Source organism: Sphingobium jiangsuense (genome assembly GCF_014196495.1).
Lineage (GTDB): Bacteria > Pseudomonadota > Alphaproteobacteria > Sphingomonadales > Sphingomonadaceae > Sphingobium > Sphingobium jiangsuense.
The window spans coordinates 165,464-222,890 of the sequence record NZ_JACIDT010000006.1; the positions used below are offsets into that span (position 1 = coordinate 165,464).

At 63.6% G+C, this 57,427-nt stretch carries 50 protein-coding genes, 1 tRNA gene and 1 pseudogene (1 of these 52 only partly in view); 26 read left to right on the forward strand and 26 right to left on the reverse strand.

The window, feature by feature from the left end:
• Positions 1–911, forward strand: the 3' portion of a protein-coding gene (locus tag GGR43_RS10370) for a TraB/TrbI/VirB10 family type IV secretion system protein (RefSeq protein ID WP_125726222.1). It extends 319 nt beyond the left edge of the window; 911 of the gene's 1,230 nt are visible here — the last part of the coding sequence; its start codon lies off the left edge, out of view; its stop codon occupies positions 909–911.
• The gene (locus tag GGR43_RS10375) at positions 908–1,156 is read left to right on the forward strand and encodes a DUF2274 domain-containing protein (RefSeq protein WP_125726220.1); all 249 of its coding nucleotides are present in this window, start codon (positions 908–910) and stop codon (positions 1,154–1,156) included. Before GGR43_RS10370 ends, GGR43_RS10375 begins: the two co-directional genes overlap by 4 nt.
• Here GGR43_RS10375 and GGR43_RS10380 read toward each other — a convergent pair.
• The 8 genes from GGR43_RS10380 to GGR43_RS10415 form a co-directional block, all read right to left on the reverse strand.
• The gene (locus tag GGR43_RS10380; RefSeq protein WP_125726218.1) at positions 1,129–2,040 is read right to left on the reverse strand and encodes a LysR family transcriptional regulator; all 912 of its coding nucleotides are present in this window, start codon (positions 2,038–2,040) and stop codon (positions 1,129–1,131) included. The two genes, GGR43_RS10375 and GGR43_RS10380, sit on opposite strands and share 28 nt — an antisense overlap.
• Before the next feature lie 153 nt (positions 2,041–2,193).
• The gene (kce, locus tag GGR43_RS10385; protein ID WP_188071882.1) at positions 2,194–3,120 is read right to left on the reverse strand and encodes a 3,5-dioxohexanoate:acetyl-CoA acetone transferase; all 927 of its coding nucleotides are present in this window, start codon (positions 3,118–3,120) and stop codon (positions 2,194–2,196) included.
• Positions 3,121–3,161: 41 nt separating this feature from the next.
• Positions 3,162–3,473 carry a putative quinol monooxygenase gene (locus GGR43_RS10390; protein WP_092960500.1) on the reverse strand — a complete coding sequence of 104 codons (312 nt, stop codon included), beginning with the start codon at positions 3,471–3,473 and terminating at the stop codon, positions 3,162–3,164.
• Positions 3,474–3,484: 11 nt separating this feature from the next.
• Positions 3,485–3,805, reverse strand: a complete 321-nt coding sequence (locus tag GGR43_RS10395) for a 2Fe-2S iron-sulfur cluster-binding protein (protein ID WP_032073057.1) — start codon at positions 3,803–3,805, stop codon at positions 3,485–3,487.
• A 21-nt stretch (positions 3,806–3,826) separates the two neighbouring features.
• A complete protein-coding gene (locus tag GGR43_RS10400) occupies positions 3,827–4,357 on the reverse strand; it encodes a 3-phenylpropionate/cinnamic acid dioxygenase subunit beta (RefSeq protein ID WP_032073056.1) in 531 nt (176 codons plus the stop codon).
• Positions 4,357–5,664 (reverse strand): aromatic ring-hydroxylating dioxygenase subunit alpha, encoded by a 1,308-nt coding sequence (locus GGR43_RS10405; protein ID WP_032073055.1) that lies wholly within the window; start codon positions 5,662–5,664, stop codon positions 4,357–4,359. Before GGR43_RS10405 ends, GGR43_RS10400 begins: the two co-directional genes overlap by 1 nt.
• Before the next feature lie 47 nt (positions 5,665–5,711).
• Complete coding sequence (locus tag GGR43_RS10410) at positions 5,712–6,545, reverse strand: fumarylacetoacetate hydrolase family protein (protein ID WP_092960422.1); 834 nt, start codon at positions 6,543–6,545, stop codon at positions 5,712–5,714.
• Between the two features lie 68 nt (positions 6,546–6,613).
• Positions 6,614–8,800 (reverse strand): TonB-dependent receptor, encoded by a 2,187-nt coding sequence (locus GGR43_RS10415; RefSeq protein WP_175485423.1) that lies wholly within the window; start codon positions 8,798–8,800, stop codon positions 6,614–6,616.
• Positions 8,801–9,224: 424 nt separating this feature from the next.
• On the opposite strand from GGR43_RS10415, the gene GGR43_RS10420 reads away from it, so the two are divergent.
• Both GGR43_RS10420 and GGR43_RS23945 read left to right on the forward strand, forming a co-directional pair.
• Positions 9,225–10,157 (forward strand): VOC family protein, encoded by a 933-nt coding sequence (locus GGR43_RS10420; RefSeq protein ID WP_188071883.1) that lies wholly within the window; start codon positions 9,225–9,227, stop codon positions 10,155–10,157.
• Between the two features lie 338 nt (positions 10,158–10,495).
• The gene (locus tag GGR43_RS23945; protein WP_188071884.1) at positions 10,496–10,684 is read left to right on the forward strand and encodes a GntR family transcriptional regulator; all 189 of its coding nucleotides are present in this window, start codon (positions 10,496–10,498) and stop codon (positions 10,682–10,684) included.
• 22 nt (positions 10,685–10,706) lie between these two features.
• On the opposite strand, the gene GGR43_RS10430 is transcribed toward GGR43_RS23945, so the two are convergent.
• Positions 10,707–11,528, reverse strand: coding sequence for an IS5 family transposase (locus tag GGR43_RS10430; protein WP_188071885.1), 822 nt, complete (start codon positions 11,526–11,528; stop codon positions 10,707–10,709).
• Between the two features lie 140 nt (positions 11,529–11,668).
• Between GGR43_RS10430 and GGR43_RS10435 the strand changes: the two genes are divergently transcribed.
• A complete protein-coding gene (locus tag GGR43_RS10435) occupies positions 11,669–12,166 on the forward strand; it encodes a GntR family transcriptional regulator (protein WP_188071886.1) in 498 nt (165 codons plus the stop codon).
• Between the two features lie 105 nt (positions 12,167–12,271).
• Here GGR43_RS10435 and GGR43_RS23535 read toward each other — a convergent pair.
• Positions 12,272–12,553, reverse strand: a pseudogene (locus GGR43_RS23535) (hypothetical protein); the annotation flags it as partial.
• 59 nt (positions 12,554–12,612) lie between these two features.
• Between GGR43_RS23535 and tnpA the strand changes: the two are divergent.
• The 3 genes from tnpA to tnpC all read left to right on the forward strand — a co-directional run bounded on the left by tnpA (position 12,613) and on the right by tnpC (position 15,047).
• Positions 12,613–13,011: an IS66-like element accessory protein TnpA gene (tnpA, locus tag GGR43_RS10445; protein ID WP_223177392.1), complete on the forward strand. Its 399-nt coding sequence runs from the start codon at positions 12,613–12,615 to the stop codon at positions 13,009–13,011.
• Positions 13,008–13,358 (forward strand): IS66 family insertion sequence element accessory protein TnpB, encoded by a 351-nt coding sequence (tnpB, locus tag GGR43_RS10450; protein ID WP_188071888.1) that lies wholly within the window; start codon positions 13,008–13,010, stop codon positions 13,356–13,358. Before tnpA ends, tnpB begins: the two co-directional genes overlap by 4 nt.
• 72 nt (positions 13,359–13,430) lie before the next feature.
• Positions 13,431–15,047: an IS66 family transposase gene (gene tnpC / locus GGR43_RS10455; protein ID WP_188071889.1), complete on the forward strand. Its 1,617-nt coding sequence runs from the start codon at positions 13,431–13,433 to the stop codon at positions 15,045–15,047.
• Between the two features lie 75 nt (positions 15,048–15,122).
• On the opposite strand, the gene GGR43_RS10460 is transcribed toward tnpC, so the two are convergent.
• Together GGR43_RS10460 and GGR43_RS10465 are read right to left on the reverse strand one after the other, a co-directional pair.
• Positions 15,123–16,016, reverse strand: coding sequence for a DNA-methyltransferase (locus GGR43_RS10460; RefSeq protein WP_188071890.1), 894 nt, complete (start codon positions 16,014–16,016; stop codon positions 15,123–15,125).
• A 96-nt stretch (positions 16,017–16,112) separates the two neighbouring features.
• Positions 16,113–17,237, reverse strand: a complete 1,125-nt coding sequence (locus GGR43_RS10465) for an IS5 family transposase (RefSeq protein ID WP_188071891.1) — start codon at positions 17,235–17,237, stop codon at positions 16,113–16,115.
• Positions 17,238–17,905: 668 nt separating this feature from the next.
• Between GGR43_RS10465 and GGR43_RS10470 the strand changes: the two genes are divergently transcribed.
• Positions 17,906–18,937 carry an IS110 family RNA-guided transposase gene (locus GGR43_RS10470; RefSeq protein WP_188071892.1) on the forward strand — a complete coding sequence of 344 codons (1,032 nt, stop codon included), beginning with the start codon at positions 17,906–17,908 and terminating at the stop codon, positions 18,935–18,937.
• Positions 18,938–19,333: 396 nt separating this feature from the next.
• On the opposite strand, the gene GGR43_RS10475 is transcribed toward GGR43_RS10470, so the two are convergent.
• Positions 19,334–20,680, reverse strand: a complete 1,347-nt coding sequence (locus GGR43_RS10475) for an anti-phage deoxyguanosine triphosphatase (RefSeq protein WP_343054475.1) — start codon at positions 20,678–20,680, stop codon at positions 19,334–19,336.
• A gap of 168 nt (positions 20,681–20,848) precedes the next feature.
• Here GGR43_RS10475 and GGR43_RS10480 point away from each other — a divergent pair, with 168 nt between their 5' ends.
• The gene (locus tag GGR43_RS10480; protein WP_188071970.1) at positions 20,849–23,659 is read left to right on the forward strand and encodes a bifunctional diguanylate cyclase/phosphodiesterase; all 2,811 of its coding nucleotides are present in this window, start codon (positions 20,849–20,851) and stop codon (positions 23,657–23,659) included.
• 226 nt (positions 23,660–23,885) lie between these two features.
• Positions 23,886–24,659 carry a hypothetical protein gene (locus GGR43_RS10485; RefSeq protein ID WP_246343513.1) on the forward strand — a complete coding sequence of 258 codons (774 nt, stop codon included), beginning with the start codon at positions 23,886–23,888 and terminating at the stop codon, positions 24,657–24,659.
• Here GGR43_RS10485 and GGR43_RS10490 read toward each other — a convergent pair.
• Genes GGR43_RS10490 through GGR43_RS10500 form a run of 3 tightly spaced genes read right to left on the reverse strand, consistent with a single transcriptional unit; the run spans position 24,583 to position 27,837 of the window.
• Entirely contained in the window at positions 24,583–25,353 is a 771-nt protein-coding gene (locus GGR43_RS10490; RefSeq protein ID WP_188071893.1) for an endonuclease III domain-containing protein, read from the reverse strand. The genes GGR43_RS10485 and GGR43_RS10490 overlap by 77 nt on opposite strands.
• Positions 25,354–25,399: 46 nt before the next feature.
• Positions 25,400–26,584, reverse strand: coding sequence for a CaiB/BaiF CoA transferase family protein (locus tag GGR43_RS10495; protein WP_246343599.1), 1,185 nt, complete (start codon positions 26,582–26,584; stop codon positions 25,400–25,402).
• Positions 26,585–26,634: 50 nt separating this feature from the next.
• A complete protein-coding gene (locus GGR43_RS10500) occupies positions 26,635–27,837 on the reverse strand; it encodes an aromatic ring-hydroxylating oxygenase subunit alpha (RefSeq protein ID WP_188071895.1) in 1,203 nt (400 codons plus the stop codon).
• 212 nt (positions 27,838–28,049) lie between these two features.
• Here GGR43_RS10500 and GGR43_RS10505 point away from each other — a divergent pair, with 212 nt between their 5' ends.
• Both GGR43_RS10505 and GGR43_RS10510 read left to right on the forward strand, forming a co-directional pair.
• A complete protein-coding gene (locus GGR43_RS10505; RefSeq protein WP_246343603.1) occupies positions 28,050–29,591 on the forward strand; it encodes a class I adenylate-forming enzyme family protein in 1,542 nt (513 codons plus the stop codon).
• Between the two features lie 88 nt (positions 29,592–29,679).
• Positions 29,680–30,411: a TetR/AcrR family transcriptional regulator gene (locus GGR43_RS10510; RefSeq protein WP_188071897.1), complete on the forward strand. Its 732-nt coding sequence runs from the start codon at positions 29,680–29,682 to the stop codon at positions 30,409–30,411.
• 57 nt (positions 30,412–30,468) lie between these two features.
• Here GGR43_RS10510 and GGR43_RS10515 read toward each other — a convergent pair whose 3' ends face one another.
• The gene (locus tag GGR43_RS10515; RefSeq protein WP_188071898.1) at positions 30,469–32,826 is read right to left on the reverse strand and encodes a TonB-dependent receptor; all 2,358 of its coding nucleotides are present in this window, start codon (positions 32,824–32,826) and stop codon (positions 30,469–30,471) included.
• Positions 32,827–33,147: 321 nt separating this feature from the next.
• Here GGR43_RS10515 and GGR43_RS10520 point away from each other — a divergent pair, with 321 nt between their 5' ends.
• Both GGR43_RS10520 and GGR43_RS10525 read left to right on the forward strand, forming a co-directional pair.
• Positions 33,148–34,206, forward strand: a complete 1,059-nt coding sequence (locus GGR43_RS10520; protein WP_188071899.1) for an oxidoreductase family protein — start codon at positions 33,148–33,150, stop codon at positions 34,204–34,206.
• 17 nt (positions 34,207–34,223) lie between these two features.
• Entirely contained in the window at positions 34,224–35,771 is a 1,548-nt protein-coding gene (locus GGR43_RS10525) for a class I adenylate-forming enzyme family protein (protein ID WP_223177394.1), read from the forward strand.
• Between the two features lie 11 nt (positions 35,772–35,782).
• Here GGR43_RS10525 and GGR43_RS10530 read toward each other — a convergent pair.
• Positions 35,783–35,872, reverse strand: a tRNA-Ser gene (locus GGR43_RS10530).
• A gap of 152 nt (positions 35,873–36,024) precedes the next feature.
• On the opposite strand from GGR43_RS10530, the gene GGR43_RS10535 reads away from it, so the two are divergent.
• The 9 genes from GGR43_RS10535 to GGR43_RS10575 all read left to right on the forward strand — a co-directional run bounded on the left by GGR43_RS10535 (position 36,025) and on the right by GGR43_RS10575 (position 44,884).
• A complete protein-coding gene (locus tag GGR43_RS10535) occupies positions 36,025–37,137 on the forward strand; it encodes a lytic murein transglycosylase (protein ID WP_188071901.1) in 1,113 nt (370 codons plus the stop codon).
• A complete protein-coding gene (locus tag GGR43_RS10540; RefSeq protein WP_246343515.1) occupies positions 37,127–38,062 on the forward strand; it encodes a septal ring lytic transglycosylase RlpA family protein in 936 nt (311 codons plus the stop codon). Before GGR43_RS10535 ends, GGR43_RS10540 begins: the two co-directional genes overlap by 11 nt.
• Before the next feature lie 42 nt (positions 38,063–38,104).
• Complete coding sequence (locus GGR43_RS10545) at positions 38,105–39,268, forward strand: D-alanyl-D-alanine carboxypeptidase family protein (protein ID WP_188071902.1); 1,164 nt, start codon at positions 38,105–38,107, stop codon at positions 39,266–39,268.
• The gene (gene tmk / locus GGR43_RS10550; RefSeq protein ID WP_188071903.1) at positions 39,265–39,909 is read left to right on the forward strand and encodes a dTMP kinase; all 645 of its coding nucleotides are present in this window, start codon (positions 39,265–39,267) and stop codon (positions 39,907–39,909) included. The genes GGR43_RS10545 and tmk overlap by 4 nt, the downstream gene beginning before the upstream one ends.
• Positions 39,906–40,874, forward strand: a complete 969-nt coding sequence (locus GGR43_RS10555) for an AAA family ATPase (RefSeq protein ID WP_188071904.1) — start codon at positions 39,906–39,908, stop codon at positions 40,872–40,874. The genes tmk and GGR43_RS10555 overlap by 4 nt, the downstream gene beginning before the upstream one ends.
• A gap of 194 nt (positions 40,875–41,068) precedes the next feature.
• Positions 41,069–42,655 (forward strand): methionine--tRNA ligase, encoded by a 1,587-nt coding sequence (gene metG / locus GGR43_RS10560; RefSeq protein ID WP_188071973.1) that lies wholly within the window; start codon positions 41,069–41,071, stop codon positions 42,653–42,655.
• The gene (locus GGR43_RS10565; protein ID WP_188071905.1) at positions 42,652–43,458 is read left to right on the forward strand and encodes a TatD family hydrolase; all 807 of its coding nucleotides are present in this window, start codon (positions 42,652–42,654) and stop codon (positions 43,456–43,458) included. The genes metG and GGR43_RS10565 overlap by 4 nt, the downstream gene beginning before the upstream one ends.
• 1 nt (position 43,459) lies before the next feature.
• Positions 43,460–44,251 carry an MBL fold metallo-hydrolase gene (locus GGR43_RS10570; protein ID WP_188071906.1) on the forward strand — a complete coding sequence of 264 codons (792 nt, stop codon included), beginning with the start codon at positions 43,460–43,462 and terminating at the stop codon, positions 44,249–44,251.
• Between the two features lie 57 nt (positions 44,252–44,308).
• The gene (locus GGR43_RS10575) at positions 44,309–44,884 is read left to right on the forward strand and encodes a retropepsin-like aspartic protease family protein (RefSeq protein ID WP_246343517.1); all 576 of its coding nucleotides are present in this window, start codon (positions 44,309–44,311) and stop codon (positions 44,882–44,884) included.
• A 114-nt stretch (positions 44,885–44,998) separates the two neighbouring features.
• On the opposite strand, the gene GGR43_RS10580 is transcribed toward GGR43_RS10575, so the two are convergent.
• On the reverse strand, positions 44,999–45,886 hold the full coding sequence (locus GGR43_RS10580; protein WP_223177395.1) for a quinone oxidoreductase family protein: 888 nt from the start codon (positions 45,884–45,886) through the stop codon (positions 44,999–45,001).
• Positions 45,887–46,074: 188 nt separating this feature from the next.
• Here GGR43_RS10580 and mazG point away from each other — a divergent pair, with 188 nt between their 5' ends.
• Positions 46,075–46,860, forward strand: coding sequence for a nucleoside triphosphate pyrophosphohydrolase (gene mazG / locus GGR43_RS10585; RefSeq protein ID WP_188071909.1), 786 nt, complete (start codon positions 46,075–46,077; stop codon positions 46,858–46,860).
• Here mazG and hflX read toward each other — a convergent pair.
• From hflX to dusB, 7 genes are all read right to left on the reverse strand, one after another.
• Complete coding sequence (hflX, locus tag GGR43_RS10590) at positions 46,852–48,210, reverse strand: GTPase HflX (protein WP_188071910.1); 1,359 nt, start codon at positions 48,208–48,210, stop codon at positions 46,852–46,854. The two genes, mazG and hflX, sit on opposite strands and share 9 nt — an antisense overlap.
• A gap of 27 nt (positions 48,211–48,237) precedes the next feature.
• The gene (gene hfq, locus GGR43_RS10595) at positions 48,238–48,729 is read right to left on the reverse strand and encodes an RNA chaperone Hfq (RefSeq protein WP_188071974.1); all 492 of its coding nucleotides are present in this window, start codon (positions 48,727–48,729) and stop codon (positions 48,238–48,240) included.
• A 145-nt stretch (positions 48,730–48,874) separates the two neighbouring features.
• Positions 48,875–50,245 carry a nitrogen assimilation response regulator NtrX gene (gene ntrX / locus GGR43_RS10600; RefSeq protein WP_188071911.1) on the reverse strand — a complete coding sequence of 457 codons (1,371 nt, stop codon included), beginning with the start codon at positions 50,243–50,245 and terminating at the stop codon, positions 48,875–48,877.
• On the reverse strand, positions 50,235–52,451 hold the full coding sequence (locus GGR43_RS10605) for a sensor histidine kinase (protein ID WP_246343519.1): 2,217 nt from the start codon (positions 52,449–52,451) through the stop codon (positions 50,235–50,237). The genes ntrX and GGR43_RS10605 overlap by 11 nt, the downstream gene beginning before the upstream one ends.
• A gap of 103 nt (positions 52,452–52,554) precedes the next feature.
• On the reverse strand, positions 52,555–54,042 hold the full coding sequence (gene ntrC, locus GGR43_RS10610) for a nitrogen regulation protein NR(I) (RefSeq protein ID WP_188071912.1): 1,488 nt from the start codon (positions 54,040–54,042) through the stop codon (positions 52,555–52,557).
• On the reverse strand, positions 54,039–55,094 hold the full coding sequence (locus GGR43_RS10615) for a two-component system sensor histidine kinase NtrB (protein ID WP_188071913.1): 1,056 nt from the start codon (positions 55,092–55,094) through the stop codon (positions 54,039–54,041). The genes ntrC and GGR43_RS10615 overlap by 4 nt, the downstream gene beginning before the upstream one ends.
• A gap of 44 nt (positions 55,095–55,138) precedes the next feature.
• The gene (gene dusB / locus GGR43_RS10620) at positions 55,139–56,137 is read right to left on the reverse strand and encodes a tRNA dihydrouridine synthase DusB (protein WP_188071914.1); all 999 of its coding nucleotides are present in this window, start codon (positions 56,135–56,137) and stop codon (positions 55,139–55,141) included.
• Positions 56,138–56,247: 110 nt separating this feature from the next.
• Between dusB and GGR43_RS10625 the strand changes: the two genes are divergently transcribed.
• The gene (locus tag GGR43_RS10625) at positions 56,248–57,420 is read left to right on the forward strand and encodes a bifunctional 2-C-methyl-D-erythritol 4-phosphate cytidylyltransferase/2-C-methyl-D-erythritol 2,4-cyclodiphosphate synthase (RefSeq protein WP_188071915.1); all 1,173 of its coding nucleotides are present in this window, start codon (positions 56,248–56,250) and stop codon (positions 57,418–57,420) included.
• Positions 57,421–57,427 lie beyond the last annotated feature (7 nt).

Here is a 57,427-nt window from a genome sequence, read left to right on the forward strand (position 1 = left end):
CCGGTGATCTCGGCGGCCCGATCGTCTCGGCCCGGCAGCGCGGGGAGAATGTGCCGGTCCCGCCGGTCGGCGCACAGCCTGATCTCCGCGCGCAGGCAGCGGAAGCCGCACGCCAGCGTGCCCAACAGGAGCGCGATGCAGCGCGCACCGCCAGCCTGTTCCTCGGTGGCAGCACGAGTGGTGGGACTGCCGCTCCGCCGATGATGGGCGCCGCGCCGAATTCTGCTATCCCGGCGCAGGCAGACAGCACAGCGTCGCAAGGCGACCAGACCACGAAGCGCGCCTTCATGGCGCAGGCGTCCAGCCAGCGCACAGTGAGCGCCGAGCGGCTGACCGCCCCGCCATCGCCCAACATCGTGCAGGCCGGCAGCATCATCCCGGCCGCGCTCATCACCGGCATCCGTTCCGATCTTCCTGGCCAGATCACCGCCCAGGTGACGGCCAATGTCTACGATAGCCCCACCGGGCGCATCCTGCTGATTCCGCAGGGCGCGCGGCTGATCGGCGAATATGACAGCGAGATCGCCGCCGGGCAGACACGCGTGCTGCTCGCCTGGGATCGGCTGATCTTGCCGGACGGCCGCTCGATCGTTCTCGAGCGCCAGCCCGGCACGGATGCGGCCGGGTTCGCGGGGTTACAGGACCGCGTGAACCAGCATTGGGGAAACATGCTCAAGGCCGCTGCGATCTCGACGCTGCTTGGCGTGGGAACCGAGCTGGCGGCCGATAGCGACGATGATCTCGTTCGCGCGCTGCGCCGGGGGACGCAGGACAGCATCAGCCAGACCGGCCAGCAGACCGTGCGCCGGCAGCTCAATGTGCCGCCGACGCTCACCATCCGGGCGGGGCACCCCTTGCGGGTCGTTCTGACCCGCGACCTTGTGCTTGAATCCATCGGAGCCACGCGATGACGAAACTGAAGCTGGGGCCACTGGCCGACGATCGGCCGGTCAAGCTCACCGTCGAACTGCCCGCTGCCATTCACCGCGATCTTGTCGCCTATGCCGCCGCGCTCGCGTCCGAGACCGGAGGGTCGCCAGCCGCACCCGAAAAGCTGGTCGCGCCGATGCTCGCCCGGTTCATGGCGACCGACCGGGCGTTCACCAGGGCGCAGCGCCAAGGACAGAATCACGGAATATCGAAGGCGAGCGCGTAGCGGTCGCGCACGAAGGCGAGGAAGCGCCGCAGCGTAGGATTTCCGTTACCCTTCCGCCAGTATCCCGAATAGCCGATGAGCATCGGTCCCTGTTCGCCATGAACGGGCCGATAGACTACATCGGGATAGCGCGCGCCCGTCATGCCCTCGCAGACGATGGACAGGCCGGACCCGCTGCCGAGGATGCTCAGGATCGTCTCGCGACTGGTCCGGTGCACCTTGATGTCCGGCTGGATGCCTGCGACTGACAGGCGACCCAGCAGCATGTCGCGGATTTCCGGGCCGGGATCGGCGGCCGTCAGCAGGAACCGCTCACGCCGCAGATCGGTCCAGTGAAGCAGATCGCGCTCGGCCAGAGGATGACTGGCCGGTAGCGCGACCAACACGCGCTCGCTCCAGAACGGTTCGTGTCGGAATCCGTCGTAGTCGGCAGCGCCCACCAGGATCGCGATGTCGATCTCGCCGGCATCAAGCCCGGCGAGCAGTGCGCCCCGGTCGGCTTCCACACCGTCCAGCTCGACATCGGGATGCGCGTTGCGCCAGCCCAGCATGGTCGCGCGGAGATTGCCGGCCGAGACCGAGCTGTAATGCCCGACCATGAGCCCGCCTGCGCGACCCTGGCCCGCTGCCCGCATGGTCGCCACCAGCTTGTCCGCGTTCGTCACCATCGGGCGCGCGCTGCGGATGAATTGCGTGCCCGCGATAGTCATGGAGATGCCCGCGCGGGATCGCTCGAATATTCTGACCCCGACCACACGCTCCAGTTTGAGGATGTTCCGGCTGAGCGTAGATTGCTCGACATCCAGCGCACGGGCCGCACGGTAGAAACTGCCATGGTCAGCTGCCGCGATGGCATAGCGGAGTTGACGGATATCGAACGGCACTTCAGATGCCTGGTTTCAATTGCCGAATAGTTCGGCGGGGAAGGCGTTCAAAACGCTTGCACCCAATGTGGCATTAGCTTTCAAACCTCTCGCTGCTGTCACAATGGTCTCGGTGAAAAAAATCCACCATCACCGGCTATGCAGATACTACGCCTAGAATCCGACCTGATCGCCACCTTTGAGTGCAAGATAGGTGCGTGCTTCGTCAGGTGTCGCTATCTCAAGAGAAAGTGATCGCAGGATCGACGCGATGATCTGGACTTGCTCGGCATTCGACTGGGCCAATTTCCTCGGTCCGGCATAGAGCGAATCCTCCAGCCCCACGCGGACATTACCGCCATTGATTGCCGCCATCGTGCCAAAGGCGATCTGGCTTCTGCCGCTGGCCATGACAGACCAGCGATAGTCGTCACCAAACAGCTTGTCGGCGATGCGCCGGGCATGAAGCAGATTTTCGGTGTCGATGCCTTGCCCGCCATGGATGCCAAAGATCGTCTGCACGAAAAGCGGAGGCGTCACCAGTTTCCGGTCCAGGAAATGCGCAAGCGTATAGAGATGGCTGATGTCATAGCATTCGAACTCAAAGCGCGTCCCATGACTCTTGCCGAGCCGCTCTATGATGGTTTCGATATCGCCGAACGTATTGCGGAAGATGAGATCCTTGGTCGCTTCCAAAAAGGGCTTTTCCCAGTCGTGGTTGAACCGGTCGTAGCGCGCGGCCATAGGATAAAGCCCGAAATTCATCGAACCCATGTTCAGCGAGCACAGTTCGGGCGAAGCGCGCTCCGCTCCCGCCAGCCGCTCATCCAGAGTCATGCTGGTACTCCCGCCCGTGGTGATGTTCACGATCGCCTTCGTCGACTGCTTAATACGGGGCAGGAACTGCATATACACATCGGGATCGAGTGTCGGGCGTCCGTCCTTCGGATCACGAGCGTGGAGATGCAGCACAGCCGCTCCCGCCTCTGCCGCGGCGATGGCCTGTTCGGCGATTTGGGCGGGAGTGATCGGCAGATAGGGGCTCATCGTCGGCGTATGAGCCGATCCGGTGACCGCACAGCTGATTATCACTTTATCCATATGTTCTCCCCACGCCGTTGACGTGTCTTTTCAGTATAAGTTCAAAGGATGGTGGCGGTCGCACCGGCATAATGCGTGACAGACCGGCTAAGCACCGTCATCTGGGCCACCTTTCGACCAGTCTCCCGAAATTCTTCGCTCGCCAGTCTGGCATCCAGAGCAGACTGATCCCGCCACAGTTCAACGACGTGGAAAAGGCCAGGATTCTCCAGATCGATGGAGAAACTGTAGTGGATATTCCCGTCGATCTGCCGTGCGGCGCGGGCGGTCGCCACAGCGGCCGCCTGAAAGTCAACGATGTCCTTTTCGGCAATTTCGTACCGCCCGATGACTAATATCTGATGACCCGACATTTTGATCCTCTCTAGTGTTGCGTCTCAGGGATGGTGACGCGCAGGCCATCCAGCGACTGGTCGATCTCGATCTGGCAACTGAGGCGAGTGGCTGGGGCCGGATCCTCGCAATATTCCAGCATGGTCTGTTCGTCCGCGCTGGCTGGAGAAAGGCGCCCCTGCCATTCCGGGGGAATGCCCACCCGGCACGTCGCGCAGGTGAGGCCGCCCCCGCACTCGGCCTCGATCCCCGGAACACCATGCGCTTGGGCCGCGCGCATTACCGTATCGCCGATCTCGGCATTGACCGTAAATTCACGTCCGTCCGACGTGATATATGTGATTGTAACCATCTATCTTTGGCCGTTTCTTGATCAAATGAGAGTGTTAATGCCCGAGCCAGGCAAAGCGGCGTGGTCGATGTAGATCATGCGGCGTGCGAGCATGAAGCCGTAAGGTGTCTCCGCACGACGGAGGATATCCTCCCTTCGTCCCGTGATCGGCGCATAACTCTGTTCCATGCGGGTACGGGTGAACATGAAACTGGAAATCACCAGAAATTCATCATCGATTTCCGTCTCACGCACCCTGACATTCGTGACGAATATTCGCGGCACGCTTGGCGGATTTTCTGACCAGGATTTCGGATCGGCCAGCTTTTTGACCCTGATCGACAAGGTCTGTTTATCCTCGCGAAAATGCCCGGCCCGCTCGATCGGCAGGAACCGTTTGTCGAAATCCCTTAAAGTGCGGGTTGTCCGAACTGGCATGGCATAAACGATGTCGTCGGTTGTCAGCGCAAGCCATTCGGCAAAGCGGCGTTCCTCAAGCAATCCCGTCTCTTCATAAAGAAACTGCTCGATGCTCCATTGCAGCCGCAAGGCGTCATTGGTCCGAGTGTCCATTATTTCGCCCCTCCCATCAACAGATCCTGCCAATGAGAATAGAAAGCGCGGGCTCCTTCTTCGGCGTAAACATGATTGATCTGGCCCGGAAAATCGGGATGCGGCCCACCGAAGCCCAACCCCATTTGAACATTCAGCGGGGTTTGCCTCGAAATGTGACCTTCGCTGGCTCCTCGGTGACAGAGGGCGACATTTTCGCTATCGTCCTGTTCGAAAAGTCCGGAGGCATTGAAGGAAAAACTGGTCCCCCTCACTATAGCGTCTTTGACCTCCTCCGGCATTTTCTTGTCGAGGATGATGTAATGCACCACCTCGGTCCGGTTAGGGCCTCGCGGTTGCCACACTCGCAGATATCGCGCCGCCCGATTCAGGGACAGGTTGGGGAACACGGTCATCACCAGCGAACCCATTTCGTCCGTGCGGATATCGCCTAACCGGGCTCGCATCTCTTCCCTCGCCGGCCCGCCAAGATAGGCGGGCGCCGGCGCTGGTGCGAACCGGACCAGCCCGTCGTTTCGAGCGGGAAACCAGCCCGCAGCACCGTGGCCCAGTTCGGGCATACCAAACTGATAACCGGTTTCGTCCGGCGTCTGGGTATATTCGAACGATGTCGGTGGCGCGCCGGGCGGGTTCAGCGCGGTGAGCGCGGAGTTATGCGAAATGGCGGCGTGGTAAAAATCCGTGCCGTGTTGCTCGGCCTGCCATTTCCAGTTGCATTTGACATGATGCCGATGGGGTCCGCTCAATTCGATACCGCCTTCGGCGCCATCGAGGAACGCGTCCAGATACCAGGCAACGTCACCAAGCGCAGCAGACAGGGCGGGGGCCTCCGCATCCCAGTTGCCAAAAATCAGGCCCTTGTGGATTTCAACGCGCGGAACGCGGATAGCGCCCCATTCCGCCTTGTTGAGCTTGTTGTGGTAGCCGTCCGTCTCATGGGGCATGCCGACAAGACCACCAGCGCTGTTATAGACCCAGCCATGGTAAGTGCAGCGAAACGACTTGCTATTGCCCATATCCGCGAGACACAGACGGTTGCCGCGGTGGCGGCATTGATTCAGAATGGCGGTGATCGTGCCGTCGCCCTGCCGGCTCACGATGACGGAGTCCTCCGCCATCGTAGTGACCAAGAAGTCCCCAAATTTGGGGATCTGACCCTCATGGCCCAAAAAGAGCCATGAACGGGAGAATATCCGTTCCATCTCCAGCTTATAAACATCCGGATCGGAATATATGCTGGCTTTGACTATACCGTTTTCGCGATCAAACAAATCAATGATATTCAAATCTTGCGTTCGATTTGCCATGTCCATCTCCTATACAAAAATAGCCGTACGGCAGACTTTCTATTATATTATCGACAAATCTGCCGAATTTCGCCGATGCCTTCTATTCTGCTGATGATTTCATCGCCGGGCCTGAGAAATATTTTGGGATCACGAGCACCGCCAACTCCACTGGGAGTACCAGTAAAGATAATATCGCCCGGCTGGAGCGCGCAAACATGCGAAAGCCTGTTGATCAATTCAGGCAGTGAGAAGATCAGCTTGGAAGTGCGCGAACTTTGCATGGTTTCGCCATTGAGCGTGCAACTGATGGCGAGATCGTTGGGATTAGAAAATTCATCCAGCGAAACCAGCCACGGACCAATGGGACCAAAACCGGGAAAGGATTTCCCGAAAGAAAACTGAGGCATCGCACCTTCGAGCTGGACAAGACGTTCGGAATAATCCTGCCCGACCGCAAGGCCGGCGACATGGTCCAGCCCATTTTCTATCGAGACGGCATGAGCCGGCTTCCCGATAACCGCCACAAGTTCGACCTCCCAGTCGACATTGGCCGAGGGCAGCTTCAGATAGGGTTCCGGCCCCGAGAGACAGCTGCGAAACTTGGTGAACACAGCAGGAGTTAACGGCTCTTCCTTGACGCCGGCTTCCATAGCGTGGTCGAGGTAATTAAGCCCTATGGCAAATATCTGTGTTGGCTCTGGCGAGGGGGATCGCAAATCGGCGATATCGAATGATATCGGATCGCCAGTTGCTGCTCCAGCCCATTGGCGGAATTCTTCCCACGCCAAGAATATTTTTGCAGGATCGGACGAAAAGCGGCCATTGCTGGCCTTTTCAACGTCCAATGCTCCACCATCGGTAATCAGCGCACTGCGACCGTTGACATTTGCAAAGCGCATTCAGGTTCTCCATTTTAATTACTGCTTGCCGTCGCGTGACAAACGAGAAACGCGTCGGACCATCCCGGTCAGAAATTCCGCCCGATCGTCACTCCGTAAGTCCTGGGCGCACCTGGCGTACCTGCTGGCCCCACAGGGTCCAGCATGGAGTAAGCCTCATCATATATCTCGTTGAAGAGGTTCTTCCCCCAGAGTGTGACCGACGTCTTGTCATCCAATGACGTCCACTTCAGGCTCGCGTTAGCCAGGTAGCGGTTCTTCAACTTGAATCGTTCAAATGAATCCCCATAGGTATCTCCACGATAATTAAGGGATGCCGACGCATTGAATCGGCCGATATCCGACAATATCGCGTAGTTTACGCTCGCGTTAAAACTGAAATGAGGAGCATTTGGCGTAGAGTAACCTTTGGCATCTCCCGATGACAGAATAAGCGCTCCTATAGGCGCGTAACTATACATGGGCCCGTCAGGATACGATTCATACTTTGGATCCAGATACTCGGCAGACAAGGCGATATCCAGTTTGCCCAGGAGTCGTACCTGCACTTCGGCATCTACGCCCTGAATGCGGGCGGAGGCCGCATTGACTGTGGCCAGCGCGCCGTTGCGAAAAATCTGCTGCTGAAGGTTCGCGTAATCATAACGGAAAGCAGACAAATTAAATCGCACATGCCGGTCGAACAACTCGCTCTTAAAGCCGACCTCATATGCATCGATTGTCTCCGGCTTGACTCCCGGATTGGCGGCTGCAGTAAAACCTCCAACACTTGCCGTGTTGAAATATCCGGCATTGAAGCTCCGATTATAGGACGCATAGATCATAAGATCGCGTCCGAAACGGTGATCGAGCGACGCTCGGAACGACGGCTTCCTGAAGGTTTTCGACTGTCGCCCCGTTGTTCCGGGAACTACTGATCCCGCCTCAACATAACCGTTCTGCTCGTGCTTCTCGATGGTGTAGCGTGCGCCGAGCGTGAGACGTGTATCGGGGAAAATTTCCGCCGTAGCCTGGGCATAGGCGGCATAGGCGTTGACAGTGTCGAACGCAAAAATGTCATAGGGAGAGCCTAGAGGCGCGCCGAACACGGCAGTCGCACCGACACCCCCAAAACGAAATGGTGTGAGCGTACTATCATTGTGATAGTAGAATAACCCTGCAACCCAGCTCAGTTTAGAGTCACCTTGAGACTTTGCCTGGAATTCCTGGGTTACCGCCGTAGATTCATCATGGCGTGAAAGATCGAAGAAGGGCGCCGCTGATCCATCATAGTCGACCTGTGTATACGAACGATTTTTCCGCCACGAGGTGATCGAAAGAAGATCAACTGCACCAACTTCTGATTTGACGGTTATGCTCGCGCCACCTTCTTTACTGGTATAAAGCGGCGTATAATTGGCATTGACGTCGTACGGGCTCAAACTGTATTTTGTTCCAGATACGTAGTCGAAGAGAAAACCGGTTCCACCGATAGCTTGAGCTACCGCTGACCCGGAGTTGCCCCGACTGTAGGTGTAGTCGGCCGCCAGGGTTATCGACGTCAGGTCCGACACGTCGATAACCACCTTACCGCGCACCCCTACGCTCTTGCTTTTGAAGATATCCTCGCCCGTGGCAATACTCCTGCCCCAACCGTCACTCTGGTTCTCGTAGAAGCCAGCCAGGCTTGCACGGACAGATGATGTCAGAGCCCCTGCAAGATAGGCTTTGCCTGACAGCGTATCGTAATTGCCATATCCGATTTGAAATTCTCCGGTAGGATCGGACGACGGATCCCTGGTCGCAACTTGAATGACACCACCGGTAGCATTGCGGCCGAACAAAGTGCCCTGCGGCCCCTTGGCAACTTCTATGCTCGCGATATCGCTGAACGATTGCGAACCGATGTTGAAAGGTTGATATACGCCATCTACGAACAGCAACACTGCGGGCGAGGCCGCGATGTTCGAATTCCCAACGCCGCGAAGATAGAGCGGCTGCCGAGCACCAACTGGCGTCACGGTCAAGCCTGTAACGAGACTTGAAAGGTCGGTTGTCGCCTTCGTGCCACTCGCAGCTAGCGACTCTGCGCTGAATGCCGCCACCGAGATCGGTACCGTTTGAGCTGATTCCGAGCGCCTTTGTGCCGTCACGACGATGTCCTGGAGCCCACTTTCGGACTGCGCGTTCTGCGACTCAGCCAGTGCTTCGACTGTCTGCGTATCGGCAGTTTGAGCCGCCGCCGCACCGGCGCCGAACGCCGCAACGACCAGCATGGAATCTCCGCTCGCACATGTAGTTGTTTTCGCATCTCCCCCTCCTCCTTGCCTTTCTTTTATGGCGTGGGCCAACGGCCTCGCCTCTCGACAGCAATGAGGAATAGGCAAACATATCGATGAGTCAATGTAAAAATTCATTTTATCGATGTTTTAGGTTGGCGCGATCTTTCAAGCTCCGGCGTTCCGCCGCTTAACCGATCGCGCCGCAGCTCACTCAGGGGAGTTCGGGAGGTCAGCCCATAAGCCTCAAGGCAGATTCCAGGCGCGCGTTTGAGATAGGGCTAAGGCCATGACTTGCTCGGCCGAGCAAAACTGTCTCACAGATGGGCTTGCCAAATTTGATCGACATACTAATCATGAAAGCTATTTTATCGATAAAATATGCAACACCGAGTCGGTGGCAGATGGGAGAGTGGATTCAATGGCTATTAATGTTCGGGACATTGCCTACGCCCGGTTCTCGGCGCCGGAGCTCGATGCCATGCAGGACTTTCTGACAGATTTTGGCCTCACCGTGGCAGGACGGTCACCTCAGCGGTTGTGGATGAGGGGGTGTGGAGCGGCGCCCTTCATTCATGTGACGGAACTCGGCGAACCTGCTTACAGGGGCTTTGGTTTTGAGGCCGAGGATCAGGATGGCTTGCATATCCTTGCCGAACGCGACGGCGTTCCCATTCAAACCATGACCGACGAGCCCGGTGGTGGATCGTTCGTCCGCCTACGTGACCCCGATGGCTTCGAGATCGATGTCGTCGCCAGGGCTCCAGCAGCCGATAACCCGCCTTTTCCCGCTTTGCAGGCGTGGAACACGAGCGAAAGCCTTGCGCGAGGAACAGTCGCCCGGCGAGTCGCCCCATCGCCATCCACGGTGGTCCGCCTTGGTCACATGGTACACGCCGTAGCCGATATCAACCGGACGTGGGACTGGTATGCTGAGCGGTTCCGGCTCACGATATCCGATGAGGTGGTCGCCGAAGATCAGGCACGCGTTGCCTTGTTCATTCGGCTCGACAGGGGAAATGAGCCATCCGACCATCACGCCTTGAATTTCGGCCAGTTTCCGGACGGGAGGAGCGCGTTCCACCACGCGGCTTTTGAAGTCGCCGATTTTGACGACCTGATGGTGGGCGGAGAATTTCTGGCAAGCCGAAATTATCGGCACCGCTGGGGCGTCGGGCGACATATCCTCGGCAGTCAGGTTTTCGACTACTGGAGTGATCCATGGGGTCATATCGTCGAACATTGGACTGATGGTGACAAGTTCGATGCAGCAGAGCCCACCCACAAAGCCGACATTGCAACAATGGTCGGTATTCAGTGGGGTCCAGGAGCTCCGGCAGACATGGTCGGATAGCGGAAATCTCAGGGAAAGATCGAGGATGAAGACGTGCTGGAGCTTCGAGCTAACAATGGGATCACAGTCGTAACTTTGGATTGACGCCACAACCTCAACGTAAAGAGCGGTGCGATCGCTCTGGATCATCCATTGAACGCAAACAGCATTAACTGATGGAAGCCATGATCCATGCCCTGAAGGCACGAGGAAAGCGCTTCGGTTTGCAGGCATTGCGCGGTTAGCGGGAGAAATGCCGAGACGACTACCTATCCACAGCTGATGTAAGGTTGCCACCCTTTCAAAAGTCTACACAGCAGGGTAATATCGACAAAATATCCACAAACGGGATTTCAGCGATGCCACGTCTGTCACTAGTTCCACCAACCGAAGGGCTTGGGGACGACAAGCTACCTAATTTGACCTCCTCAGTTTATCAATCCCTTCGGGCCGACTTGCTATCCGGCGTATTCCCAGCCGGGGTGCGCCTTGGAATACGCGCGTTGCAGGAGCGTTATGGCACGGGTGCGACGCCTATAAGTGCCTGATTCATAATTATTCGGCGTTATTTCATGCCCTTGCGATGCGGCGCGTGAAGAGTTGAATGGATGCGATGAAAAGCCACGCCGTTGCCGATGCGATGGTTTGCTCGAAGTCCTTGGCGAGGCGTCGGTTCCGGTTGAGCCATGCCAGCGTGCGTTCAACAACCCATCTGCGGGGCAGCACCTTGAAGCCTTTGGCGGTGTCTGACCGCTTGATGATTTCGACGGTCCATTTCCCAATTCGCCGCAGAGCCTCCCGGAGTTTGTCGCCAGCATAGCCGCCATCGGCGAAGACGTGCCGCAACCACGGAAAGCGCCGGATGATTTCGCGCAGCACCATCGGCGCACCATCGCGGTCCTGAATGTCAGCGGTGTGGATCACGGCATGCACCAGGTTTCCCTCGGTGTCGGTCAGGATATGGCGCTTGCGGCCTTTCACCTTCTTGCCAGCGTCATAGCCGCAAGGACCGCCACTTTCCGTGGTTTTGATGCTCTGGCTGTCGATCACACCCGCCGACGGCGAGGCCTCGCGGCCCGTCATCTCGCGCGAAGCCATGAGCAGCACATGGTTCATCGTCAGCCACAGGCCGTTGTCGCGCCAGAGGTAAAACCAGCGCCGCACCGTCGAGACCGGCGGAAAGCATGGGGGCAGCATCCGCCATGGCAAGCCACCACGCAGCAGGTAAAGCATCGCTTCGACAATCCGGCGCATCGGCCATTTGCGAGGCCGCCCCACATGCGAGGCGGACGGCAGCAGCGGCTCCAGCACCAACCACTCGGCATTCGTCAAATCACTTGGCAAAATCAGCCCGCGTCGCGCATGAAGCGCGCGAGTGGTATCGGTCCACATCGTTGATCCTTGGTAGTTTTTCGCAAAACCCATGAATCAATGACAGGCCGAGCCGTCAAGCTAACCTGCTGATACCACTCACCTTAATTTCGGATCAGACACTAAGAGAAGTCCTCAACCGCCTGTCGGCCGAAGGTTTTGTGCAACAGATCGATCAGAAAGGCTTTCGCGTACCAAAATTCAGCCAAAAAAAACTGAAAGATATGATTCGCTCCCGGTGTCTTTTGAATGAAATCATATTTAGAGAGGCAATTGAAAATGCTACCGATTCTACAGATGAGGCAGTAATTGTCGCGCATTTCAGGCTATCTCGCACGCCAAAGATGCTGGACGGCTCTGAATCTACTTTGAATCCAGAAATCGAGGTGGCTCATCGCCACTTTCATCAAGCGCTTATCGCAGCATGCGGATCTCGATGGTTGACGGATTTTAACGACCGGCTATTCGATCTTACGACAAGATATCGGGCATTGGTGGCACCACGACATTCAAAAATAGAGGAAGAACATCGTCAAATTATGGAGGCAGTACTCGACCGTGACGTAGAACGTGCTGTCACGTTAAGTAATGCCCACATAACAAAAATACTTGATCTGGCTCTAGAATCAGAAGATGACGAATTCAGAGTTCGCGTATAGATTCTATTTTATGTTTCTCTGAAAACTGCCCCTGCGACACATCACTAGGCGCGGCTTAATACGATTATCTTGGGCACCCCTGTGAATTGCAAGCGTTCACTCGACTCACGGCTGAAGGTCCAAATGTGATGGGTCGCGCGTCGCGTCGAGTTGCTTCTCCAGCACATCGGGGACACGGTAGCACGACAGGACTTGCGCGACGCTGGCATTGGGCTCCCGGCTCTCGCGGATCGCCGCGACGAACTCGCGGTTCTGCAATTCGATGCCGTTCATCGACACGGCGACCCTCGACACGTCGATCGCCTCTTCCTTGCCGTTCAGCAGATCGTCGGTCCACGACTGCGGCTCGCCCTTGGCGTTGATGTTCTTGCGGTGGAAGAAATAGGTCGTAAGCGCTGCACGAACCGGCCTTGGTAATGGGGCGCTGACGATGCAGCATGGGCGGCATGACATTGGAACAGTCCGGAGGCGCGGATGGCTTGGCGCGAAGTGCCCCCCGTCGCCGACGCTCGCACGCGGAGAAGCGGGCGCTGGTGGAGATGGCGATGCAGCCGGGCACGTCAGTTTCTGAAGTGGCCCAGTGCTTCGGGATCAAGTCCTCACAGATTTATGGTTGGCGCCGGCAGTTGTTGGCCGGCGAACTGAGCGAGACGGACGTGACGCCGGCGTTCGTCCGGGTCGAGGTGGCGGCGGATTCCCCGCCAGCGCCCCTACCGTCCGGTTTGGCCGATTACGCAGAGAACAGCGCCATCGTAATCGCCTTTCCGTCGGGCGTGGAGATGCGCGTCGATGGCGCCGCCGACCCGGGAACGCTGACGTTGATCCTGGAGGCGCTGAACCGATGATTACGGTGGTGCCGACCAACCGGATCTATCTGTGCTGTGGCGTCACCGACATGCGGAACGGGATCCAGGGATTATCCCGCCTCGTGCAGCAGGCGCTCTCCATGGATCCCCACACCGGCGCCGTGTTTTGCTTCAGAGGACGTAAAGGGCATGTCGTGAAGATTTTGGCTCACGACGACCAGGGGTTCGCGCTGTTCACCAAGCGCCTGGACGCGGGCCATTTCGTGTGGCCGAGCGCCAAGGAACGGGTCGCGGTAGCGCTTTCGAAGGCTGACCTCGCGCTACTTCTCGACGGCGTGGACTGGCGCGCACCGTCGCGCACGCTCAGACCGCGATTGGCTGGGTAGTTTGTGCGTGTTTTCCGTAGTTTTCCGAGGTTTTTGCTTGGGCGGCACGGGGACCTCTGATATAGATTCGAGGTGGCGAACAGGGCCCCTCTAAGCGCCGACCAAAGCGCTAAAATCGCTGCTCTCGAAGCGGCCCTGGCCCAGCGCGATGCCACCATTTTTCGCCAGGTTCAGATCATCGCCGACGCCCAGGACAAACTGCGTCAGGCCGAGGCCGAGAAGAAGATCACAGCATTGTGCATCGAGAAGCTGGAGCTGCGCGTCCACAAGCTTCTACGCAAGCGGTTCGGCACCTCGTCGGAGAAGCTCGAACAGCTTCGGCTGGGCATTGAAGACCTCGAAGCCGACCAGTCGGAGAGCGCGAAGGGCGAGCCCAAAGAGGCACCTGCCGTCCAGGCTGCCAAGCCTGCAAAACCGCGCGATCGCAGGCTTTCCGACACACTCAAGCGGCGAACCGTCGTGCGCGAACCCAAGAGCGCAAGCTGCTGCCCCGATTGCGGCAGCGGCTTGCGCCTGGTCGGCGAGGACAACGACGAGATGCTCGACCTAGTGAGCCAGGTCTGGGAGGTGCTGCAGACTATCCGGCCGAAGTACAGCTGCCGCACCTGCGACAAGATCATCCAGGCGGCCCCGCCGCCTAAGCCGATCGCCAAGGGCAAACTCACCTTCACCACGCTCGCGCACATCATCGTCGCCAAGTGGGGCTATCATCTGCCTTTCTACCGCCAGTCGGCGATGATGGCGGCCAAGGGCGTCGAGATGGACCGCTCGACCCTGGCACGCAGCGCCGGATATGCTGCCCATCTCCTCGATCCGATCTACAACCGCCTGCGCGAACTTGGTCGCAAGCGGAACATTCTGCACACCGACGACACGCGCATCCCGATGCTCGATCCCGGTACCGGCAAGACCCACAAGGCGTTTCTGTGGACCTATGTCGCCGACGATCGCAACTCCGGCTCGACCGAGCCGCCGATCGTCTGGTTCCGGTTCACGACCGGACGCGCCGGCGAGAATGTCGAACAGGAACTGGGGGATTTTCGAGGTTATCTGCAAGCAGACGGCTTTGCTGGGTACAATCGGCTCTACGGCCGCGGGATTCATGAAGTGGGATGCTTCGCGCATTGGCGGCGCAAGCTCTTCGATCTGCACGAGGCCCAGCCGACCGACACCACCACCGGGTTCCTCGCGCGCGTCCAGCAAATCTACAAGATCGAGGAGGAGATACGCTGCATGCCTGCCGCTGAACGGCTTGCGGTCCGGCGAACGCGATCCCGATCCTTGGTCAGAGGACTGGGCCGGTTCGCAAAGAAGCAACTCGCCCAGATGTCCGGGCGCAGCGACACAGCAACCGCGCTTAATTACGGTCTCAAGCGATGGCGCGCGTTCAACCGCTTCCTCTACAATGGCGAACTCGAGATCGATAACCTGATCGCTGAGCGTTCGATTCGTGGAATTACCATTGGAAGACGCAACTGGCTTTTTGCCGGTTCGGAAGAAGGCGGCAAGCGTGCTGCAAAAATACTGAGTATTATTGAGACATGCAAATCCTGTGGCGTTGAACCAGAAGCCTACATCGCCGACGTCATGGAAAAGATCGCGGATGACTGGCCAGCCTCGCGCTGGGACGAGCTGATGCCGTGGAATTGGGCGCCAAAATCTGATGACCAGGTCGCTCTCGCCGCCTGAACTCCGACGTCCAAACCCCTCAATAAACGCTCAGGACGTTGAAATCCCCATGGCGTGACGGTGCAACGCTTACGTTTAATCCTGTTCTCGAAAAGCGAAGTGAGGTGGAGTCTTCGCCACAGCCTCCTTGCCAGTGGGTTGAAGGATGGGCCGGTCGATGGGTCGATAGGGCAGTGTCTCTGTTTGAAGTTGCCTATATCGCTCCACCGCGATCTCGCAAAATTCGGTGGAAGTGTCGGCGCCCAGGAACTGCCGACCTTCAAGGCATGCGGCGATGCCGCTTGTCCCGGAGCCGTTAAATGGGTCAAATACTAACCCGCCGATCGGAGAAAGAGCTCGAACTAGGCGCTGTGCCAAGGCGATCGGAAATTGGCAAGGGTGTGCCGTTTTTTCGACGTGCTTCGCCTTAACGTTCGGAATGTCCCATACATCAGACGGGTTTTTGCCATTGGGATTGCCACTGTACTCGCCTTTTCGTGGCCCCTTATAGTGCTTCTTGCCGGGATACTTTTGGGGCACGCGTACGGCGTCCAGATCGAAATAGCTGTCGCTACCCTTGCCATACCAGAGAATCATCTCGTGCCGGCCGCTGAAACGGCGCTTTGCGTGCGTCCCGTGACCGAACTGCCAGATTATGCGATTGCGCAGATTGATGCTCTCGTCCGCTCGAAACACGTCGTGGACCGCGAAATCGAGAGGGAGAAGGTGGCTGTCGGTCACGTGGTAGCCGACCTGCCACGCCATGTTGCCGCCAGGCCGAACGATGCGAGAAGAATCGGGCGCGATCGAGCGAACGTCCTTGTAGAAGTCCTCCACGCGGTAAGACCGGTCATATGACTTCCCCATGAAATATGGGGGAGAAGTGATGAAGAGATCCACGCAGCCCGAGGCCATTTCGGCCAGCAGCGCGGCGCAGTCACCGTTAACAGGGCGCGGAAAAAGACCTCCGTCGGGCCGGTTTATCGACACGGTCGAGAGGTTCTAGCGGCAAGCACGCGGATGCATTGGCATTGGTGGCCGGTGCAGCCTGCCAAAAACCCAGCATTCGGCGGATTTCAGGCATAGCTACGCTGTCGCCAGCAACTTGGGTAACCTGACCAGATTGTAAGCCGCGGCGGTCAGCGTGAAGTTCCAGCCTACTCGGTCCTGCCCGCGATGCCGGGTCTTGCGCAGGTTTCCGCTTGTCTTGGCCCAGCCAAAGACCTCTTCGATCCTTTTCCTGATCCGCATCGAAACGGCGTAGCCGGGGTGCCGGGTGGTGCGCCCATCGATTGCGGATCGCCTGTTGGTATTGTTCTGGGCTACGTGCGGCGTAACGCCAATGTCGCGTAAGGCGCCCACGAAGCCGGCCGTATCGTAGGCCTTGTCCGCCGCCAGCGTGATGCGATGTCGCCCTTTCATGCGAGAAAGCATGGTCAGCGCGGCCTCCCGTTCGGCCGTTCCCGTGGCATGAGTGAGCGTCGCGTCGACGACCAGCCCATGCCGGTTCTCCATTAGAACATGGCCCATGTGACACAGTCTTGCGGCTTGGCCGCGTGCCTTCTTGAATAAGCGGGCATCAGGATCGGTGGTGGAGGTGTGGGTGGCGTTGGTTCGCTTCTCACCATGAAAATCGCGCTCGGTATTGCGTCCATTGGTCTTAGCTTGCTCACTTCCCCCAGCACCCGAAGCGCCGCCGTCATCACCGTTCGAAGCCTTGCCGTCCTTGGGCTTGAAGCTCTTCATGCTGGCCCAGGCTTCGATCAGGGTGCCGTCGACTGAGAAGTGGTCGTCTGACAGAAGGGCCTGGATCCGAGATTGCCCCAGGACGGCAGCTAAGAATCTGGCGGCAATATCACCGCCCAGCAGCCTCTCGCGGTTCTTGGTGAAGACCGTCACATCCCAGATCGGCGCGTCCATCGACAGACCGACGAACCAGCGGAAGAGCAGGTTATAATCCATCTGCTCCATCAGCTGGCGTTCTGAGCGGATCGTATAGAAGGCCTGCAGGAGCAGCGCACGCAGCAGCTTCTCGGGCGGGATCGACGGCCGGCCGATCCGAGAATACATCCCGTCGAAATCCGGCGACATTACCTCGAGAGCTTCGTCGACAATCGCGCGGATTGCACGAAGTGGGTGGTCTGCGGGAACCCGAGCTTCACAGCTCACGTAAGAAAACAGACCCTCGCTCCGGTGATCTCCCCCGCGCATCTAACATCCTTCCACCTGAGTAGAAGAACCTCGAATCACCTGGGCAGGCCCAAGGGAAGCTCCTTTTTCCGCAGCCTGTTAAAGACAACAAACGGCGATCCTGCGCGGACCGCATCGATCGCCGAGGCGGCCGAGTTCGTCAAGAACGGATCAGTTTTTACAGGCATCATGCTCCTTAGATCTACGAAATGGATCCGTTTTGCAAGCGCGATCATGCGCGCGGCGTCGCTGAGCGCTTTCGAATCAAGAAACGGACAGGGCCCCTGTGGCACCTGTAACGGAATGTTACTGGAGTAATGAAATGATCGCCACCGACATGACCTTAGATTGGAGGTTGGCGCGCGCCCCGCTGGATCGAACCTGCGGCCTTCGGGGAACGGTGCTCGCAGATGGCCGCGCGCAGCATTTGCAAGGTAACCACTCATCGCTGGATTTAGTAAGTTACAGGGAGACCCCTTGCGGGGTGGCGCTATGAAAGGCTGCTTTGTAAGCTAATGTTCCAAAAGCTACCCCCCGGCTATTGGCCCAAATCAAGCCAATCCGATTTCTCGATGTCGCGGTGAACGAACGACATCTGTGGACATCCGGTAATCGCGGCGCGCGATGAGTCGCTGGTAGTGTCGCGGTCCGGGCGAGCTCGCCCGGTGGTTTGACCATCGGAGGCTATCATGATTCACTACGTTGGATTGGACGTGTCGCAGAAGATGACGGCGATCTGCGCCGTCGATGCGCAGGGGCAAAGGCTTTGGCGAGACCAATGCGGCTCGACGCCAGAGCAGATTGAGGTGGCGGTGCGCCGTCGGGCCGGCACTGAAGCGCGTCTCGGCATCGAGACAGGTCCGATGACGCCGTGGCTGGTTCATGAGCTGCGCGACCGAGGCTTCGATATTGTGTGCCTCGATGCACGACATGCACGTGCTGCCCTCAAGATGCAGCTCAACAAAACGGACCAGAATGATGCCGAAGGACTGGCACAGATTATGCGCACAGGCTGGTATCGTTCGGTTCACGTGAAGTCGTTCGACACTCACCGCGCACGGGCTTTGCTCGGCGCCCGTGCCCAACTTGTCGGCATGACGACGCGGTTGTCGAACCACATTCGCGGAGTGCTGAAGACATTTGGTCTGCTGCCGGGCGCGATGCGCGGTCTGCCATTCGACCGGCGCGTTGAAGCCTTGCTTACTGATCGTTCGGATGTAGCGCCGGTCGTTCAACCCATGCTCGTCGCCTGGCGGCAGTTGCGGGAGCAGATCGCTGTCTTTGACAAAGCCGTGCGCGTATTGGTCAAGGCTAGTCCAGTCTGCAGGCTGCTGATGAGCGTGCCTGGCATCGGCGTATTGTCTGTGCTCGCCTACGTGAGCACCGTCGAGGATCCGGCCAGGTTCCGCCGATCTCGGTCTGTCGGCGCGCATTGCGGGCTTACGCCGCGGCAATATCAGTCGGGCGAGGTCGATCGCAGCGGAAGAATATCGAAGTGCGGCGACATTCTCACCCGAACGCTGCTGTATGAAGCCGCTGTCGTGATCCTGGCGCGGATCAAGCGCGCCTCCCCGCTCAAGGAGTGGGCAGAGGCGATCGCCAGACGGTCGGGCAATGGCAAGGCGCGGGTCGCTCTGGCGCGCAAGCTGTCGGTAATTCTCCACAGCATCTGGCGCTCGGGTGAAACGTTCCGCTGGCCAGAGGATCCCGCAACGGCCTGACGCAACCTGTCTCTGATTCCATCCGGGCATTTTGCCGGATGGGATGCTTGCCCAATGGGGCGAGGATGTAGGTGACTGCGCAAGAGGGCCTTGGGCCTCTTGATCCTCAAGAGAGCCCGTTGCGGACCTTGCAGCACCTCGGCTTCGTACCAGATGTTGCGGCGGCATTGCCGACCGCGGAGAGAACCGTGACCCCGGGGCGGGCAGCAATCAAGATACAGATTGACGGCGGAGGCGCGATTAGAGAACGCCCCTTTGGATGCAAGCGGTAAATCGGGGCATGGCGGCGGGGAATGGCAGGGCAATGCGGGGAAGTGCGGCCCTAGCGTAGTAGGAACGGCGACTCATATTCGTCGGTTTTATCCAGCTTGGCGCACCATAACCCAAACACCGCACCTAAAGCCTGTCGAAAACAGACCCTATCCTCGGTGCGAACAGGCGTTCGTAGGTTTTCAGCAGATAGGCGTCGGTCATGCCGGCGACATAGTCGCAGATGTCGCGCAGCGGGTTGGGGCTGCGTTCGTATCGGGCGAAAATGTCGGGCGGCAGGAAGCTCTTCGGGTCCGATTTCAGTACCTCGAACACCGAAATCACCATCATCTGCCCCTTGAATTCGAGGTGTTGGACGCTGGGGCTGAGGATGACTTCCTCGCGGATGAAGTCCTTCACCGCCTCGACGAAGCGCATCACCGGCTCCGGCAGGCGGGCGCGATAGCGCAGGCGGGGTTCCTCGAATTCCGGCGCTTCCGCGATTTCCACGCTGGGAATGATGAAATTCAGGATGCGGTTGATCTGGTGCTTGCGCTTCGAACCGTCGGCGAAAATCCGCTCTATCAGGCCCTCATAGACGTCGTTGCCATATTGGCCCGCATAGTTCGAGTTGAGATAGTCGAGCAGGCCCTCGCAGCTTTCGGGCGTCACATGCTTGCGGAAGCCCGCCTGATCCACCAGCCGCAGGGCCAGCGCGTCCTCCATGTCGTGAATGCCGAAGCTGATGTCGTCGGCAAGGTCCATGATGCTGCACGCGAAGGATTTGTGCCGCGCCCTGGCGTGCTTGCCCGGCTTGAAGTCGCACGCCTGGAAAAGCGCCCGGTCGCCATCGGAGAGCGGCTGGAGCAGCCAGGCGACGATATCCGCCTCGCTGTCCATATAGCATTTCGGCGGCTTGGACGCGTCGCGGTCGAGCAACGCGACGCCGCTTGTTCCGGTGAGCATCGCCGGGACGATTTCGGGATTTGCGGCGACGCCATAGGCTATAGGATATTTCAGCACGCCGAGCAGCGCCTCGCGGGAGAGGTCCGCGCCATGGGCATCCGAGAATTTCTCCAGCCTTGAAAGAATGCGGAGGGTCTGCCCGTTCCCTTCGAACCCGCCATGGTCGCGCATGCAATAGTTGAGCGCGACCTCGCCGCCATGGCCGAAGGGCGGATGGCCGAGGTCGTGGGTGCAGGCGATGGCCTGCATCATGCTGCGGTCGGGCACATAGCCGATCGCGTCGTGACCGGGGAAATTGTGGCGCAGCTGCGCACCGATCCCCGCCGCGATCTGGGCGACCTCCAGCGAATGGGTCAGCCTTGTGCGATAAAAGTCGCTGTCGCCCAGGTTGAGGATCTGCGTCTTGCCCTGCAACCGCCTGAACGAGGCGGAATGGATCACCCGCCCATAATCGATATCGCCGGGCGTCCGCGCGTCCTGGGATTTCTTCGTCCAGCCGGACCGCCGCTCTAGCCAGATCACCATCATGCCCCCTTATGCCGTCGCGGCCCATCATAGAGCGCCGCCCGCATATGAGAAGCGCGGGTTTGGCCCGACCGGCGGGGCGTCCGGGCGGGCCTGCCGCCAAATTACCGGAGTTTTAACCGGTTGGGGGCTAGGTGGCCGCAAAATATAACCATGGCTGAGGGAGGAAATGTGCTTCCAATCCTGTTTTGCATCCGTGACCGGCATGATCTCGTGCTGGTGATCCTCGCGGCGCTCGTCTGCATCGCGTCGGCGGGCGGCGCGGTGATGCTGTTGCGGCAGGTCCGCCGAAGCAGCGGCCGCCTGCGCCGGAAATGGCTCGCCATCGCGGGGACGGTGACCGGCTTCGGCATCTGGGCGACGCATTTCATTTCCATCCTCGGCTATGATCCGGGCCTCGTCACCGGCTATCACCCGCTGCCGACGCTGGCCTCGCTGGGCGTGGCGGTGGCGATGACCGTGCTCGGCTTCACGGTCGCCTGCGCACGCCGGGGCCGGTGGGGCGCGGTGATGGGCGCCTCCATCGTCGGCGGCGGCATCGCGGCGATGCATTATCTCGGCATGAGCGCGATCGAGATGCCCGCGCTGTTCCGGTGGGACAGCCAATATGTGCTGGCGTCGATCCTGTTCGCCATCGCCCCGCTGGTCCTCGCGCTGCCGCTCGCCATTCGCGGGCGTACCGTCTCCAGCGGCATCGTGGCGGGCGCGCTGCTCGTCCTGGCGGTGATGCTGCTGCATTTCACCGGCATGACCTCGCTCAGCCTCATACCGTCGCGGCCCGCCGCCGATCCGGGGCTCACCCTGTCGCCGGGCATCATGTCCGTCGGCATTTCGGCGGTGGCCTTCCTCACCCTCGTCCTCTCGGTCGTCGCGGCGGCCATCAGCCGCAACGCCACCCTCGCGATCCGGGCGAAGCAGCGCCAGTTCAGCATATTGGTGAAGGGCATCGCGGATTACGCCATCTGCATGCTGGGGCCGGACGGTCGGGTGACGAGCTGGAACGAAGGGGCCGCGCGCCTGTTCGGCTATGCGCCGGACGCCGCGCGGGGCCTGCCGCTCGATGCGTTCCGGGAGCTTGCCGGGGGCGAGGCGCAGAAGATGCTCTCGGCCGCGTTGCGCGAAGGCAGCTATTCCGGCGAAGGCTGGCATCTGCGTCAGGACGGCAGCCGGTTCTGGGCGCATTTTTCGATCCAGACCGTTTGCGATGACGAAGGCAGGCATATGGGTTTCGCCAAGATCACCCGCGACATGACCCGGCTGAAGGAAGATCAGGACCGGCTGGAGAAAATGCGGCTGCAACTGGATACGGCGATGGAGCATATGCATCAGGGCCTGTGCCTGTTCGATGCCTCCGGCCATCTGGTGCTGCGCAACCGCCGCTTTCTGGAGATGTGGCATCTGGCCGAAAGCGATGTCGGCCCCGGCCTGCATGTGTCGGACGTGCAGGCCATGGCGATTCGCGCGCGGACGCATGGCGGGGAAGAGGGCATGGAGCGCCAGCTCGAAACCATGCGCAGCCTGATGGACCAGGCGAGGGACACCCCGTCGGGTTCGCCGGTCGTCTACGATTTCGACGAGGATTTCATCGTCTCCATCGCCACGCGGCTGCTGCCCGATGGCGGCTGGGTCTCCACCTTCAGCGACATCACCGAACGGCGGCAGTCGGAGGCGCGGATTGCCCATCTGGCGATGCATGACGGCCTGACCGGCTTGCCCAACCGCGCCCATTTCAACGAGCGGGTGGATACGGAGATCGAGCTGGCCCGGCGGACCGGCGGCCGGCTGGGCGTGGCGGTGCTCGACCTCGACCGCTTCAAGGAAATCAACGACACGCGTGGCCATTCGGTCGGCGACGAGGCGCTGAAGATGCTGTCCTCCCGCCTCAGGGACGTGCTGGCCGGGGACGAGATCGTCGCCCGGTTCGGCGGCGACGAGTTCGCGGCGGCCAAGGCCTTCCGCAACGATGGCGAATTCGACGATTTCGTCCGGAGGCTCGCCTCCTGCTTCGATGAGGCGGGCACCGCCAACGACAACGACTATGTGCTGGCCGCCAGCATCGGCATCGCCCTCTACCCGCAGGACGGCAATTGCCGCGAGCAGATCCTCAACAATGCCGACCTCGCGATGTACCGCGCCAAGGCCAGCATCGGCGAGAATATCTGCTATTATGAGAAGGGGATGGACGAGGTCGCCCGCGATCGCCGCCAGATCGCCAACGACCTGCGCCGGGCGCTGGAGCGCGACGAACTGGCCGTGCTCTATCAGCCGCAACGCTCGCTCAGGACCGGCGAATTGACCGGCTATGAGGCGCTGTTGCGCTGGCGGCATCCGGTCCGCGGCGCGGTGTCGCCTGCCGATTTCATCCCGATCGCCGAGGAAACGGGCGAGATTTTCGCGATCGGCGAATGGGTGCTGCGGCAGGCCTGCCATGAGGCTGCGCGCTGGCCGGAACAGTGCAAGGTCGCCGTCAACATCTCGGCGGTGCAGCTGACCCAGCCCAATCTGCCCGAACTGGTCGCGCAGATCCTGCTGGAAAGCGGCCTGTCGCCCAGGCGGCTGGAGCTGGAGATCACCGAAACCGCGATCATAAGCGACAAGCTGCGCGCGTTGCATGTGCTGCGCGCGATCAAGGGGATGGGGGTCAGCATCGCCATCGACGATTTCGGCACCGGCTATTCCTCGCTCGACACGCTGCATTCCTTCCCGTTCGACAAGATCAAGATCGACAAGTCCTTCCTGCTTCAGGCGCATGAGCGGCCGCAGGCGCGGGCGATCATCCGCGCGGTGCTGGCGCTGGGGCGCAGCCTCAACGTGCCGGTGCTGGCCGAGGGCGTGGAATCGGACGTGCAGCTGACCCTGCTGGAGGATGAGGGATGCGACGAGGTGCAGGGCTATCTCTTCGGCCGTCCGGCGAGCGCGCCGAGCGGACGGGATGACGGGGAAGAACGGGCAAAGGCGCAGGCGCGCGCCCAGGGCCTGTAATCCGGCGGCGGAAGGAGAGGGGCGGCGGCGGGGGAAGGCTGCTCCGATCTGTCGCTAATGGCTTGCGGGAAGGCATGAGGCGGCCTAGAGCCTGCGCTGCGGCAGCCGGATTGAGACGGATGGCGCCGCGTTCTTCTTAGCTTTGGATGGCCACCCCGAATGCCGAGCCGCGCCGCATTCTCCCTTGCCGTGATCCCCACGCGGGCGCCGTGCTGATCGGGTGCCCATGCTGATGCGATCGACCTCGCTTGCCCTGTCCCGGCCACAGCGGGACGTGCGCCTGCGGGAGCGGTCGGCCGCGATCGCGCTGACCGTCTTCATCCATGTCCTGATCGCCTTCCTGCTGCTCTGGCTGACGCCCGATATCATCCCGTTCCGGCGGGCCGACCAGAGCCTCGCCACTTTCGATCTGCCCGCGCCCCATGCGGGCGAGCAGCGCGCTGCCAAGGCGGTGCAGGCGCGCGAGAGCGCGGCGCAGGCGCGGCGGAAGGAAGCGGTCGAGCGTGTCGTCCCGCCGAAGGATCGCCCCGACACCCCTGTGCCGAGGCCGCAGGTGGAGGCTCCCTCGATGATCCTGCTCAGCCCTGAGGAGTTCGCCGCGTCCGATATCGGCCGGATCAAAAGCCGGCGCGGCGACGGCAGCGCCAACGGCAAGGATGCCGCGTCGGTCTACGGACCGGGGGACGGGCCGGGCGGTGCGCAACTCTACAACGCCGAATGGTACAGGGAGCCGACCAGCGCGGAACTGGCGGGCTATCTCCCGTCCGACATGCCTCGCAACGGCTATGGCCTGATCGCCTGCCAGACCGTCGAGCGCTTTCGCGTCGACCATTGCCGGATACTGGAGGAGCGCCCGCTCGGTTCCGGTCTGGGGCAGGCGGTGCGGCGCGCGGCATGGCAGTTTCTGGTGGTCCCGCCCCGCATCAACGGCCGCCCGCAACTGGGCGCCTGGGTCCGCATACGGATCGACTATAGCGAGGGCGTGCAGCGCGTGAACTGAGAGGGAGGGTGCTCGCCGCTGCCCGGCAGCGCAGGCCGATCCGGCAGTCGCGGCAATCGGAGCGGTCGGCGCAGCAGACGGTCTGGCCGAGGCGCTTCATCAGGATATGGAGTTCGGCGAGATCGGTGGCGCTCCAGTCCTGCGCCGTCGCCATCACCGCCTCATAGGCGTTCCGCGTATCGGCCTTGCCGCGCACGAAGCCGAAACGGCGCAATATCCGCAGGATATGCGTGTCCACGACGAAGGCGGGCATGTGCAGGGTGCTGAAGTTGAGCGTGGACGCCGACACCTTGCGCCCCACGCCGGGCAGGCGCTCCAGCCAGGCGAGCGCTTGTCCGACGCCGAACTGGTGGAGGAAGGTCAGATCGAAATCCGGTTGTCGCGCCGCTATCGCCTGAAGCGCATCGTGAAGATAGCGCGCCTTGACATCCGGGAAGGTCACGTCGCCGATGACGGCCTCGACCTCGGCGATCGCGGCATTCGCGACATCCGCCCAGCCGGGATAGGTCTCGACGAGCCGCCGATAGGCGAGCGTCGAAACCTCATCGCGGGTGCGACCGCTGATCGAGGATTTCACCAGCTGGCCGACGGGCGTGCGCAGCGGGATCGAGCGAACCCGCTCGAAGCAGGACCGCAACTGATCGCGGACCCACAGCAGATCACCGGCAGCGCCGAAATCGAATGTTCCTTGCATGGACGATGCATAGAACAAACAGGGAACATTTTCAAGCCGGTCCCGGTCATGGGTCGACCGGCTCCGCCTGCAAGCCGAACTCGGCGCGGATGGCATCGCCCTGCTGGTCGAGGCGCGGGGCGAGGCGGGCGGAGAAGCTCTCCCCCTCGACCCGCACCGGCGTGCCCAGCAGCGTCAGCGGCCCGGCCTCGTCCAGATCGACGCGGTAGAGATTGTCGCGGTCGAGGAAATGCGGATCGCGGATCAGGTCCTCGAAATCGTTGACCGGCATGGCCGCGACATTGGCCTGCCGGAACAGCGCCAGCCAGGCGTTGCGGTCCTTTTCCAGAAACGCCTGGCGCAGCGCCGCCGCGACCTCGGCATCCTCGGTGCCGGTCTGCGGCGCGCGGTCGTAGATCGCCTGAATATCCGGGCGGCCCAGCACCCCGATCAGGGCGTTCCACGATTTCTCGGTGAGGGACATCAGATAGATGAGCTTGCCGTCGCGGGTCGCATAATTGTCCATCCGCGCCCAGAGCCGCATCCGCCCGCTCGGATCATTGAAGCCCGGCCGATCATGGTTGAGCGCGCCGTTGAGCAGCGGCTCTACCGCGTCGGGCAGCCAGTGTGCGGCCGATTCCGCCGCCGCCACCTCGATCAGCGCGCCCTTGCCCGTCCGCCGCGCGCCGATGACCGCCGACAGCACGCCCAGCGCCGCATGCAGGCTCACCGCGTGCATGCCGACCGAGGCGGGCTGCACTCCTTCATATTTGCTGATGCTCTCGCCGGTGGGACGGCCCAGCCCGCCAAAAGCGTCGAAGGACGGGCCGTGCGAGGCCATGGCGCGATAGGGGCCGGACCGGCCCATGCCCGACACCGAGCAGAAGACGAGGCGCGGATTGACGGCGGCGAGCGCCTCATGGCCGACGCCCAGCCGGTCGAGTATGCCCGCGCGCATCCCCTCTATCACCACATCGGCACGGGCGGCGAGCTTCAGGAAATCGGCCACACCCCGGTCCGTGGTCAGGTCCAGCATCAGGCTTTCCTTGCCCCGGTTCCAGCGCAGATGCATGTAGCTGAAGCCGTCCGGCGACCCTACGGCGAGCGCGCCCGAATAGCGCAGCGGATCGCCCTCTGGCGGCTCCACCTTGATGACGCGCGCGCCCATGTCGGCAAGATAGCCGCCCAGCGCATCCGGCCCGAACTGGGCGACTTCCAGCACGAGCAGGTCGGACAGGAAATCATAAGGCATCGGCACGGTCTCTCATGGCGCGGGAAAGGGACGAGGCAGGGGCGGCGGGATCAGGAAAAGCTGATCGTGCCCGGCCCGGTGCGCGCGCCGTCTATCTCCTTGTGCAGCTGCCGGTGCAGATGCTGGGCGGGCTTCTCGTTGCGGCCATAATGATAGCTGCCCTCCGGCCAGGAGACGGCGTTGCGCTGGATCGAGGCTTCCATCGGGAAATCCTCCTCCATCCCCGCCTCGCGCAATATCTCCCAGCTCTTGCGCACCCGCGCCTCCAGTTCGGGCGACAATATGTCGGCGCGGACGAGGAAACGGAAGCGGACCGAGCATTTGGTCGGATCGTCGACATTGGGCCACACGCTCCACAGCTCGACATGTTCGGGCGCCTCGACGAACACGTTGTTCGGGAAAATCTGCATGACGGTGCCGATATATTTGGAGCTGGCGCTGCCGTCCTCCCCGGCGTCGAGCAGCTTCTTCAGCTTCGCGCGAGCCATGAACATCTTGCCGTGCCGGCCGAATTCCTTGAACACCGCGCAATGATTGACGGTGCGCGATCCGACGCCGCCGGGCTTGGGGTGCAGGAACTGCGCGTGCAGGCTGTCGATGGTGCCGTCCACCACCAGCTTCCAGTTGATATCGAGCTCGATGGTCTCATCGATGAAGACGACCGATTCCTCCAGTTGCCAGGGCAGGATCTGGCTGTCTATCTCCGGCCCCAGATAGGCGGCGACGGGGCGAGGCTCGATATCGGAAAGCGTCGCGAAGATCAGCCCGTGGCGCACCTCCGCCGGGAAGGCGATCAGGCTGTTGCAGCGGCGGTCCACCTTGCCGCCGGTCTCCTCATAGGGCACGCCCTTCAGCGCGCCGCCCTCGGCCGCGTAGGACCAGCCATGATATTGGCACATGAAGATCGGCTTGCGGCCCTTCTCGGCCGGCTCGACATGGCCGCCCCGGTGGCGGCACATGTTGCGGAACACGCCGACCGACCCGTCCTTCTGGCGCACCACCAGCAACGGGATGCCCAATATGGTGCGGGTGAAGAAGCTGCCCGGATCGGGAATGTCGGAAACATGGCCGACGATCAGCGGCAGCGAGCGCATCAGCGTGATTTCCGCCTCGGCGCGCTCGCGCGACACGAAATGCGCGGTCGGCACCGTCAGCGCCGATTCGGCGAGGTCGGTGCCATTGTCGCGGATAAGCTGGATCAGCCGGTCCACTACGTCTCCGTCCAGGGCGACGGCGCTGGTTGCTTGAGTCACGGATCCACTCTCCTGATATGATCGTCGGCCAGATGCCGGCATGAGTCATGGCTCGGATCTAATGTGGTGTCATTTTATATAAAATGTCAACTTATACGCTAAGGGCATGGGCGATTTAATTCCGCTACTCAATCAAAAATGCGCATTTGCATGAATGAGAATTGACATTAATATATGATCGTAAACCGATAATCACAAGGAAGGTGCCGAGGATGCATTTCAACCGCTATATCGCCCATTGGGCGAAGCACCGGCCGGATGCCGTGGCGCTCCGCTGCGAGGGGCGATCGCTGAACTGGAAGGAGATCGACCTCTATTCGGCGCGGGTCGCCGCGTGCCTGCTGGAGCAGGGCGTCATCCCCGGCGACCGGGTCGGCATCCTGCTCGAAAATTCGCTCGACTGGTGCCTTGCCTTCATCGGCGCCTTTCGCGCCGGGGCGATTGCCGTGCCGTTCAACCGCATGTTCGGCGCGTTCGAGCTGGAGCAGATCGCGGGCGACGCCGATTGCATGCTGGCGATTTCCTGCCCGGCCGAAATCGGCAAGCTGGGCATCGACCATCCGGCCGAAGACCGGCAGGCGATCCATGTCTACGACATGCGCGCCGACGGACAGTCGCCTTTGCCGTGGAGCGATATTCTCGCGACCGAGCGCCCCTTTCGCGACCATCGCCGCAGCGACGATGACGGCATCGCCATCTGCTACACCTCCGGCACCACCGGCGTGCCCAAGGGCATATTGCTGACCCACCGCTCGGTCGACACCATGGTGCAAAGCCTGATCCTGACCTTCGGCTGGACGATCGGCGCGGAGCGCTTCGTCATCCTCGCGCCGCTCGCCTTCACGGGCACCTGCATCTGCGTTCTGTGCCCGCTGCTGGCGACCGGCGGCATCGGCTTCATCGAAAAGGGCGTCGATCCCGCCCGCGCGCTCGACCTCATCGTGCGGGAGAGGATCACCTATTTCCCCGGCGTCCCCGCATTGTTCGAGCGGATCGCCTCCGCGCCCGGCTTCGCCGAGGCCGACATCAGTTCGATACGCACCGGCAATGCCGGGGGCGCCCCGGTGCCGCGCGCGCTGCTGGAGAAATATCTGGCCAAGGGCGTGACCATCCGCCAGCAATATGGGACCAGCGAGGCATCGGGCGCGATCACCAACCCGGATTTCGACCTCGCCGTGCAATGCCCCGAATCCGCCGGCCATCCGCTGCCGACCTTCGATCTTGAGATTCGCGATGCGGATGGGTGCGTCGTCGCGGCGAACGAGCCGGGCGAGATATGGATTCGCGGGCCGCAGATGATGCAGGGCTATTGGCGCAAGCCCGAGGCCAATGCCGAGGCGTTCGATGCCGAGGGCTGGTACCGCACCGGCGACCTCGGCCGCTATGATCCGGACCTCGGCCTGTTCGTGCTCGACCGCAAGAAGAACATGCTGATTTCCGGCGGCGTCAACGTCTATCCGGCCGAGGTGGAGCGGGCGATGGCCCGGATCGAGGGCGTCGAGGAAGCGGTGGTTTTCGGCATGCCCAGCGAAAAATGGGGAGACGAGGTGGTGGCGATCGTCCATGGCCCGACGCTCGCCAGCGGCGCGGCGCTGATCCCGCAGGTGCGGGAACTGGTCGGCGCCTACAAGACGCCCCGGCGCATCCTGCTGTCGCCCGACCCGCTGCCGCGCACCGCCTCGGCGAAGATCCGCCGGCAGGGTTTGCAGGAGCTGTTCCTGTCGCTGCCGGACGAGGAAGCGGTGGCGGGATGAGGCCCGCCCGCCCGGTCGCCATGTTGCAAGGCCACGGCCACTATGGTTTAGAGGGAAGCATGCGTAGCCGCCGCGCGCTGGCAAGAGGATGATGATGCAACCCGAAACCACCCCCGCCGTGGACCTGCTGGGCGATCTCGGCGTGACCGAGAAGAAGATAGTCGAGGCCGCGCGTCATTGTTTCGAGACGGCGGGCGTCGCCAAGACGCGGATGGAGGACATCGCCTCGCAGGCCGGCGTCTCGCGCCAGACCGTCTATAAATATTTCTCCGGCAAGGAGGACATCATCGACCGGATCGGCCATCTGGAGATCGTCAAGGTCAACCAGATCATCCGGTCGCGCATGACGCGGGAGCATGATTTCGCCGACAAGATCACCGAGGCGATCGTCCTGTCGATCGAGGTGTCGCGGGAAAACCCCTATCTCATGCGCGTGATCCGCGATGCGGACCTGATGCCGCGCTATTCCGGCAGGCAGGTGTCGCTCTATGTCTGGCAGCGCACCCAGTGGAGCGGCCTGATCGAGCATGCGCGGCGCACCGGCGAACTGGCCGAGGACCTCGACCTCGACCGCGTGGTGCACTGGATATTGATGTCGCAGCTGATGCTGCTGCTCGCCTATGAGCGGCTGTCGCTGGCGGGCGACGACCTGCGCCACTTCATCCGCCGCTTCATCGTCGAGCCGATGCTGAGCGGCCATAGCGGCCCGTCCTCGGACAACAGCCTGGAGCTGCAACGGCTGCGGGAGGAGAATATGGCGCTCAAGGATCTGGTGTCGCGGCAGGCGCTGGAACTGCACGGCATGCGCCGGGCGGGCTGACGCCACGGTCGATAGAGGGTGCGGGGAAGCGCCGCCGCGCTTCCCCTCGATCCCATTTCAGAAGCGATAGCGCAACTTGACGCCATAGGTGCGCGGCTCGCCCGGCGCGCGGGCGTCGAACACCGACACCACGCCCATATAGGGCACCTGATATTTCCTGTTGGTCAGGTTGTTGACGAAGGCGGACAGATCGAAGCCCGACCCCATCACTCCGTTCCAGTCGGCCGACAGGTTCATCAGGTCCTGCTTCTCGATGATCTGCGCCCGGTTATAGGCGACCCCGGCCGGGATCGGCGTCCCGTCCTGCGCCACTTCCAGCGCGAAATCGTCGCTATAGTCATAGGCGTCCTGATGGGTGTAGGTCAGCGCGAGCCGGATGTCGCCGACATCGCGGTCCACCGGGGCGATGAAGGTGCCGGTGATCGAATAGCTGTTGCGCGGCGCGCGCGGGAAGCGCTGGCGCGACAGGTCGTCGCCATTGGGGCTGATATATTTCTTGAACCGCGCCCTGGTGTAGGCATAGAAGCCCGACAGCTCGAACATCGGCGCCGGGCGGAAGAGCACCTCCAGCTCTATGCCCTTGATCTGCGCCTGCGCGGCGTTGGTGGTGACGGTGACCGGCGGCGCAAGCCCCTGCGCCAATATGCGTTGCAGGCCCTTATATTCGGCGAGATAGGCGGCGAGATTGGTGCGCAGGAACATGCCGCCGACGGTCCAGTCCGCCTTGGCGCCCAGCTCGAAATCGTCGACCAGCTCCGGCTCGAACACGTCGGACAGCGTCGCCTCGCTATTGCCGCGCGCGGAAAAGCCGCCCGAACGGTAGCCATGGCGATGGGCGAGGTAGAAGAGCATGCCCTGCCGCGGCTGATACTGGCCGGAGATATTGTAGGTCACCTCCTTGAACAGCTTCGATCCGGTGAAGGCGCACTGGTCGATCGGCGGGCGCGTTTCCGGCGTGGCCGGATTGTCGTCGAGATCGAGCGTGAAGCGGCAGCTCAGCCCCGCCGTCGATACCGCCGGGATGAACGCGCGGTTGAGCGTCGTGACCTCTCGCTTGTCCCAGTTCTGCCGGATGCCCGCGGTCAGCGACAGCTGGTCGGTGAACTTGTAGGTGCCCTGGAAGAAGGCGGCGTAGCTGGTGTTGGTCGGCTTGACCCAGGTGTTCGAATAGCGCGGCGCGAAGGCGAGGATGCTGTTGGGCTCGATCAGCCCCGGATCGGTCTGGCCGGTGCCGGACAGCGCGCCGGTGGTCAGCGCCTGGTCGCTCGACTTCTCGCGGAAATAGAAGCCGCCGAGGATGAAGTCGAAGCTGTCGAATGTGCCTTGCAGCTGCAATTCCTCGCTGATCTGGTGCTGGCTGACGATGCGCTCGACCGGGAAGAGCAGGTCGGCCGTCCCGTCCAGATCCTCCATCGAATGGACGCGCAGCTTGCGATAGCCGAAGATGTTCTTCAGCGTCAGCCGGTCGTTCAGGTCCACGCTGGTCTGGTTGTCGACGAAGAAGTTGCGGATGCGCGAGAACATGTCGATGCCGCTCGCGGTATGGCGGATGTTCCGCTGTGCCTGCGCGGCCAGCGCGGACTGGAACAACGGGTTGAGCGAGAAGGAGACGAAGCCGCCGGTGCCGCCATTGTCGGCATGGGCGGCGCCCAGCGTCGTGATGCTCTCCGCCCCCTCCCACGGATTCATCGCCAGCGTGACGCGCAGCGCATCCTCGTTGAGGTGGTTGATGTCCTCGCCGGTGACGTCGTCGTAGATATAGCCCTTGCGCTCCATATGCTGGCCCGCGATGCGGACAGCGACCTTTTCGGTGAAGGCGAGGTTGACCATGGCTTCGGTCGTGAAGGCGTCGTAATTGCCGACCATCTGCGAGGCGCTGGCCTCGAAATGGTCGACCGGGCGCTGCGTGCGGACGAGGATCGCGCCTCCGGTCGTGTTGCGGCCGAACAGCGTGCCCTGCGGCCCCTTCGCCACCTCGACGCTGGCGATGTCGAAAAAGGCCATGTTCGATCCATGCGGGCGCGGCACGGCGATATCGTTGACATAGAGCGTCACCGATGGGTCGGCGATGCCGGTCAGTTCCTGCTGGCTCTGGCCGCGGATCGCGAAGGTCGGCGTCGATCGGCCGCCGCCCAGCGAATTGGCGACAACGAGGCCCGGCACCTTGCCGCCCATGTCGGCCAGATCGCCGATGCCCTGCCGCGCGAGCGTATCGCCGCCCAGCACCGAAAGGGCCAGCGGCACGTCCTGCAACCGCTCCTCGCGGCGACGGGCGGTCACGATGATGTCGCCCGGCGTCGCGATGCCGGTCTGCTCCGGCGCGACGGGCTGCTGCGCATGGAGCGCCTGCGGCAGGGCCAGCGCCAGCAGCGCCGTGGAAAAATAGAGCGTGGAACGATGGTGAACGCTCGACATGGTGTTTCCTCTCCCGATCTTCTCGCCTCGGCTTTTCGCTCTTCAGGCTTCTGTTTCGCCGCTTTGTAGCGGCCTGCGACATGTGAACGACATAATGTTATTTTTGTCAACATAGATAGAGATCGGCAAAAAGTGGTTTGCCGCATAATTCTTGCCTAAAAATCGCAAAATCGTTGCAATATACAGAAATAGGCAAGCATCTGCGCTGGATTGCCTCACGTCTGTTCATTGACATATGTGAGGAATTATCCTTAATCTCATTTGACATATAAATGATAGCGTCTCCCAATTGGAGGCGGGCTTGCGAGGAAGGAGAGGGTTATGGCCGCCACCGCCGTGCGCATTCCGACGCGCGTGGAAGAGGTCGATCTGGACTGGTTCCGCCGGATACTGCCCGGCGTCCGCGCCGTCCGGCAGTTGCAGGTCATCCACGGCACCGCGACCAAGATTCACGTCGAGGTCGAGTTCGACCCGCCGCACATTCCCTCGACACGGCGGATGTGGGTGAAATCCGGCATGGAGCCACACAGCAAGAGCGACGGGCTGGAGGTCGTCTATGCGGGCGAGACGCTCTACTACAGCCACTATGCCGACCGCTACGAGACGCGCACGCCGGCCTGTCATTATGCCGCGTCCGATTCGGACGGGCACAGCGTGGTGGTGCTCGACGACCTGCTGGAGGCGGGCGCGCATTTCGTCGATCTGCTGAGCGCGGGGTCGCCCGATTTCGTCGCCCGCGCGCTGGAGGCGATCGCCCGCTATCAGGCGGCGTCATGGATGGCGCCGGAACTGCGCGAGAATGAATGGCTGCGCACGGGCGGGTCGCATCACGCCTATGACCTGGTGGGCTGGCTCTATGACGATGCGCGCTGGGCCAGCTATTCCCGCCTGCCGCGCTTCGCCAGGCTCGACCCGGCGCTGCGCGACCCCGCGCTGCTGGCGAAGGCGCACCGCCGCGTGCTGGAGGACTATTGCCGCCGCGAGCCCTGGGCGCTGTGCCATGGCGACTGCCATTTCGGCCAGGCCTATGTGCTGCCTTCGGGCGAGGTGCGGCTGCTCGACTGGCAGGCGATCCAGATCGCGCACTGGTCGCATGACGTCAGCTATTTCCTGGCCGGGGCGCTTTCGCCGCAGGACCGTCGGGCACATGAGCGCGACCTGATCGACCATTATCTCGAAGCGCTGGGCCGTTTCGGCGTGGCGCGGCCGCCGAGCCGGGAGGAGGCATGGCTGGCCTATCGCACCACCGTGCTCCACGGCATCGGCTGGGTGATGTGCCCGCCGGAGATGCAACCGGAGGAGAATTGCGCGACGATGACCGAGCGCTTCTCCACCGCGGTCATGGATCTGGGCTCGCTCGACCTCATCGGGCAATGGTGAGGGAAGGGAGCGAGGGCGTGGCGGTGCGCGGCGACAATCTGATCCAGAACCTCCTCTTCTGGGCGCGGACGACGCCCGGCAAGACGGCGATCGACGTGGACGGCGCGCGCCTCAGCTATGCGGAGCTGGACCGGCGCAGCGACGAGATGGCGGCGGGCCTCGCCGCGCTCGGCATCGGCAAGGGCGACCGGGTCGGCATATTGATGCGCAACCGCGTCGAGTTCGCCGAGGCCATGTATGCGATCATGAAGGCGGGCGCGGCGATCGTGCTGCTGAACATCCGCTACACACCCGCCGAAATCCGCCATCCGATAGCCGATGCCGGGCTGACGGCGATCCTGACCGAGAGCGCGCTGCTGCCGCTGGTCGCCGACGCCTTGGCTTATGTGCCGGGGCTGCGGCTGTTCTCGGCCGATCCGGCGGACGGCGCGGCGCCGCTGGAGGAATTGCGGCGGAAGGGGGCGGCGCGGCCGGATATCGACATAGACGGCGCCGACATCGCGCTGGTCAGCTACACCTCCGGCACCACCGGCGTGCCCAAGGGCGCGATGCTGAGCCATGGCGCCATCTACGCCGCCGGGGCCGCGCGGGCCTGTTTCGTCGGCCACAGCTTTCGCGAGCGAATGCTGCTGCCCATGCCGCTCGCCTATACGGCGGGCGCGGTCTTCTTCATGCGCGACGGCATCAATTCGGGTTGCACCACCTGGTTCCTGCGCCAGCCGACCGGCGAGGCGATGCTGGACCTGATCGAGCGTGAGCGGATCACCTCGGTCCAGGGCGTGACCGTGCTGTTCGAGGCGATGCTGCAATCCCCGCGCTTCGCCTCCACCGACCTCTCCAGCCTCACCCATGCGCTGACCGGCGGCGCGATGGTGACGCGGCACCTGCTGGAGGCATGGCAGGCGCGGGGCGTGCAACTGGTGCAGGGCTATGGCCAGACGGAATCGGCCGGGTCCCATATCGCCATCCTGGCGGGCGAGGATGCGAAGCGGAAGATGGGCTTTTGCGGTCGGCCGATGCCCAATCTCGACCTGCGCATCGTCGATGGCGAGGGCAACGCGCTGCCGCCCGGCACGCCAGGGGAGATATGGGTGCGCGGCTCCTCGATCATGACCGGCTATCTCAACCGGCCGGAGGAGACGGCGGCGGCGCTGGCCGGGGGCTGGCTGCACACCGGCGACATCGGCCTGCTGGACGCGGAGGGCTATCTCAAGATCCTCGACCGCACGAAGGACATGCTGATTTCGGGAGGGCTCAACGTCTATCCGGCGGAAATCGAGAAGGTGCTGGGCGACGTGCCGGGGCTGGAGGAATTCTGCATCATCGGCGTGCCCGACCCCCGGTGGGGCGAGGTGCCGATGATCGTCGCATCGGGTAGCGCGCCGGTCGACATGGACAGGCTGCTGCTGCGCTGTCGGCAGGAGCTGGCCGATTACAAGCGGCCGAGATATCTGGTGCGGTACGCCGACCCGATGCCCCGCACCCTGTCGGGCAAGATCACGAAGGGGACGCTGCGCGCGCTTTACTGCGAAGTGCCGGAGGATGCGGTGTTGTTGCATTATTGAAGCGTAGGGGGTGGCGGACAGGGTGGGATTCGAACCCACGGTGGGCGTGAACCCACGGCGGTTTTCAAGACCGCTGCCTTAAACCACTCGGCCACCTGTCCGCATGCCCGCGCGGGGCGGGCGGGTCTTCATATCGGGGGGCTGGGTAAAACCCAAGCCTGTTTTGCGCGCGCGTCCCGACTTTCGGCCATGAGGGCGAAAAATGCGGCCTTCGGGCTTTCCTACACGTCGCCGCCTATGCCACAAGGGGCGGATGAGTGATCCTGCTTCCCGGTTGAGAACGGCCCTCGCGGCCCTGTGTTCGGTCCTCCTTCCCGCCGCGCTGCTCATCGCGCCGCGGGCCTGCGCGCAGGAAATCGTGCAGCCGCTGCCTTCCTCCGGCCCCTCCGGCGCCACCACCTCCACCACCGGCGAGCAGGCGGGCTTTCAGTCCTATCTCAACGGCTTGCGCGCGAAGGCCGCCGCGATGGGCATCCGCTCGGCGACGATGGACAGCCTGTTCCCGACGCTCAGCTTCAATCCGCGCGTCATCCAGCTCGACCAGTCGCAGCCGGGCGGGTCGTTCGATTCGCCGATCCCGCCGTTCGAGCCCTATCGCCGCAAGCATGTCGACGCCGCCCGCATCAAGGGCGGGCAGGCCGCCTATCGCGCGAACCGGCCCAAGCTGATGCAGATCGAGCGGGACACCGGCGTGCCGGAGGCGATCATGGTCGCGATCTTCGGCCATGAAACCAATTATGGCAGCTATGTCGGCGATTTCGACTTGCTCCGCTCGCTGGCGACGCTGGCCTATGAAGGGCGGCGGCGCAGCCTGTTCGAGCCGGAATTCCTCGCCGCGCTGAAGATGCTGGATCAGGGCGTGCCGCGCTCCCGCCTCGTCGGCAGCTGGGCGGGGGCGACCGGCTATCCGCAGTTCCTGCCCTCGGTCTATCTGCGCGTCGCGCGTGACGGCGACGGCGACGGGCGGGCGGACATCTGGACCAGCCAGGCCGATGCGCTCGCTTCCATCGCCAATTATTTCGTGGATGCCGGGTGGCGCAAGGGCCAGCCCTGGGGCATCGCGGTGACCGTGCCGGCGTCGCTTAACCGCGCGGCCATCGCCAACCGCACGAATCCGCCGCGCTGCCCGCGCGTGTTCGAACGGCACAGCCGCTGGCTCACCATGGCCGAATGGCGCGCTCTCGGCGTGCAACCGCAGGGAACCGCACGCCTGAACGACGGCGTGCTGGCGACGCTGCTGGAACCCGACGGCCCCGGCAGGACCGCTTATCTGCTGACAAGCAATTATCAAGTTATTCTCGATTATAACTGTTCCAATTTCTACGCGCTTTCGGTGGGGCTGTTGGCGGATGCGGTTGACGATTGAGGGAAAATGGCTGCTGGGCGGCATCGTCCTGCTGGGGCTGTCGTCCTGCGCGATGCCGCAAGGCGGGCAGGGGCGCGGCCCGGTGGCGGGCGTGTCGCTCCCGGCATCGCCGCCGCCGGCCGAAATGGTCAGCGACCTGCCGGTCAAGATCGGCCAGCCTTATAGCGTGGGCGGCGTGCTCTACACCCCCGCCGACGACCCGACCTATGACGAGGTGGGCTATGCGAGCTGGTATGGCGAGGAGCTGTCCGGCAGCGTCACCGCCAATGGCGAGGCGTTCAACCCCGCCGGGATCAGCGCGGCCCATCGCACCCTGCCGTTGCCGAGCTATGTCGAGGTGACGTCCCTCGACACCGGGCGGACGATCCTGGTGCGCGTCAACGATCGCGGCCCGTTCAGCAACGACCGGCTGATCGACCTGTCGCGCGGCGCGGCCGAGCAGCTGGGCGTCAGCGGGGACGGCGCGGCGGCAGTGCGCGTGCGCCGGGTCAATCCGCCGGAGCAGGAGCGGGTGAAGCTGCGCGCGGGCCAGCGCGCCGCCGCCCGGATCGACGCGCCCGACGCGCTGCTTTCCGCGCTGCGCAAGCAGGTCAAGGGCAGGGATGGCGAGGCCCCCCGCGACACAGGGAGCAGTGGGCCGCGCCTCGATTATGCGCTGCCCGACGAGATCGGGCCGGACAAGATCGGCGCGCGCGAACAGGCGGTGCCGCCATCGTTCACCGGCTATGCGGTGCAGCTCGCGGCCTTTTCGTCCCGATCGCGGGCGGACAAGGCGGCCAGGCGCGTCGGCGGATATCTTTCGGAACGGGACGATGTGTGGCGCGTCCGCCTCGGCCCCTATGGCGATGGGGCGGCGGCCCGGCGCGGGGTTGAACAAGCCGCCGCATCGGGCTTTAATGGCGCGCGGATCGTGGTAAACGACTGAGCATCCCGATCCACGGATTCGTCCCAGACCTTTGAGAGCTTGATGAAAAAGATACTTGCCGCAGCGCTGCTTCTATCCGTTTCCGCGACCCCGCTGGCCGCAAGTGCCCCATCCTATGACAGCACCGCCCCCGTCGCCTTCATGAAGGATCTGTCCTCCGGCGCGGTGCTGTACGACAAGGATGCCGACCGGCGCATACCGCCCGCCTCCATGGCGAAGATGATGACGACGCATGTCGCCTTCCTGCTGATCCAGCGGGGGGAATTGTCGCTGGACCAGAAATTCACCGTGCGGCCGGAAACCTGGGAGAAATGGCACGGCCCCAAGGCCGGGTCGACCATGTTCCTCTCGCCCGGCGAGGAGGTTTCGGTCGAGAATCTGCTGCACGGCATCGTCACCCTTTCGGGCAATGATGCCTGCGTGGTGCTGGCCGAGGGCATTGCGGGCACCGAGGAAGCGTTCACCGACCTGATGAACAAGGAAGCCAAGCGCCTCGGCCTGTCGAACAGCCATTTCGGCACCAGCAACGGCTGGCCGGACGAAGGGCGCACCTATGTGACCGCGCGCGACCTCGCCAAGCTGGCCGAGGCGACCATCCTGGAAACGCCCGATCTCTACAAGCGCTTCTATTCGACCCGTTCCTTCACATGGGGCAAGACCATGGGCGGGCAGGCGATCGCGCAGGACAACCGCAACCCGATATTGGGCAAGGTGGCGGGCGCCGACGGCCTCAAGACCGGGCATACGGCGGAGGCGGGCTTTGGCTTCACCGGCTCCGCCATTCAGGACGGGCGCCGGCTGGTGATGGTGGTCGCGGGCCTGGACAGCGCCGGCAACCGGATCAAGGAATCGGTCCGCTTCATGGACTGGGGCTTCCGCGCCTGGCGCGCGCAGCCGCTGTTCAAACGCGGCGCGATCGTCGAAACGGCGGAGGTGCAGCTCGGCAGCGCGACGACCGTGCCGCTGGTCGCCCCGCGCGACCTTGCCGTCACCCTGCCGCGCACCGCATCGGGCAATGTCCGCGCCAAGGTGGTCTATAACGGCCCGATCAAGGCGCCGATCGCCAAGGGGCAGCAGATCGCCCAGCTCATCGTCGCCACGGACGATACCGGACCGCAGGTGATGCCGCTCGTCGCGGGCGAGGCGGTTGCCGAGGCGGGCTTTTTCGGACGCCTGTGGAACGGCCTGAAATCCTTTTTCGGGTGACCGGAAGGGGCGGCCATAGGGGGCGTTTCATCACGCTGGAGGGGGGCGAGGGCGTCGGCAAATCGACGCAGCTCGCGCTGCTGGCGGGCGCGCTGCGGGCGAGGGGGTTTGAGGTCGTCGAAACGCGCGAGCCGGGCGGCACGCCGGGGGCGGAGGCCATTCGCGCGCTGCTGCTGTCGGGCGAGGCCGACCGCTGGAACCCGCAGGCCGAGGCGCTGCTGTTCGCCGCCGCCCGCTCCGACCATGTGGCGCGGGTCATCCGCCCGGCGCTGGAACGCGGCGCCTGGGTGGTGTGCGACCGCTATGTCGACAGCAACCGGGCCTATCAATCGGGGGCGAGCGGGCTTGCCGACGAGGACATGATGGCGCTGCACCGCATCGGCTCGGCCGGGCTGATGCCGGACCGCACCTTCCTGCTGACCCTGCCGGTCGATCAGGCGCAGACGCGGGCCGGGGCGCGGGACGCCGGGCTGCCCGACCGCTTCGGCGCGCGGGGGCGCGATTTCCACGAGAAGGTGGCGGGGGCCTTCGCGGGCTATGCCGCGCGCGAGCCGGAGCGGTTCCGCGTCATCGACACCGGGGCGGGCAAGGAAGAGGTGCATGCGTCCATCCTCGCCGCCCTTGCGGACCTGATGCCGTGATCCGCGTCGTCGGCCATGACGCCGCCCGGTCGGCGATGATGCAGGCGGCAACCAGCGGCAGGCTCCACCATGGGTGGATCCTCGCCGGGCCGCCGGGCATCGGCAAGGCCGCGCTGGCGCGCGACATCGCGCTGTGCCTGCTGGCGGGCGAGGAGGCGGCCGGGACCGTGCCCGATACGCATCCGGCCGCCCGCCTGTTCGAGGCGCGCACCCATCCCGACTATGCCGAGCTGGCCCGGCTGGAGAAGGACAATGGCGACCTCGCGCGCAACATCTCGATCGATCAGGTGCGCGCGCTGGGACGCCTGCTGTCCACCGCGCCTTCCATTTCGCGCAGGCGGGTGATCCTGATCGACAGTGCCGACGATCTGGAGCCCAGCGCCGCCAACGCGCTGCTCAAGAGCCTGGAGGAGCCGCCGCGCGACGTGATCTTCCTGCTGGTGAGCCATGCCCCCTCGCGCCTGCTGCCGACCATCCGCTCGCGCTGCCGCCTGCTGCGCCTCTCGCCGCTGGACGATGCGCGGATGGAGGAGGTGCTGGCGCGGGAGGCGCCGGACATGAGCGCGGAGGATCGCGCCGCGCTGATTCGGGTGGGTGAAGGCTCGCCGGGCCGCGCGCTGGCGCTGTCCGGCCTCGGCGTCGGTGAAATGCTGGCGGCAATGCGCCGCATCCTCGCCACCGGCGACGCGAGCAACCGGGAACGGCTTGCGCTGGCCAAGGCCCTTGCCACGCGGCCCGCCCGTCCGCGCTACGAGGCCTTTCTGGTGCAGGCGCCCGCCTTCATCGCGGGCGAGGCGCGCAAGCGGAGCGGCCCGGCGCTGGCCGCCGCGCTCCATGCGTGGGAGCAGGCCCGCGATCTGGCGGGCGGGGCGGTGCTGCTCTCGCTCGATCCGGCGGCGACGGTGTTCGAACTGTGCACCCACATCGCCTCGCTTGCCGACGGAGAAGGCAGCCGGGCGGCCTGACGCGGATTTTCCTGAGTTTCATCGGGGCGGGATATTTTCATCTGCGCCGAAAATGCTCTAGGTTCTGTCCGATTCAGATCGAACCGGACAGAGACTGGAATCTCCTTGTTTTCCGCGTTTTCCGAGCCGTCAGATGTTCCATCTGACTTGAAAACGCTCTAGAGACGGTGCTTCCTTCAAGAAGCATGAGTGTCATGGGCAAACCCTATACCATTACCACCGCCATCAGCTATCCCAACGGCCGCCCGCATATAGGCCATGCCTATGAGGCCATCGCGACCGACGCCTTCGCGCGGTTCCAGCGGATGATGGGCCGCGACGTGTTCTTCCAGACCGGCACCGACGAACATGGCCTGAAAATGGCGCAGGCGGCGCGGGGAAGGGGGGTGGAGCCGATCGTCCTCGCGGATGAGATGTCGTCTTATTTCAAGGATATGGATGACAGACTGAATATATCCTATGATCGTTTCATTCGCACTTCGGAGGCGGAGCATCACCGCGCCAGCCAGGCGATCTGGCAGGCGATGGCCGACAATGGCGACCTCTATCTCGATCGCTACGAAGGCTGGTATTCGATCCGGGACGAGGCCTTTTACGACGAGAAGGAGCTGACCGAGGGGGAGAAGGGCGAAAAGCTTTCCCCGCAGGGCACGCCGGTCGAATGGAATGTCGAGGAAAGCTGGTTCTTCCGCCTGTCCCGCTATCAGGAGCCGCTGCTGCGCCTCTATGCGGAAAACCCGGATTTCATCCAGCCCGAAAGCCGCCGCAACGAGGTGCTGCGCTTCGTCGAAGGCGGGCTTTCCGACCTCAGCGTGTCGCGCACCAGCTTCGACTGGGGGGTGAAGGTGCCGGGCAGCGACGGCCATGTGATGTATGTCTGGGTCGATGCGCTCACCAACTATCTGACCGGCTGCGGCTATCCCGACGATGGGGAGCGAATGGCGCGCTATTGGGCGGAAGGGGGTGATATCACCCATATCATCGGCAAGGATATCGTGCGCTTTCACGCGATCTACTGGCCCGCTTTCCTGATGAGCGCGAAACTCCCGCTGCCCCGGCGCGTTTTCGGCCATGGCTTCCTGCTCAATCGCGGTGAGAAAATGTCCAAGTCGCTCGGCAATGTGGCCGACCCGCTGGAATTGGCGGAGCGCTTCGGCGTCGACCAGCTGCGCTATTTCCTGCTGTCCGAGGTGACCTTCGGCAATGACGGCAGCTATAGCCCGGAAGCCATTGTTATGAAAGCCAATAGCGATCTGGCGAACAGCTTCGGCAACCTCGCCCAGCGCACGCTGAGCTTCATCGCGAAGAATTTGCACGGCGCGATGCCGAAGATCGCGGACGGCGCCGAAACGGAAGAGGACAAGGCGCTGCGCGACGAGGTGCTGGCCGCCTGCGCCAGGGCGGTGCCCGACGCGCTCGATGCCCTGGCGCCGTCGGTGGCGATCGAGGCATGGCTGCGCGCGGTGTTCGCCTGCAACGCCTATATCGACGCGCAGGCGCCCTGGGCGCTGCGCAAGACCGACCCGGTCCGCATGGAAAGCGTGCTCGCGGTGCTGTACGAAGCGATCGGCATGCTCGCCATCGCGATCCGTCCCGTCATCCCGGCGAGCGCCGACGCGCTGCTCGACCAGATGGGGATAGGGGGCGATGATCGTACCTATGACCGTATCGCAGGCCCATGGTACAAGCAATTGCAGGAAGGCGGTTTCACCCTTTCCACACCCAGGCCTCTTTTTCCCCGGCTCGACCTGCCCGCCGATGAAGGCGAGGGGGTGGCATGATCGACAGCCATTGCCACCTCAACTATAAGGGCCTGGTGGAGGATCAGGACGCGGTGATCGAGCGCGCCCATGCAGCCGGGGTGTCGGGCATGCTCAACATCTCGACGCGGGAGCGGGAATGGGCGGACATCATCGCCACGGCCGAACGCCACCCGGACATATGGGCGAGCGTCGGCATCCATCCGCATGAGGCCGACGACCATCCAGAAATCGACGCCCGGCGGCTGATCGACGCGGCGGCCCATCCCAGGGTTGTCGGCATCGGCGAGACGGGGCTGGACTATTATTACGACCATAGCGACCGCGCGCGCCAGCAGGCCAGCTTTCGCAGCCATATCATGGCGGCGCAGGAAACCGGCCTGCCGCTGATCGTCCACACCCGCGATGCCGAGGAGGATACGCTGGCGATCCTGCGGGAAGGCATGGAGCAGGGGAGCTATGCGGGCCTGATCCACTGCTTCACCGCCAGCGGGGAATTCGCCGACGCGGCGCTGGACCTCGGCCTCTATATCAGCATTTCGGGCATCGTCACCTTCCGCAATGCCAAGGCGTTGCAGGAGGTGGCGGCGCGGCTGCCGATCGAGCGGCTGCTGATCGAGACGGATTCGCCCTTCCTCGCGCCGGTCCCGCATCGCGGCAAGCCTTGCGAGCCTGCCTTCGTGGCGGACACCGCCCGCTTTCTGGCGCAACTGCGCGGCGAGGAGGCCGATGCGCTGATCGCCGCCACCCAGGCGAATTTCTTCCGCCTCTTCACCAAGGCGCAGCCGGTGGAAACGCAGTTGGAGGAGGCAAGGCCGCACTGACATGGCATTGCGGGTCACGATATTGGGCTGCGGCACCTCGTCCGGCGTTCCGCGCATCGGCCCGGACTGGGGGGCCTGCGATCCCGCCAATCCGAAGAATCGCCGCACGCGCGTTTCGGTGCTGGTGGAAAGCGACACGACCGCGCTGCTGGTCGATACCTCGCCCGACCTGCGGGAACAGCTGATCGCGACGGGGAAGATCGGCGTCGACGCGGTGTTGTGGACGCACGACCATGCCGACCACACCCATGGCATCGACGATATGCGGCAGGTCTTTCACCATCGCCGCCGCGTGCTCAAGCGGCGCGACCCGATAGACGGCTATGCCCGCCCGCAAACGCTCCGCCTGCTCCAGCGCCGTTTCTCCTACGCCTTTGAGGGGGGAGAGGGCTATATGCCGATCTTCGCCGGGCATGAGCTGACGGGGGAGCCGGTGCGCATCGGCGATATCGACATCGCCTATGTGGACATGCCGCACGGGTCGATCTGGTCCACCGGGTTCCGCTTCACGCATGACGGAAAGTCCATCGGCTATGCTACTGATTTTCATGCCGTTACTGATGAGATGATCGCGCTGTTCTCCGGCCTCGACCTGTGGATCGCCGATGCCTTGCGCGAAACGCCGCATCCGACCCATTCGCATCTGGCGCAGACGCTTGAGGCCATCGAAAAGACCTCGCCAAAACGGGCCTATCTGACGCATATGGACCAGAGCATGGATTATGACCATCTCTGCTCCATCCTGCCGCCGCAGGTGCGGCCCGCCTATGACGGCTTGCAGGAGCAGGTCTGACGAGCATGACCGCAAGCGTTCGGAGAATATCGAATGAGTAGTGCACAAAGCGCTGATATGATTTGGTATTTTCTGGCGCTGATTCTGGTCGGCTCGGCGCTTGTCTCACGCCGTTTCAGCCTGAGGGGCGCGCTGGGCATGGCGGTGGTCTGGATCGCCATATTCGGCGCCGTGCTGCTGCTTTATTCCTGGCGCCATCATTTCATGGAATGGGGCCGCGAGGCGCGGACGCAGATGCCGATCATCGCGGACCAGCGCGCCGAAGGCCAGTCCTTGCGCATCAGCCTCGCGCCCGACGGGCATTTCTGGGCCGAGGGGCAGATCAACGGAACGCCCGCGCGCTTCCTGATCGACAGCGGCGCGACGATCACCGCCATATCGGACGGGATGGCGCGTCAGGCCGGGCTGAACGTGGACATGGACGGTCCGGGCGTGGTGATGCAGACGGCCAATGGCGCGGTGACCGCGCGCCGGTCGGCGATCGCGGGTCTGACGCTCGGTCCGATCACCACCAACGATCTGCCGATCGTCGTGTCCGACCGCTTCGGCGAGGTGAATGTGCTCGGTATGAACTTCCTGTCGCGCCTGAAAAGCTGGCGGGTGGAGCGGAACGAGATGGTGCTGGAGCCCTGAGCCGGTACATCGCTTTATTTAACATAATATATATTATCGAATTAACGGTGGCGTGACGCTGGGTGCGCCTCAACACCCTCTTTGCCCTGTGCGGGTTTCGACGCCGCCCTTCCGTCAAGGACGCAGCACGAAGCGCGGCGTGCCGCCCTGTCTCTGCCGCTGCCACAGGCTCGCTATCTCCGTCATCGGGTGTGCTTCATGGTCGATGTGGATGCGCCCCGCCGCCGCATGACGGCACAGTTCGGCATAGGCCTGCCGCTGCATTTCGACCGGCGCATGATAATAAGCGAACCCCAATATATCGAGGCCATGGCGCCGCATCGCCTGCGCCGGAACCGTGATCGCCGACGCGAGCGGAGATCCGATCTGCACCATGCGCGCACCGCCGTTCGCCCGCTCCAGCGCGGCCTCGGCCGCCGGGCCGTAGAGATAATCGATGATGACATCGACGTTCTCGCCGCAATTCCGCATCGCTTCGGCAAGCGCCGCGCTGTCGTCGGCGGCGATCATCCTGTCCGCGCCCAGCGTCCCGGCCAGATCGAGCTTGGCGCGGTTCCGCCCGACGGCGATGACGCGGCCCGCGCCCAGCAGCCGGGCGGCGGCGACCGCGATCAGCCCGCAGGCCCCGGTCGCGCCGAGGATCAGCACGCTCTCCCCCGGTTGCAGCCGCGCGCGCCACGACAGGGGCAACCACGCCGCCAGCCCGGCATTGCCGAGCGCGGCGGCCAGTTCATCCGGCACGCCATCGGGTATCGGCAGCGCTTTCGAGGACCGGGCACACGCGCGCTCGGCCATCGACCCGAACGGGCTGACCAGCGACGTCACCGGATAGAAATGACGCCGGCCGTGCGCGTCCACCGCCACGGCCTCTTGCCCGATGATCGCACTCTGGCGCTCGGCGCTGAAATAATGGCGGCCGGTGGCGACCGCGATGTCGAGATTGGTCAGGGCGGCGGCCAATATGGTGACGACCTCCTCCCCCTCCGCGGGATTGGCGTTCATGGAACGTTCTTCATAGACCGGGATTCCATCCGGCCCCGGCAGGGCCGCCTTGATGGCGAGTCGTTGCAAGATATCGGTCCTTCCTTGCGCCATGAGCTGTCCGCTCCCTCCCCGATACGGAATGGATTTGCAAATGCAATAGAGAGGAGGCCCTTGCCATGGCCTTCCCATGCCCTTTACCTGTCGGCATGACCACAAGCCCGCCCCCTTCGCCCGACATAACGCCCCTCATCGCCATCATGGCGCGGCTGCGCGATCCTGAGCGCGGCTGTTCCTGGGACGTGCAGCAGAGCTTCGAAACCATCGCGCCCTATACGATCGAGGAAGCCTATGAGGTTGCCGACGCGATCGAGCGCAAGGATATGGCGGGGCTGTGCGACGAGCTGGGCGATCTGCTGCTGCAAACCATATTCCATGCCCGTATGGCGGAGGAAGCCGGGCATTTCGCCTTCCAGGACGTGATCGACGCGATCTGCGCCAAGATGATCCGCCGCCATCCCCATATTTTCGGCGAGGGGGAAGAGACGCCGGGGTGGGAGGCGATCAAGGCGGCGGAACGGACCGCGCGGAAGGACGGGGACGGCAGCGCCCTTGCCGGGGTCGCAAGCGCCCTGCCCGCGTTGCTGCGCGCGGAAAAGCTTCAGAAACGGGCGGCGCGGACCGGGTTCGACTGGCCGGACAGCGAAGGCGTGATCGCGAAGATCGGGGAGGAACTGGAGGAGGTGCGCGCGGCCGCCTCCGCGCCGGAGCGGGAGGAGGAGATAGGCGACCTGCTGTTCGCGGTGGTCAATCTGGCGCGCCATATGAAGGTCGACCCGGAGCAGGCGCTGCGGCAGGCCAATCGCAAGTTCGAGCGGCGCTTCCGGTCGATGGAGGCGCAGGCGGGCGAGGATTTCGCCGCCCTTTCGCTCGATGCGAAGGAAGAGCTTTGGCAGAAGGCCAAGGGGAAGGAGCGCGCAGGCGCGTCAGGTTGAGGGCGCCTCGCCGCGCGCGCGGAAGCGGGCGAAGGCGGCGTCGGACAGGCGCACCGACAGGGAGAGGCTTCCTCCCTCGCCCTCCCGCACGTCCAGCACCTCGCCATATTCGTGCAGCCAGGCGAGCGAGGCGCCGTCGCCCGCCGCAAGCGTCACGCGATGCACCGCATTGCCGGAGGTCATCCGGTCGCTGATCGCGCGGCGCAGCGCATCCACCCCTTCCCCGGTCACCGCCGAGGCGAGCACGACATTGTCCTGCCGCGCGGCGATCGCCTCCAGCTCGGCGCGGCGGTCCTGCGGCAGCAGGTCGATCTTGTTCCACAGCTCCAGATAGGCGGGGCGTGGCATGTCGCCCTCGCCCGCCTGCCCGTCCTGCGAGCCGAAGCCTTCGGGCGACACGCCGAGTTCGGCCAGCACCTCCATCACGTCGGCGCGCTGGGCCTCGCTGTCCGGGTGGGCGATATCGCGCACATGGATGATGAGGTCGGCATAGACCACCTCTTCCAGAGTCGCGCGGAAGGCGGCGATGAGCTGGGTCGGCAGATCGGAAACGAAGCCCACCGTGTCGGAGAGGATCGCCTTGTCCAGCCCCGGCAGCGCGATCTGCCGCATCGTCGGGTCGAGCGTGGCGAAGAGCATGTCCTTGGCCATCACATCGGCGCCGGTCATGCGGTTGAACAGCGTGGACTTGCCCGCATTGGTATAGCCGACCAGCGCGATCACCGGCCAGGGCGCGCGCTGGCGGCGGGCGCGGTGCAGGCCGCGGGTGCGGGTGACCTGATCCAGCTCGCGCCGGATCTTGGCCATGCGGTCGCGGATCATGCGGCGGTCGGCCTCGATCTGCGTCTCGCCGGGGCCGCCGAGAAAGCCGAAGCCGCCCCGCTGGCGTTCAAGGTGGGTCCAGCTGCGCACCAGCCGCCCGGCCTGATAATCGAGATGCGCCAGTTCCACCTGAAGCCGGCCTTCATTGGTCGCCGCCCGCTCGCCGAAGATTTCGAGGATCAGGCCGGTGCGGTCGATCACCTTGGCGCCGGTGCCCTTTTCGAGATTGCTCTGCTGAACCGGGGTCAGCGCGTTGTCGACGACGACCAGTTCCGCCTCATGCTCGGCGGCGAGCGCAGCGATCTGCTCCACCTGCCCGCTGCCGAAGAGGGTCGCGGGCTTGATCTGGCGGACGCGGAAGCCGATGCGCGCGCGCACGTCGATGCCGATGGCGAGCGCGAGGCCGGCGGCCTCTTCCAGCCGCGCCTCGCTGTCGCGCCGGTCCGGCCCCGGCACGTCGGCGCGCACGATGACGGCCCGCGCGCCGCGGGCGACATCATCGGCGCTGCCGCGTTCAAAGACGCTCATGAGCGGGCCTCATGGCGGAGGACCGGCTTATTCCTTGTCGCTCGGCTCGCCGGAAAGGTCGAGCGGGCGCGAGGGCTGGACGGTGGAGATCGCATGCTTGTAGACGAGCTGGGCCATGCCGTCCCGTTCCAGCAGCATGCAGAACAGGTCGAAGGCGGCGATCTCGCCCTGGAGCATCACGCCGTTGACCAGGAACATCGTCACCGGGTCGCGGGTGCGCTGCACCGCATGCAGGAAGATTTCCTGAAGCAGCTTCGCCTTCTTCTCATTCTCCGCGAAAACCGCGCGGATATCGCTGAGGTCCAGCGGCTGGGACGGCATGACGGTGGAGATCGCATGCTTGTAGACGAGCTGGGATTGCCCGTCGCGGCGAAGCAGAACCGAGAAATTGTCGAACCAGGTGATGATCCCCTGCAACTTCACGCCCTTGACCAGAAACATGGTCACGGGAATTTTCGATTTGCGGAGGTGGTTGAGGAAAATATCCTGAAGGTTATTCGCGATCGACTTGTCGGCCATGATGGTCAAGCCTTCCTTATTGGCGGGACGTTGCCCGCTCTTGCGTCCCTGCCGGACGTCGTGCCTGTCCTGCGCCTATCGCAGGATGACCTTTTCCATACCGCATGCGCGAAGATATTTCCATCGCCTGCGCAAATAAATCCGTTCAGTCCTTTTCCTCGGTCAGGCCCAGCAGCTTCAGCTTGCGGTGCAGGGCCGATCTTTCCATGCCGATGAAGCTCGCCGTGCGGGAGATATTGCCGGAAAAGCGCTTGATCTGCACCCGCAGATATTCCCGCTCGAAATTCTCCCGCGCCTCGCGCAGGGGCGAGGTCATGATGGAATTGGACATCAGATGCTCCTCGCTTTCGCCCGATGTGGTCTCGGACGGCAGCATGTCGAGCTCGATGCGGGCGATTCGGTCGGACGGCGCGAGGATCATCGTCCGCTCGATCACGTTGCGCAGCTGGCGGACATTGCCCGGCCACTCGACCGCCTGTAGCGCGGCCATCGCGTCGGGCGCGACATCGGGCGGCGGCACGCGCCGGTCGGCGGCGAAACGGGCGACATAATGCTGGACCAGCGCGGGGATATCCTCCCGCCGCTCGCTCAGCGGCGGAATGGCGAGCGGCACCACGTTGAGGCGGTAATAGAGATCCTCGCGGAAGCGCTTGTCCTCGATCTCGGCGGTGAGGTTGGTCGCGGTGGAGGAGATGAAGCGCACATCGACCTTCACCTGCCGCTGCCCGGCGACGCGGGTGAAGCTCTGGTCGGTCAGCACGCGCAATATCTTCGCCTGCGTGGTGAGCGGCATGTCCGCCACCTCATCGAGATAGAGCGTGCCGCCATGGGCCTGCTCCAGATAGCCGGGGCGGACGAGGCCGCTGGGGTCCTCGACGCCGAAGAGTTCCTCCTCCACCCGTTCCGGGTCCATGCGCGCGGCGGTGACGATGACGAACGGTCCGTCCGACCGGTTGCTCCAGTTGTGGAGCATGCGCGCGGCGATTTCCTTGCCTACCCCCGCCGGGCCGGTGATGAGCACGCGGCTGCCGGTGCCCGCGACCTTCTTGATCGTCGCGCGGACGGAGTTGATCGCGCTGCTGGTGCCGGTCAGTTCGTCATCCTGCCCCACCCGCTGCCGCAGCGCTTCATTTTCCCGGCGCAGCCGCTCCGTCTCGGTCGCGCGGGCGACGAGGTGGAGCAGCCGGTCGGCCTCGAACGGCTTTTCGATGAAGTCGGTCGCGCCCTTGCGGATCGCCGCGACGGCGGTGTCGATATTGCCGTGGCCGGAAATCATCAGCACCGGAATGCTGGCGTCGCGCTTCTTGATTTCCTCCAGCACCTCCAGCCCGTCGAGCCGCGATCCCTGTAACCAGACGTCGAGCAGCACCAGCGACGGGCGGCGGGCGGCCAGAGCCTCCAGCGCGGCGTCGGCATTGGCGGCCGAGCGCGTCTCATAGCCCTCGTCCTCCAGCACGCCGGCGACCAGTTCCCGGATGTCCTCCTCATCATCAACGACCAGAATATCAAGCGCCATGCGACACTGTCTCTCCCTTGCTGTCATTGCCGAAGCCCGGCTTCTCCTCCAGCCGGGCGAGGTGCGCGGGGTCAAGCAGGATGCGCACCAGCGTACCCCCGCCTTCATTGTCATGAAAGCTCATTGTGCCGCCATGCTCCTCGACGATCTTGTGCACGATGGCGAGGCCGAGGCCGGTGCCCTTGGTGCGCGTCGTCATATAGGGTTCGATGATGCGCTCCCGCTCTTCCGGCAGGCCGATGCCGTTGTCGCGCAGCTCGATCGCGATCCGCTCGTCGCTTTCGACCAGCGTCATCACGATGCGCCCCTGCAACTCCGGCTCGATCGCGACGCGGGCCTCGACCGCTTCCACCGCATTCTTGACGATGTTGGTGAGCGCCTGCCCGATCTGGCGCCGGTCGCAGACGATCTCCCGCTCGCCCAGTTGCGAGTCGAAGCTGAAATCGATCGCCGGATGGGCGACCTCGTGCAGGAACAGCGAATGGCGGGCGATGTCGGCCAGCCGCTCGGCGCGGAACACCGGCTTTGGCATACGCGCGAAGGAGGAGAATTCGTCGACGATCCGGCGCAGGTCGCCCACCTGCCGCACGATCGTCTCGGTGAGGCGGGTGAAGGTGGACCGGTCGCTCCTGATCTCCTCGCCATAGCGGCGTTGCAGCCGCTCGGCGGCGAGCTGGATCGGGGTCAGCGGGTTCTTGATCTCATGCGCGATGCGGCGCGCGACGTCGGACCAGGCGGCGCGGCGCTGGTCGGCGAGCTGCTGGGTGATGTCGTCGAAGGTCAGCACATGGCCGCTCTGATCCTTGGCGATCTTGACCGCGAGCGTGCGCAGTTCGTTGCCGACGCGGATCTGCACGATATCGGCGGTCGCCCCATCGTCCAGCAGATCCGCCAGATCGCGCGAAATCTCGCGCAGCGGCTGGTCGATCAGGTCGCCGTCGCTGTTGGTCAGGATATGCCGTGCCGACTGGTTGATGACGCGGATATTCCACTGCGGATCGACCGCGACCACGCCCGCCGTCACATTGGCCAGCGTCGCCTCGATGAAGGCGCGGCGGTTTTCGAGCTGGCTGTTGGCGGCCATCAGCGCGCTCGTCTGCCCCTCCAGCCGCTGCGTCATGCGGTTGAAGGCGCTGGACAGCACGCCGATCTCGTCGCGCGCATGCGGGCCGGAAACGCGGGTGGTGAGGTCACCCGCGGTGATGCGCCGGGCGGCGTCCACCAGTTCGTTCACCGGCTTGACCAGCCGGTCCGCGACCTTCAGCGCGATCCACACCGCCAGCCCGACCAGCGCCAGCGACCCCACGAACAGCGCGGTGTTGAAGCGGATCTGCAACGCCCGCGACTGGCGCGCGAAGCTGTCATAATTGGCGAGCACCGCCTGCGCCCGCTTCACCTGGCTGAAGGCCGGGGCGTCGGAATCGCGGGCGGCGTAGAGATATATCTGCCGGTCGGGATAGAGCAGCGCGAACGCCTCGATCTGGTCCGGCTCCGCCCGCACGAACACATTCTCCCCCTGCGACAGGCGGGTGACGATATCCTTGGTCAGCAATTGCGCCGCGCCGCGCTGGTCCGGGTCCACCGTCGCGGCGGTGCGGGCGATGCCGTCCTTGCCGATCTCGATGATTGCGGAGCGGTTGAGCTTTCGCGTCACCACCTGATAGATATAGCCCTCGGCGAATTCCGGCGAGGATACCTTGGATTGCGTCAGATAATCGCGCAGGTCGCTCGCCATGGTGAGCGTTTCGTCGCCGACCTCGCGCAGGTTCTGCTCATAATAGCCGCGCGCGAAGGTGCCCGCATTTTGCAGCATCGCCCGCGCACTGTCGGAGAACCAGAATTGCACGCCATATTGGAACAATAGCGAGGCGAAGATCACCACCAGCAGCATCGGCACGCTGGCGACCAGCGAGAAGATGGCGACGAGGCGGACATGCAGTTGCCCGTCGCTGCCGATCGCGGAACGGGCGGCGCGGCGCATCGCCACGCGGCGGCCGAGCAGCACCAGCAGAGCGATCGCGGGCACCAGATTGGCGACCAGCAGCAGCGCGACGATGGGGGGAGAGAGCAGCGCTGTGCGATCGTCCTGCGCGGAAAGGGCGAACCAGGTCGCGCTGCCAGTCAGCAGCAGGGCGGTAACGGCAAAAATCTCCGCCCCGGCAAAGAAGCGCTCGCTCCGCAACCAGCCACGGAAAGTCCGGGACAAATGGGGTGATGCAATGGCTATGGCGACAACCCGTCAGACTAGTTTGCTGTCATCTCTGCTGCGTGATGTTGCTGTCATACAACGTTGTGCCCAATAGAGCACATTATTCGACCGGATCATAGCCCTTATGCCGCATATCCGTCGGATCTATGTCATAATCCGTCAGCTTTTTGCGCAGCGTATTGCGGTTGATGCCCAGCAGGCTGGCGGCCCTGATCTGGTTGCCGTCGACGGCGGCCAGCGTCTCGCGCAGCAGCACCGGCTCGACCAGCGCGAGCATGTCGTCGTGCAGCGCCGCCGTGCCGTCGCTCGCGGCGTTGGCGGCGAGCTTGCGGCGCACCCATTCGCCCAGCAGTTCGTGCAGGTCGCCGCCGCCCGCGCTGTTGGCCGGGACATGGCCGGTATCGATATTCTGCCGCACGATATCGGCGGAAATCCTGTCTTCCCGGATGAGGACGGCCATGCGCTGCATCACATTCTGCAATTCGCGCACATTGCCGGGCCAGCTGTAGAGCGAGAGCAGCTGCGCCGCCTCCGGGTCCAGCGTCTTGCGCGGCAGTCCTTCCTGCGCCGCCTGATCGAGGAAATGGCGGGCGAGCAGCGGGATGTCGTCGCGGCGCATGCGCAGCGGCGGCAATTCGATGGGCACGACGTTCAGGCGATAATAGAGGTCCTGGCGGAAGCGGTTCTCCGCGATCAGCGAGGGCAGATCCTTGTGCGTCGCCGCGATGATGCGGACATTGACCTTGACCGGGGTGGAGCCGCCCACGGTCGTCACCTCCCCGCTTTGCAGCACGCGCAGCAGCCGGGTCTGCGCCTCCATCGGCATGTCGCCGATCTCGTCGAGAAACAGCGTGCCGCCGTCCGCCTGCTCGAACCGGCCCGCCGAGCGTTGCAGCGCGCCGGTGAAGGCGCCCTTCTCGTAACCGAACAGCTCCGCCTCGATGAGGTCGCGGGGGATGGCGGCCATGTTGACGGCGACGAAGGGATGGTCGCGGCGGCGGCCCAATCGGTGGATCGCCTGCGCCACCAGCTCCTTGCCGGTGCCGGATTCACCGAGGATCAGGATGGTGAGGTCGTTCTGGAGCACGCGGGCGATGGTGCGATACACCTCCTGCATCGCGGGCGAGCGCCCGACCAGCGGCATGTCCTCGCTGATCTGGTTGTCGTCCTGCCCCGTGCCGCCGCCCTCGCCCGCCGCCTTCATCGCCTGACGGCGGGAGGCCAGCGCGTCGCCCACGGCACGCGTCAGCTCGTTGAGGTCGAAGGGCTTGGGCAGATATTCGAACGCCCCCTTCTCCGTCGCGCGGACCGCCGTGTTGAGCGTGTTCTGCGCGGAGAGGATGATGACGCGCATGTCCGGCCATGCCTCGATGATATGATGAACATCGGTCAGCCCGTCGCCGTCGGGCAGCTTCACGTCCGTCACCAATATGTCGGGGCGGAAGCTTTCCAGCAGCGCGGCGCGATCGGCGATGGTGCCCGCGATCTTCACGCTGTGGCCCGCGCGGCGCAGCGCCTCGCTGACGACGACGCAGATCGCCGAATCGTCGTCCACCACCAATATGCGTCCGCCCGAAGTCGCGCTCATTCCCTTGTTCCCATCGGCAGCATGATGCGAAAGATGCTCTCGCCCAGATCCTTGTCGCGGACATATTCGACAAAGCCGTTCATGTCGCGGATCAGCTTGTCGACCAGCGCGAGGCCCAGCCCCTGCCCGCCCGACTTGCCGGAGATGAAGGGGTTGAACAGATCGTCCTGAATGGCGGCGGGCACGCCGGGGCCGTTGTCGATCACCGCAATCTCTATGGGCAGCACCGCATTGCCCTTGCCCTCGTCCAGCATCACCGAGACGCCGTGGCGGAAAGCGGTTTCGATGCGGATTTGCGGGTGGGCGGTGTCGGTCAGCGCCTCGCTCGCATTTTTCAGCAGGTTGATGATCACCTGCGCCAGCGTATCGGCATGGCAGAGCGCGTTGGGCAGCGACGGGTCATAATGGCGCACCAGCTTCACCCCACTGGCAAAACCGGCGCTGGCGATCTGGATCGCCTGATCGAGCACCGGATAGATGTTGGTCGGCTGGCATTCCAGCTTCCGCTCGGTGGTGAAATCCTGCATCCGATCGATCAGCGCGGCGATCCTGTCCACCTCGTTGCAGATCAGCCGGGTCAGCGGCGCGCCTTCCTCACCTGCACTGTTTTCAAGCAGTTGCGCGGCCCCCCTGATACCCGATAGCGGGTTCTTTATCTCATGGGCGAGGATCGCCGCCGCCCCCATGGCGGAGCGCGTGCCGCCCGCCGTGCGCCGTCCGCCGATCTTCTGCGCGAGGCTTTGGGTGTGGATGGTGACGGTGCGCCAGCCCTCATGCTCGCCCAGGGGAGCGATCATCACGTCGGCGCGCAGCGAAACCGTCCGCCCCGCATGCAGCAATATGTCATAGACGGCGAGCGGCTTGTCGCTGTGCCAGAGGTCGAAGGTCGGGTTGATCTGGTCGATGCGGATGATCCGCGTGATCTCGCTGCCGACGATGGCGGAGCGCGCCATGTTGAGCAGGATTTCGGCGCGCGGATTGGCGTCGGCGACGCGATTGTCGGGGGCGAGGATCAGCACCGCGACCGGCATCGCCGCCATGATCTCGGCCATGCCCGGCGGCCGGAGCGATCGGGAAGAGCGAAAGTCCGCCCCCCTCACGCGGCCGCACGGGACAGCAGGGGATCGTAGAAGCGCGCCAGCATGTCCAGCACGGTGCGGCTGTCCGGCACCTGGTTGACGGCATTGCGGAATTCCGCCGATCCGGGCAGGCCCTTGGTGTACCAGCCCAGATGCTTGCGCGCCATGTTGACGCCGGTGGTTTCGCCATAATGGTCGAGCATCGCGCGATAATGCTCGACGATCGTCGCATATTGTTCGTCCAGCGACGGGTCGGGCCGCCTCCGCCCGGTGGTGAGGCCGTGCATCACCTGCCCCAGCAGCCACGGCTTGCCATAGGCGCCGCGGCCGATCATCACGCCGTCCGCCCCGCTCTGGTCGAGCGCGGTTTCGGCATCCTCGACCGAGCAGATGTCGCCGTTGACGATGACGGGTAGCTCGACCGCCTCCTTCACCCGGCGGACGAACGCCCAGTCGGCGCTGCCCTTGTACATCTGGCAACGGGTGCGGCCATGGACGGTGATCATCTTCGCGCCCAGATCCTGCGCGATGCGGGCGAGTTCCGGCGCGTTGAGGCTGTTATGATCCCAGCCCATGCGCATCTTGACCGTGACGGGGACGGAAACCGCGTCCACCGTCGCCCTGATGAGCGCGGCGGCGAGGTCGAGGTCGCGCATCAGCGCGCTGCCCGCCTCGCCGTTCACCACCTTGCGCACCGGGCAACCCATGTTGATGTCGATGATCGCCGCGCCGCGATCCTCGTTCAGCTTTGCCGCCTCCCCCATTTCCCTGGGTGAGCAGCCGACGAGCTGCATCGACACCGGCTCCTCGACCGGATGCCATGCGGCCTTTTGCAGCGACTGCCGCGTTTCGCGGATGGCGGCGGGCGATGCGATCATCTCCGTCACATTGAGGCCGGAGCCGTAGCGGCGTACCAGCGTGCGGAACGGCATGTCGGTGACGCCGGTCATCGGCGCCAATATCACCGGATCGTCGATCCTGACCGGGCCGACCATGATGGGGGGGAGCGTGCGCATCGACTTTCTGCCTAAAAAACAGGCACCCCATAGCGATTTTTCCGCAATGCCGCAAGCTGCTGGAACAAGGCCGCTGGAATATCAACCGCCTCTCGGTTAAGCGCGCTTGCATGACCACCGAACGCCGGACATTCGTCGCCATCCTCGTCGCCGCCGGGCAGGGGAGCCGCATGGGGACGGACCTTCCCAAGCAATATATGCCGGTCGCCGGGCGGGCGGTGCTGGCCCACGCCTGGGCGGCGCTGGCGGCCCATCCGGCGGTGGAGCGCATCCTCGTCGCGATCGGCGAGGGGCAGGAGCAACTGGCGCGCGAGGCGCTGGCCCCCCTCACCGCCGCGCCGGAACTGGTGGCGGGCGGCGCGACCCGGCGGGATTCGGTGCGCGCGGCGCTCGATCGGCTGGCGGCGGAGGGCGCGCCCTGCCATGTCCTTATCCATGATGCGGCGCGCCCTTTCCTGCCCGCCGGGGTGCTCGACCGGCTGATCGCGGCGGCGGAAAGCCATGACGCCGCCATCCCGGTCCTGCCGGTCGCCGATACGCTGGTGCGGGGGAGCGAGGCGCGTATGGGCGAGGATGTGGCGCGCGACGGGCTCTATCGCGTGCAGACGCCGCAAATGTTCCATTTTGAGACAATAATGCGCGCGCACCGGGAAACGCCCGCCGATGCGCCAGTGACGGACGACGCCGGGATGCTGCGCGCGCTGAGCGTGCCGGTGGCGATGGTCGAGGGGGATGCGATGCTCGAAAAACTGACCTATTCCGGCGATCTGGCGCGAGCGCAGGGCGCGCTCGCCGCGAGCCGCCTGCCCCGCGTCGGCACCGGCTATGACGTGCACCGGCTGGTTGCGGGCAAGCCGCTCTGGCTCTGCGGCGTCGAGATAGCGCATGAGCGGGGACTTTCCGGCCATAGCGACGCCGACGTCGCCATCCATGCGCTGGTGGACGCGCTGCTCGGCGCGCTGGCGGAGGGCGATATCGGCAGCCATTTCCCGCCGTCCGACCCGCAATGGAAGGGCGCGCCCTCGCACACATTCCTGACCTTCGCGCGCGACCGGGTGGCGGCGCGCAGCGGGGAAATCGCCCATGTCGACGTCAGCATCATCTGCGAGGCGCCGAAAATCGGCCCCCATCGCGAGGCGATGCGCGCGCGGCTGGCGGAATTGCTGGAAATCGACCCCGGCCGCGTGTCGGTGAAGGCGACCACGACCGAGCGGCTCGGCTTTACCGGGCGGCGCGAGGGCATTGCCGCGCAGGCGGTTGCCACCATCCTGCTGCCGGAATAAGATGGTC

Excerpts from the sequence above, each read along its gene's own strand:
- GGR43_RS10465 (WP_188071891.1), bottom strand. The coding sequence starts at position 17,237 with ATGCGCGGGGGAGATCACCGGAGCGAGGGTCTGTTTTCTTACGTGAGC.
- hflX (WP_188071910.1), bottom strand. The coding sequence starts at position 48,210 with ATGAGCGTCTTTGAACGCGGCAGCGCCGATGATGTCGCCCGCGGCGCG.
- GGR43_RS10575 (WP_246343517.1), top strand. The coding sequence starts at position 44,309 with ATGATTTGGTATTTTCTGGCGCTGATTCTGGTCGGCTCGGCGCTTGTC.
- GGR43_RS10390 (WP_092960500.1), bottom strand. The coding sequence starts at position 3,473 with ATGTCGGGTCATCAGATATTAGTCATCGGGCGGTACGAAATTGCCGAA.
- GGR43_RS10580 (WP_223177395.1), bottom strand. The coding sequence starts at position 45,886 with ATGAACGCCAATCCCGCGGAGGGGGAGGAGGTCGTCACCATATTGGCC.
- mazG (WP_188071909.1), top strand. The coding sequence starts at position 46,075 with ATGACCACAAGCCCGCCCCCTTCGCCCGACATAACGCCCCTCATCGCC.
- GGR43_RS10515 (WP_188071898.1), bottom strand. The coding sequence starts at position 32,826 with ATGTCGAGCGTTCACCATCGTTCCACGCTCTATTTTTCCACGGCGCTG.
- GGR43_RS10625 (WP_188071915.1), top strand. The coding sequence starts at position 56,248 with ATGACCACCGAACGCCGGACATTCGTCGCCATCCTCGTCGCCGCCGGG.
- hfq (WP_188071974.1), bottom strand. The coding sequence starts at position 48,729 with ATGGCCGACAAGTCGATCGCGAATAACCTTCAGGATATTTTCCTCAAC.
- dusB (WP_188071914.1), bottom strand. The coding sequence starts at position 56,137 with ATGCGCACGCTCCCCCCCATCATGGTCGGCCCGGTCAGGATCGACGAT.
- GGR43_RS10475 (WP_343054475.1), bottom strand. The coding sequence starts at position 20,680 with ATGATGGTGATCTGGCTAGAGCGGCGGTCCGGCTGGACGAAGAAATCC.
- GGR43_RS10565 (WP_188071905.1), top strand. The coding sequence starts at position 42,652 with ATGATCGACAGCCATTGCCACCTCAACTATAAGGGCCTGGTGGAGGAT.
- GGR43_RS10415 (WP_175485423.1), bottom strand. The coding sequence starts at position 8,800 with ATGCTGGTCGTTGCGGCGTTCGGCGCCGGTGCGGCGGCGGCTCAAACT.
- ntrX (WP_188071911.1), bottom strand. The coding sequence starts at position 50,245 with ATGGCGCTTGATATTCTGGTCGTTGATGATGAGGAGGACATCCGGGAA.
- GGR43_RS23945 (WP_188071884.1), top strand. The coding sequence starts at position 10,496 with ATGCCACGTCTGTCACTAGTTCCACCAACCGAAGGGCTTGGGGACGAC.
- ntrC (WP_188071912.1), bottom strand. The coding sequence starts at position 54,042 with ATGAGCGCGACTTCGGGCGGACGCATATTGGTGGTGGACGACGATTCG.
- GGR43_RS10395 (WP_032073057.1), bottom strand. The coding sequence starts at position 3,805 with ATGGTTACAATCACATATATCACGTCGGACGGACGTGAATTTACGGTC.
- GGR43_RS10615 (WP_188071913.1), bottom strand. The coding sequence starts at position 55,094 with ATGGCCGAGATCATGGCGGCGATGCCGGTCGCGGTGCTGATCCTCGCC.
- kce (WP_188071882.1), bottom strand. The coding sequence starts at position 3,120 with ATGGATAAAGTGATAATCAGCTGTGCGGTCACCGGATCGGCTCATACG.
- GGR43_RS10400 (WP_032073056.1), bottom strand. The coding sequence starts at position 4,357 with ATGGACACTCGGACCAATGACGCCTTGCGGCTGCAATGGAGCATCGAG.
- GGR43_RS10535 (WP_188071901.1), top strand. The coding sequence starts at position 36,025 with ATGAGTGATCCTGCTTCCCGGTTGAGAACGGCCCTCGCGGCCCTGTGT.
- GGR43_RS10485 (WP_246343513.1), top strand. The coding sequence starts at position 23,886 with ATGCTGATGCGATCGACCTCGCTTGCCCTGTCCCGGCCACAGCGGGAC.
- GGR43_RS10470 (WP_188071892.1), top strand. The coding sequence starts at position 17,906 with ATGATTCACTACGTTGGATTGGACGTGTCGCAGAAGATGACGGCGATC.
- GGR43_RS10430 (WP_188071885.1), bottom strand. The coding sequence starts at position 11,528 with ATGTGGACCGATACCACTCGCGCGCTTCATGCGCGACGCGGGCTGATT.
- GGR43_RS10505 (WP_246343603.1), top strand. The coding sequence starts at position 28,050 with ATGCATTTCAACCGCTATATCGCCCATTGGGCGAAGCACCGGCCGGAT.
- GGR43_RS10570 (WP_188071906.1), top strand. The coding sequence starts at position 43,460 with ATGGCATTGCGGGTCACGATATTGGGCTGCGGCACCTCGTCCGGCGTT.
- GGR43_RS10495 (WP_246343599.1), bottom strand. The coding sequence starts at position 26,584 with ATGCCTTATGATTTCCTGTCCGACCTGCTCGTGCTGGAAGTCGCCCAG.
- GGR43_RS10410 (WP_092960422.1), bottom strand. The coding sequence starts at position 6,545 with ATGCGCTTTGCAAATGTCAACGGTCGCAGTGCGCTGATTACCGATGGT.
- GGR43_RS10375 (WP_125726220.1), top strand. The coding sequence starts at position 908 with ATGACGAAACTGAAGCTGGGGCCACTGGCCGACGATCGGCCGGTCAAG.
- metG (WP_188071973.1), top strand. The coding sequence starts at position 41,069 with ATGGGCAAACCCTATACCATTACCACCGCCATCAGCTATCCCAACGGC.
- GGR43_RS10405 (WP_032073055.1), bottom strand. The coding sequence starts at position 5,664 with ATGGCAAATCGAACGCAAGATTTGAATATCATTGATTTGTTTGATCGC.
- GGR43_RS10420 (WP_188071883.1), top strand. The coding sequence starts at position 9,225 with ATGGCTATTAATGTTCGGGACATTGCCTACGCCCGGTTCTCGGCGCCG.
- tnpA (WP_223177392.1), top strand. The coding sequence starts at position 12,613 with ATGACATTGGAACAGTCCGGAGGCGCGGATGGCTTGGCGCGAAGTGCC.
- GGR43_RS10490 (WP_188071893.1), bottom strand. The coding sequence starts at position 25,353 with ATGCAAGGAACATTCGATTTCGGCGCTGCCGGTGATCTGCTGTGGGTC.
- tnpB (WP_188071888.1), top strand. The coding sequence starts at position 13,008 with ATGATTACGGTGGTGCCGACCAACCGGATCTATCTGTGCTGTGGCGTC.
- GGR43_RS10510 (WP_188071897.1), top strand. The coding sequence starts at position 29,680 with ATGATGATGCAACCCGAAACCACCCCCGCCGTGGACCTGCTGGGCGAT.
- GGR43_RS10545 (WP_188071902.1), top strand. The coding sequence starts at position 38,105 with ATGAAAAAGATACTTGCCGCAGCGCTGCTTCTATCCGTTTCCGCGACC.
- GGR43_RS10520 (WP_188071899.1), top strand. The coding sequence starts at position 33,148 with ATGGCCGCCACCGCCGTGCGCATTCCGACGCGCGTGGAAGAGGTCGAT.